Origin of the sequence: Flavobacterium sp. CG_9.10, assembly GCF_015752245.1 — a bacterium.
Lineage (GTDB): Bacteria > Bacteroidota > Bacteroidia > Flavobacteriales > Flavobacteriaceae > Flavobacterium.
The window spans coordinates 115,344-173,014 of record NZ_JADOVD010000009.1; the positions used below are offsets into that span (position 1 = coordinate 115,344).

Below are 57,671 nucleotides of genomic sequence, written 5' to 3' on the forward strand. Positions count from 1 at the left end.
GCTCAGTTTTGCCCAAAATGTAAAGAATTTGGAAGATTATTACCAAATTTTAGAATGGGATAAAATACCAGTTTATAGAGGACATTTATTAACTGATGAAGACCTAATCATTAGAAAACACATTCTGAATTTAATGTGTCAATTTGAAACTTCTTGGAACAATAATGAAGCTTATTTTGATGAGATTCCGGAAGTTTTAATTCAATTAAAAGAAATGGAAAATGATGGACTCGTCATCATTAAAGAAAATAGTATTCAGGTCACAGATGCTGGAAAACCCCATGTACGAAATATTTGCATGGCGTTTGATCTTCGTTTAAAAAGAAAAGCACCAGAAACCGAATTGTTTTCTATGACGATATAATGGCCACTACTACATTCGAAGATTTTAAATAATCTTTGTCAAAATGTAAAAATCTGACAAAGATTGATATTTAGATTTATCAAGATTTAAAAGCCAATTTAATTTAACTAAAGCACTATGAACAGAAAGTCCATAGATTTGGTATGGCGGACTGAAAGTCTGCACTGTTAATATTTTAACACGAATTACACAAATTAATTCATGCTAAGTTGTGTAATTTGTGGTAGAACATATTTTTAGAAGCTAAAGCTAAATGCACTAAATTACATAGTTTCAACTATTTTTGTGACCAATAAAAGAGTTTGTAGTTATTTAATATTGTTTTGCAACATGGAAAATAATTCATCTTTAATGAAAAGCAATTTGGCTTTCAATGTATGCATATATTCATCTATAACTATTTCTTCCCCACTATTAATGCGATGAATTTTATGTTCTAACTCATGATATTCATCAAACAATTCTCTAAAATGCGGATTGTCAGTTTTTAATTGATGGATTTTTTCCTGATATTCAGGAAATTCGTGTAATAAATCGTGTCTTTCCATGCTCACTTATTAATTTAAGTTAAAATATAGGAAATCTAATTTAATGACAATTGGGGTTCTGCTGTACAAATAAACTAATATTTGAAGGAGAAACATAAGGAATTCCTAATCCTAAACCTCTCAAAATAAATAATACTCCGATAATAACGGCAACATAAGGAATCGCTTTTTGAATTTTATTTCGGACGGGAATTGTCAAAAATGAATTTAAATACACTACGCTGCTCATCAATGGAACCGTTCCTAATCCAAATAAAACCATATATAACACGCCAAAACCAGCGCTTTGCATAGCTATGGCACCAAATAAAGCTACATAAACCATTCCGCAAGGTAAAAACCCATTGAGTAAACCTATTGTAAACAGTGATTTGTAACTCTTATTTTTAAATTGACTTCCCAAAGCCGATTTGATTTTAGATATCAATTTAAAAACTGGTTTTGAAAAATTATACTTAGCAAAAAATTTATCCGGTATTAAAATAACGAAAATCATTGCAATTCCAATAAAAATTGATAATTTTTGTTGCAATCCAGCTAAGAAAAAACCTTTGCCTAATAATCCAAAAACTAAACCAATTGTAGCATAAGCTGATAATCTCCCTAAATGATAGGTGAAAATTTGTGTAGCTTTTTTCGCCGGATTACCTCTGTCTACAGGTAACATTATAGCAATTGGACCACACATTCCTATGCAGTGCAAACTACTAATTAAACCAAAGATAAAAGCAGAATATAACATTTCACTTGAGATTTTAGAAAACAAATATTACAAAGTACATGTTAGAAAATAGAGGATAAAATATAGATTTTAAAGGATAAATGATTCCAAATATCGGTTTCGTGTTAACTCAATAAATTCTATTGCATTTTCTCTTCATTCTTTTCTCTACACTATATTTTACTAGTTAATATAAATCGTTTCCTTAGTTAAGTATGATTTCCCGTCATATTGCCATTCCATATTAATGTCCCAACGACCGCCTACCAGCCTTTTTTTAGGTATGAGCAAAGTAGGACTAGATAATGAAATAGGAATTTCAAAATCTAATTTTTTGTTAGACGGTCGATATAAGGACACATTTCCTTTTATTTTTTCAGGAACAAATACATCTGGAAATACAATTGTAATTCCTTCTTTTGTTTTTGTCTTTATAGGCTTTTCGGCTAAATCATGAGCGTTTTGAATACGCACCATTTCGTCCCCAAAATGAACGTCATGTTTGTAATATTCTTCTACAACCAACTCATTATCATATTTTGAATCTGACTGTACTTTGAAAACAAAATATAAAATAAAGGTCATAAATAATGCAAATGCAATTACAATTCCTGTTCCCCAATTAATTTTCATGCTTTTTTATTTATATGTTTAAAACTTAAAACCGTTAGTATTAGTCAAAGCTTCTTGGACTTAAAAAACTAGTTGTAGAAGTTTCAATTTTTTTATTTCCATTAAAAACTTCAATTATCAATTTGGTTTTATCACTATCTAGTAAATTTTGATTGATTTCTACAAATAAGGTTCCGCCATTCATACCTTGTTTAGGTACTTTTAGATCTTGTTTTCCTACCATTTCCAATTTTCCTTTTATACCAATTAATTTGAAATGAATGTCATTAAAATCATTATTGGTTTTATTGATAATTTTAAAAGTATAGATATTACTAATATTCTCGCCTTTGTGCTGAAACAATTGACCTGGCAAACGCAAAATACTTGCTTCAACTTCATTTCTCAAAAACAACAATCCAATTAAAATCCCTGTTAGGATAAACAAAACAGCGGAATACCCTTTCATTCTGGGAGTAAATTTAAACTTCGTTTTTTTCTCAATTTCCTCTTCGGAAGCGTAACGAATTAATCCTTTTGGCAATCCGACACTATCCATAATAGTATCACATTCATCAATACAGGCAGTGCAATTCACACATTCCAGTTGAACGCCGTTACGAATATCGATTCCCGTTGGACAAACATTCACACATTGTTTACAATCAATGCAATCTCCTTTTCCTGTTGATGCTCTGTCTTCTTGTTTGTTGAACTTAGCTCTTCCTACTTCTTTTTCGCCACGAACAAAATCATAAGCTACATTAATCGATTTATCATCTAATAAAACACCTTGTAATCTTCCGTAAGGACAGGCGATAATACAAACCTGTTCTCTAAACCAAGCAAAAATAAAATAAAATACTCCAGTAAAAATCAACAATGAAACTAAGGTACTCACATGATTTTCAGGACCTTCTTTAATCATTTTAAACAATTCGTCACTACTGATAAGGTAAGCCAGAAAAACATTAGCAATAAAAAACGAAATCATTAGAAACAAGCTCCATTTTAAGGCTTTCTTTTTTATTTTTTCCCCATTCCATTCCTGTTTTTCTAATCGGATTTGAGCACCACGATCTCCTTCTATCCAATATTCTATTCTTCGGAAAACCATTTCTAAAAATATGGTTTGCGGACAAATCCACCCGCAAAAAATTCTTCCAAAAATAACCGTAAAAAGGATTACGAAAACTACGCCTATAAGCATAAAAAGAACAAAGAGATAAATATCTTGTGGCCAAAATGGAAATCCAAAAATATTAAATCGTCGTTCTAAAATATTGAACATCATGAACTGATTGCCATTTATCTTTATAAAAGGATTCGCAACCAAAACAATCAGTAAAAAGTAACTGACCCATTTCCGATATTCATAAAATTTACCAGAAGGCTTTTTAGGGAAAATAAATTTTCGATTTCCTTCCTCATCAATTGTTCCAATGGTATCTCTAAAAGCTTCGTTTGATGATTGTGACATTTTTATATTTTTCAATATTAAATTATAAAGTAATTATGCCAAAGTTTTGAGCTTTGGCATAAGTACTAGAAAACCTATTATTTTTTTGGTGAAGTTTCGTCAACCCAAACTTCACCATCCGGTGCTTTTGGATCTTTAGGATTACTTCCTCTTAAAGACAAAACATAACTAGCAACGTGCTGCATCTCTTTTGGTTTTAATGTTCCTTTCCAAGAAATCATTCCTTTTCCGTCACGACCTCCATTAACTAAAGTATGGAATACATTTTTAATTCCTCCTCCTAATATCCAATGATCATCTGTTAAGTTTGGTCCAATTTGCCCACCAGCATCAGCTCTGTGACAAGCAGCGCAATTCGTGGTGAAAATTTCCTTACCTGATGCTAAATCTGCGGGTTCTGTCAGTAATGTAACCGTTTTCTCATCCATCATATCAGGAGCAGTTTTCATGTATTCTGCCACTTCAATTTTGGCTTGAGCTATTTCATTCTTAAGTTCTGTTTCTTGATTATCAGCTCCTAATATTTCATATCGAACCATATATATTACTCCAAAAACAATACCTGCATAAAATAAATACACCCACCACGGAGGTAAATTATTATCTAATTCCCTAATTCCATCGTAATCATGATCTAATAAAAGGCTTGCTTCATTTTCTAATGGCTCCGATTTAGTTAAACTTTTCATCAGTTTTTTAAACCATTCACTATCTTTGAAATGCAACGTATTTACTTCATTTGATTGGGCTTTCTGTTCTTCTGTTAACAATTGATACGTAATATTATCAACAGCTTTCAATGTAATTTCTATCGCTATCAAAAGGAAAAGAAATACAAATAAAAAGACAGCAACCATGGGGAATTTTATAAAAGCAGGTCTGTCACCAGAGTCTATAAAATATTCCATTGCTGCAAAAACAGCAAAGAAAATAATTAGAACTCTAATATATGCTGGAATTAATTTTTTCATTTTCTAAATTTTAAAAAATTATGTTGTTTAATTATCGTTTAATGGAATTTGGCTCATTTCAGTAATTTTTTCTTTTTTATACGAAAAAACCCACAAACCAAGTCCTACAAAAAAGACAAAGAAAATCAATAATGATAGGATTGGATATATCGCAACTCCGTCGATAGTTTCCATATTGTGTTTAATTTGTTCAAACATCGCTTTTAGTTTTTAATATTATCTTTTACTTTAATATCAGTTCCAAGTCTTTGTATGTAAGCAATTAGTGCAACAATTTCTCTTTCATTCATTGGAACAAATTTTTCTCCTCTTGCTTCCGCTTTTTTCTTACTTTCATTGTAACTTTTCACAAAGTCAGGATCATTTTTCAAGTTTTCTTCAATTTTCAAGGCTTGTGTTCTTAAATCTTTAAGTCCATTTGCCACTTGAGCATCAGAATAAGGAACTCCAAGAGTTACCATCGCTTTCATTTTCTTTTGAGTTAAAGAAATATCCATAGGTTTATTATCGAACAACCATTTGTAACCTGGCATAATCGATCCGGCAGATATACTTTGCGGACTCCAAAAGTGGTTAAAATGCCAATTATCATTGTATTTTCCTCCTTCTCTTAATAAATCCGGACCGGTACGTTTTGATCCCCAAAGAAATGGATGGTCATAAACAAACTCCCCAGCTTTAGATTGTGGCCCATAACGTTCCACTTCGCTTCTAAAAGGACGAACAGATTGTGAGTGACAACCCACGCAACCTTCACGAATATATAAATCACGCCCTTCCAGTTCTAAAGGGGAATATGGTTTTACACTTGCAATTGTAGGGATATTAGATTTTACCATAATCGTAGGCACGATTTGAATAACTCCTCCAATTAAAATTGCTACTGTTGCCAAAATCGTTAATTGAATAGGTTTTCTTTCTAACCACGGATGAAATTTTTCCCCTTGTACTCTTCCAGAACTAATTTTCAATAATGCTGGAGCTTGTGCTAATTCATCTTCGATTGGTGAACCTGCTCTTAATGTTTGAACAATGTTATAAACCAATGTCAACATTCCGATTAAATACAATGAACCACCAATAGCCCTCATCCAATACATTGGCATAATTTGGGTTACCGTTTCAAGGAAGTTACCATAAGTTAATGTTCCATCTGGGTTAAACTGTTTCCACATAGACGCTTGTAAAAACCCAGCAACATACATTGGAATTGTATATAATATAATCCCTAAAGTACCAATCCAGAAGTGAAAATTAGCTAATTTAAGAGAGTACAAAGTACTTTTAGTCATTCTAGGAATCAACCAATAAATCATACCAAAGGCCATAAATCCATTCCATGCTAATGCACCTACGTGAACGTGAGCAATAATCCAATCCGTGTAATGCGCAATGGCGTTTACATTTTTAAGAGACAACATTGGACCTTCAAAAGTGGCCATACCGTAACCTGTAATAGCTACAACAAAGAATTTTAAAACAGGATCTACTCGTACTTTATCCCAAACTCCACGCAAGGTTAACAATCCGTTTATCATACCACCCCAAGATGGTGCAATCAACATTATAGAAAAAGCAACACCTAAATTTTGTGCCCAGTTCGGTAAAGCAGAATATAATAAATGGTGTGGTCCAGCCCAGATATAAATAAAAATCAACGACCAAAAGTGAACAATTGACAATCTATAAGAATAAACTGGACGATTCGCCGCTTTTGGAACAAAATAATACATCAATCCTAAAAAAGGCGTGGTTAAGAAAAACGCAACCGCATTATGACCGTACCACCATTGCACTAAAGCATCTTGAACTCCTGCATATACAGAATAACTTTTCATTGCAGAAACAGGCAATTCTAAACTGTTGAATATATGTAAAACGGCGATCGTTACGAAAGTTGCCAAGTAAAACCAGATTGCTACATACAAGTGTCTCTCTCTTCTTTTTATCAAGGTTCCAATCATATTGATTCCCATCACAACCCAAATTATGGTAATCGCAATATCGATTGGCCATTCTAATTCAGCATATTCTTTAGAAGTGCTAAATCCTAATGGAAGAGAAATTGCCGCCGCTACAATAATTAACTGCCAACCCCAAAAATGAATATTACTTAAAACATCACTGAACATTCTTGCCTTAAGCAATCGTTGCATCGAATAATACATTCCCGCAAAAAAAGCATTTCCCACGAAAGCAAAAATAACGGCGTTCGTATGTAAAGGTCTCAATCTACCGTAACTTAACCACGAAATTCCGTCGGTTATGTTAGGAAAAAGAAACATGATGGCCAATGTAAGGCCAACCAACATTCCCACTACACCAAAAAGGATGGTCGCGTAAATGAATTTCTTTACAATTTTGTTGTCATAATAAAACTGCTGCATTTCCATAATTAAATTTGTTTTTCTTCTATTGTTTGTATTGGTTTTGGATTTTCAATTTTGAGCTCATCGTCAAAAAGCATTCTGACTGATGGCGTATAATCGTCGTCATATTGGCCCGTCTTTACTGCTCTTATAAAAGCAATAAAAAAACCAATAGCTACTACTATACTGATGGAGATTAATAAATAAATGACACTCATACCTTAATTTATGTTAGCAAAGTTACTTTGAGGTTCTTTAGTAAAATATGACATTTGTCATATCTATTGAATTATGTTAAAATTATGTGAAACAACACGGTGAAAACTTATGTAATTTTATTTTTTATTTGCATAATAGCTACTCATTACGGTTACAAAACTTACAATCGTTATCGTACTTAAAGGCATTATAATCGCCGCAACCAAAGGCAATAAATTTCCCGTAATAGCAAATGATAGTCCTACCAAGTTATACAACAAGGACAAAGCGAAACTCATTTTGATAGTCGTAATGGAATTCTTCGAGAGTTTCAAAAAATAATCCAATTTGGGAAATTCATTAGCATCCAAAATAGCATCACAAGCCGGTGAAAAAACATTGACATTTTCTGAAATCGAAATCCCAACATTACTTTGTGCCAAAGCTCCCGCGTCATTCAATCCATCCCCCACCATCATCACGTTTTTGCCTTCTTCTTGTAAATTCTTGATAAATTCTAATTTTTGTTCGGGTTTTTGATTAAAAATTAATTCAGTGCCTTTCGGCAAAAGTTTTTCTAGAGTGGATCTTTCCCCTTCATTATCGCCAGACAAGACTTTGATTTGATACTGTTTACTTAAATTCTTAAAAAGTTCCTCTAATCCGTCTCTATATTGATTATTGAAAATATATTTACCATAATAATCTCCATTAATTTTAATATGAACTGATGTTTGCTGAATGTTATTTTCTTCTATTTTTTCTACAAAAGCAGCGGAACCAATTTGTATTTGATATCCAAAAATTTGTGCTTGAATCCCCTTCCCTGTAATCTCCTCAAAAGTATCAACTTTTAATTTTTTTTTTTCCAATGCTGATCTATTTTGCAAAATTGGCAAAGGCAAATAATCATATAACATTCTACTTAAAGGATGATTTGACGCCCTAAGCACATTTTTAATCAACAGCAAATTTTCATCAGAAAGCAATTCTCCTTCATAAGAGATATTCGATTTTTTATTCGTGGTAATTGTTCCAGTTTTATCAAAAACAATCGTATCTACTTTGGCCAATTGCTCAATAACCAATGCATTTTTAAGATAAAATTTCTGTTTTCCTAAAATTCGCAAAATGTTGCCAAAAGTGAATGGAGCAGTCAATGCCAATGCACAAGGACACGCCACAATAAGCACTGCCGTGAAAACATTAAAAGCAATATTGGCATCTATAAAAATCCAATATCCAAATCCTGAGAAGGCAATTAATAAAAGAATAGGAGTAAAATAACGAGAAATTCGATCGGTAATGGTTTTGTGTTTTTGTTCGACATTTTTTTGAAAAACATCATTGCTCCATAACTGCGTCAAGTAACTTTGTGAAACAGAATTTAGTACTTCCATTTCAATCACTTTACCCATTTGTTTTCCTCCAGCAAATACTTTATCACCTGATTGTTTCGTAATTGGAATGGCTTCCCCGGTAACAAAACTATAATCAATTTCGGCTTTTTCAGATATTAAAATACCATCAACAGGAATCAGTTCTTGGTTTCTTATTAGCAGCCTATCCCCTTTTTCCACCTCATAAACCGAAACACTTTCTTCAGAAGCATCCGAATTAATTTTGGTAATGGCAATTGGAAAATATGATTTAAAATCTCTTTCGAAACTCAAAAAACTATAGGTTTTTATTTGGAACATTTTACCCAAAAGCATAAAGAAAATCAAACCCGTCAAGCTATCAAAAAATCCGGAACCGTAATCCATTACAATATCTACCGTACTTCGGATAAAAAATATAACAATCCCCAATGCAATTGGAATATCGATATTTAGCATTTTGGATTTAATGCTTTTATAAGCCGACACATAATATCCACTCGCCGAATAGAAAAAACTTGGAAGCGATAATGCAAAAATCAACCAACGGAAAAAGCCACGGTATTGATCCAACCAGAATTCTTTCACTTCAAAATACTCAGGAAAAGAAAGCAACATGATGTTTCCAAAACAAAAGAAAGCGACACCTAGTTTATAAGTCAAACTTCTGTCTACATTGTTCTTGCCCGTTTCATAATTTTCCAAACTAATGTAGGGTTCGTATCCAATGGAACTCAACAAATAAACAATGGTTTTTATTGAAACCGTTTCGGGATTATAGGTTATTCGGACTTTCTTTTCAGGAAAATTAACCTGAGAAGAACTTATTCCTTTTTGAAGACGCTGTAAATTTTCCAGAATCCAAATACACGAGCTGCAATGAATATGTGGAATGTTAAGCGAAATAATAGCAGTTGAATTCTCTTGGAATTCCAAAAGTTTTGAAACGATACTTTCATTATCTAAAAAATCATATTTACCATTAATGTCTTGAGGGGTTGCTCCAGGAGATTTTTCAAAATCATAATAGCAAGTCATATCATTAAGACTGAAAATTTCGTACACAGTCTTACAACCGTTGCAACAAAATTCTTTTTCATCAAAAATAATTTCTTCTGCTTTTATAATATCTAAACCACAATGGAAACAGTTTTGTCTGTCCATAAATCTTTGCTCATTTTACCTACAACAAAGGTGACAAATAGATTAAGTTAAAAATATGACATTTGTCATATAAAAGCCTAAATTTGTGCAGTTATAAATCCCCTTTCTATTATGAGTAAATGTGAACAATGTATCGTTAGAGAATTCAGCTCATTGAAAGCACTTACTAAAAATGAACTGGTTCATCTTTCTGATTGCAAAACATCACGAACGATAAAAAAGGGAGAAGTTATTTTTGAAGAAGGCGAAAACGTAAACGGAATCTATTGTATAAAAGATGGAGTTTGCAAACTCACAAAATTGAGTCCAAACGGTAAAGACCATATTGTTAAACTTGTTACAAAAGGAGAATTATTAGGTCAACGTTCCATGATTAGTGACGAACCAGTGAATTTGAGCGCTGTTGCACTAGAAGATATGCAAGTTTGTTTCATTCCAAAAACTGAAGTGATGGGGTTCTTTGACAAAAACAATCAGTTTTCGATGAACGTGATGAAAACGATATGTGGCGATCTAAAAGATGCCGATCATCATGTAGTCAATTTAGCTCAAAAAACAGTCAAAGAACGATTAGCAGAAACACTTCTTTATTTGCATGATACTTTTGGTCAAAATGAAGATAATACTTTAAAAGTTCAGCTTTCAAGAGATGAATTAGCCAGTATGATTGGTACAGCCACCGAAAGTTGTATTCGTTTGTTATCTGATTTTAATAAGTTAGGCCTGATCGAATTGACAGGTAAAAAAATTCTTTTAAAAGATATCAATAAACTAAAAAGATTAGCAGAATAATCTAGTCTTTCTTATTCATTACAAAATAATAAACTGGAATTCCCAAAGCTACAATACACAATCCCAATCCCGTGTTGAATGTATCATAAACCAGCAAGGTTACACAAATTGCCGTTGTCACTATAATATAAATTGCAGGAACAAACGGATAGCCAAAAGCTTTATAAGGTCTTTCTGTATTTGGTTCTTTTTTTCTAAGTATAAAAACACCCAAAATCGTTAAAATATAAAACAACAACGATGCAAAAGTAGCGTAGGTCAACAAATCCCCAAATTTTCCCGAAATACACAACACACAAGCCCAGACACATTGCACCCATAAAGCTTTTGCTGGAACTTGGTTTTTGTTGAGTTCGGTTGCTTGTTTAAAAAATAGTCCGTCTTTCGCCATTGCAAAAAATAACCTTCCACCAGAGAGAATTAATCCACTATTACAACCAAAAGTGGAAACCATTATTAATGCTGCCATAACAAAAACACCAATATTCCCCATAATCATACTTGCTGCAGCCGCTCCTACTCTATCATTACTGGCAAACATGATTCCGTTACTGGCAATATCTGATGCGTTAGGTGTTCCTTGTATTGGCAACAAAGCCAAATATGCCAGATTCGCCAAAACGTAAATAACCGTAACAATCAAAGTTCCAAGAAACAAACTACGTGGAATATTCTTTTTCGGTTCCTTTATTTCTCCGGCAATAAAAGTTACATTATTCCAAGCATCACTAGAAAATAATGAATTGATTATTGTAGCTCCAGCAGCTCCTAAAAGTGCCATTCCAGCGAGTTTGGTGACGGTAATAGTTCCATCTGGATTAACGACCGTTTTACTGGCATCCCACATATTTGCAAAATTATCAGACAAAACATTGGTTTGTAAACCCACGTACAATCCCAAGATAATCAATGCAAAAAGAGCAAATAACTTTGCAGAAGTAAATACTAACTGCACCGTTTTTCCGCTTTCTACTCCTTTAGTATTAATGTATGTCAGCAATATTATGCTTGAAATAGCTAAAACTTTTTGGTAGGAAAAAATAAATCCAGCTCCCACTTTAAAAAGCGGTTGGTCTAAAACGGGAAAGAAAATAGCGGCATAATTAGCAAAAGTAACGGCAATTGCAGCAATAACTCCCGTTTGAATTACCGTAAAAACAGTCCATCCGTAGAGAAAGGAAATTAATCTCCCGTAAGCGCGTTGTATATAAACAAATTGTCCGCCCGCATTAGGCATCATTCCGGCCAGTTCTCCATAACTCAATGCTGCAGCAACGGTTATAATTCCTGTTACCAACCAAATAACCAAGAGCCAAGCTGCAGAACCAATATCGCGCGCCATTGCTGATGTCACAATAAAAATTCCTGATCCTATCATGGAACCTGCAACTAAACTTGTAGCATCAATTAATCCTAAAGAACGTTTTAATTCGGTTTTATTTTCTGGCATTTATCTGTCTAAAATGATTTATAATTTCTTCGCTTCCTTCCAAATTGAGTTATTTGGAAATCATAGATTTCCAAATCCTATTTATTTGGAAGACGCTTCGCTTCCTCCCAAAAAATATCCATTTCGGCAAGGGTCATATCCATTAGAGGTTTCCCTAATTGACCTGCTTTACTTTCTAGATATTGAAAGCGTTTAATGAATTTTTTATTGGTTCGTTCCAAGGCGTCTTCGGGATTCACGTTCAGAAATCGGGCATAGTTTATCATCGAAAATAAAACATCGCCAAATTCAGCTTCAATTTTATCCTGATCTCCAGCATTGACCTCAACTTGCAATTCCTCTAATTCTTCTTGTACTTTGTCCCACACCTGATGGGATTCTTCCCAATCAAATCCCACTCCTTTTACTTTATCCTGGATTCTACTTGCTTTTACTAATGCCGGCAAACTCTTTGGAACACCTTCTAAAACGGAAGTTTTACCCTCTTTGAGTTTCAGTTTTTCCCAGTTCTGCTTGACTTCTTCTTCATCTTTCACCACTACATCACTATAAATATGTGGATGACGGTGAATGAGTTTCTCGCAAATCTCATTGCAAACATCAGCTATGTCAAAATCATTGGTTTCGCTTCCTATCTTGGCATAAAAAACCAGATGCAATAACAAATCACCCAATTCTTTCTTTACCTCGTTTAAATCGTTATCTAAAATCGCATCACCCAACTCATACGTTTCTTCTATGGTAAGATGGCGTAAACTCTGCATAGTTTGCTTCTTATCCCAAGGACATTTCTCGCGTAAATCGTCCATGATGTCTAGTAGCCTTTCGAAAGCCTGAAGTTGAAGTGTTCTTGAGTTCATTGCATTATTAGTTTTGGTAAAAATAAAAAAATCCTGTCAAGAAAACATCTTAACAGGATTAAATATAATTTATTAAAATATAATTTATTATTTTTTTTCTGGAGCTTTTTTAGCAGTAGCTTTTTTAGCTGTAGCTTTTACTTCTTTTTCTTTCGTTTCTTCAGTCACTGCTGCAACTTCCTCAACAGCTGCTGGCGTTCCTTCTGCTGCAGGAACATCATCAACGATAAGTCCTTTTGCTTGAAGCATACTGTACCAGTTTAATATTTTTTTGATATCTGATGGGTACACTCTTTCTTCATCATAATCAGGTAAAATTTCTTTGAAATAAGCCGCTAGTTTTGCGTTGTCTTCTTTATGAGAAAGCGCTGGACCTTTATTCTCTTTATCAGCAATTTTTTGCATGATTTCAGACAATGGTTTTTCGCCTTCATATGTATAAATAGAAATCTCCGACAATAAACTCACATTGCTTTTTAAATTTACTGTGATTTTTTTTCCGTCTAATAATGATTCTGCAACAAACCCTGTACGCGTTTGTACTTTTAATACATATAAACCTGGTTTCCCAGAAATGGCTAATATTTTTTCTAAATTCATGTTTTTTTAATTATTATTAAGAATTCGATTTATTTTACTTTTTAATTTACGCTCTAAAACCGTACCAATATTAAGTAATAATACTAGTTTATCTTCCTTTTTTAGCAAAAAATTTCATGCGATAATCTTGAAATGTTTTTCCTTCCAGAATGTTTTTTAGTTTCTTTTGAATCAAACGCTTTTTAAGTGTCGAGATTTTATCTGTAAACAAAATCCCCTGAATGTGGTCATATTCATGTTGAATTACTCTTGCAATTAAACCCTCAAAAACTTCCGTTTTCATAACAAAATCCTCTTCACAATATTCAATTGTTATCGTTGGATTACGATATACATCTTCTCTAACATCAGGAATACTCAAGCAGCCTTCATTAAAACTCCATTCTTCACCTTCTTCTTTTATCATTTTTGCATTGATAAAAGTTTTTTTGAATCCCTTTAACTCTTTTTGTTCAGCATCTTCTAAATCTTCATCATCGCTAAAAGGAGTAGTGTCTATTACAAATAAGCGCACTGCCAATCCTACTTGCGGAGCTGCAAGTCCCACGCCATAGGCATTATACATCGTCTCATACATATTGGCAATCGTTTCCTTCAAGTTGGGATGTTCTTCGGTAAGATTCTCTCCTACTTTTCTTAAAACTGGATCACCATATCCTATAATTGGTAAAATCATTCGTGTTGTATTAAGTATTATCTACTATAAATGGGAATCAATTTCCTTTTAATTCAGTTGGCAAAAATAGTAAAAAAATAGACAATCAATAAACCTCTAATGATAATTAGCGTTATTTTAGAATTTAAATTAAAACACGCCTAATTATTCTTGAATAAATCCTACAATTCTTAACTTTGCAGGTAATCTAATTTCTATGATTTATAAAATTCGAAAATTTACTGACAGTACCTATTTTACCAATGCTTTAAAAGTGACTATTGCAGCGGTAATCCCTTTTATACTTTTTTCACTCTTGGGTAATTTCGAAATGGGTTTTACTATTGCACTGGGTGCTTTTTTTACTTATCCAAGTGATATTCCGAGTAATCTTAAACATAAAATAAACGGAGTGCTAGTTGCGGCTGTAATCGTTTCGAGTGTCAATTTATTAGTGAATATTATCTATCCTTATAACTGGATTTTTTATCCTTTTTTAGCTCTTCTAATTTTCTTGTTTTCGATGATTTCTGTATATGGACAAAGGGCTACCGTAGTTTCATTTTCGGCATTACTTTCGATTTCATTGGCCTTTGCACATATAAATACCGGTTGGGATATGGTGAAACACTCGGGATTAATTCTTGCAGGTGGAATTTTTTACCTTATGATTTCACTGATTTTTCATTACATCAGACCGCATCGTTATATCGAATTACAAATTGCAGAATGTATCAAACTTACAGCAAAATATTTGAAGCTAAGAGGCGATTTATGGACCGTCAACGCAGATAAAAAAGCAATTATAGAGAAACAATTGCATCTTCAGGTAGAGCTGAACACCATTCGTCAAAATATAAGAGAAGTTTTAATTAGCAATCACACCAGTTCTGGTTCTTCGAATCAAAACCGAAAGATGCTAATCGTTTTTATTACATTAGTCGAAATTCTGGAACTGGCGTTGTCAACGTCATTCGATCATGACAAACTACATCAAAAATTTGACGACCATCCAAAGGTGCTACAAACCTATCAAAACTTAGCTTATAATCTTGCGGCAAGTTTAAAACAATTATCCAAAAGTGTACAGAATAAGACTAAATACGTTTCGAAACATACATTGATTAAAGATTTGAATGCTCTGCAACTTGCCATTGTTGATTACGAAAATGAATTGGGTAAAATTCCGGCTTCTGAAGGCGTTTTTATGCTAACTACAATGTTACAATACGCAGAAAAACAGGTAGAAAAAATAAAAATTGTAGAACGGGCTTTCACCTTAGCTTTCAATTCAAAAGATTTTAAGGAAAAAGATAAAGATTTAGAAAAGTTTTTAACCCCACAATATTATCCTTTAAGCACTTTGACAGGAAATATGAGTTTTTCCTCAACTATTTTCAGGCATTCGCTTCGGTTAACCATCACTATTCTCATTGGTTTTATTATTGGCACAATACTTCCTTTTCACAATGTCTATTGGATCTTGCTGACTATCATTGTGATTATGAGGCCAGGTTATGGCTTGACAAAACAACGCTCCTTTCAACGAATTTTCGGAACTATTTTAGGCGGATTAATTGCTTTCGGAATTCTTTCATTGGTACACAATAGCATTGTAATTAGTATTCTGTCCATTCTTTGTATGCTATTGGGTTTCTCGTTTACGCAAACAAATTATAAGGTCAGCGCAACCTTTGTGACCATGTATATAGTTTTTATTTACGGAATACTTACGCCTAATATTGCTGATGTAATTCAATATAGAATCTTAGATACTGTTGTCGGCGCAGCTCTTGCATTTCTTGCCAACCATTTTTTATGGCCTTCTTGGGAGTTTTTAAATATTCCAATTCATTTGAAAAAATCGATTAAAGCGAATCAAACCTACTTAAAGGAAATCTCTGTTTTTTATAACAAAAAAGGGGCTATTTCTACTTCTTATCGATTGGCAAGAAAGAACGCTTTCATCGAAATTGGTAATCTCATGGCTTCTTTTCAAAGAATGTCACAAGAACCTAAATCAAAACAAAAACAATTACCGCAAGTATATAAATTAGCCGTGCTGAATCATTCGCTTCTTTCTTCATTAGCTTCCTTAGGAACTTATATTCAATCACACAAGACGACATCGGCTTCTGAGGCTTTTAATATTGTGGTTGATACGGTGTATAAAAATTTAGATCATGCCATCGCAATTTTAAAAGAAAATGATTTAGATTTTAACGAAAATACTCCTAAAGAGGAATTAGCAATGCGGTTTACGGAGTTAAAAAATATCCGAGCCAAGGAATTGAAAGAGGGAAACCCCATTGATGAAGAAGCATTTCAATTGAAAATGCAGGAAGCACAATTAGTAATAGAACAACTAATCTGGCTTACTAATTTATCCGAAAATATTGTAAAAACGACTAAAGAATTAATCGCTACTTAAAACAAAAAAGCTGGATTTAGAACTTCAAATCTAAATCCAGCTTTATCGATTATATTGTGAAATTTCTAATTATTCAATTTTAGAATTTCAGCGGTATTTTTTCTGATTTCTTCCAATAAAGAAGGTTTATCATTTAATGTTTGTCCAAATGATGGTATCATTGTTTTCAGTTTTTCTTGCCATTCCGGATAAACAATTTCATTTTTGAAACATTTTCCAACCAAATCTGTCATGATAGAAACTGCTGTGGAAGCACCGGGAGAAGCCCCAAGTAATACAGCTAAACTACCATCCGCAGTTGTAATTACCTCGGTGCCAAATTCAAGTATTCCACCTTCTTTTTCATCTTTCTTTATAACTTGTACCCGCTGCCCCGCTCTTTCTATTTTCCAGTCTTTAGATCTGGCTGTCGGAACATATTCTCTAAGAGCATTAATCCTATCTTTAGGGGATTGACGTACTTGCTCAATCAAATATTTTGTAAGTGGTATATTTTTAATCCCTGCTGCTATCATCGGAATTATATTATCCGTTTTAATAGACAAAGGCAAATCAGAATAAGAACCATTCTTTAAAAACCGAGTAGAAAAGCCAGCAAAAGGACCAAAAAGAAGTGCTTTTTCTCCATCTATCATTCGGGAATCAATATGTGGTACAGACATGGGTGGCGCTCCCACGGATGCTTTACCATAAACTTTAGCCTGATGTTTTGCAATTACTTCAGGATTGGTACATTTTAACCATTGTCCACTAACCGGGAAACCTCCGAAACCCTTTCCTTCTGGAACGTCTGCTTTTTCTAGTAATGGCAATGACCCGCCTCCAGCACCGATAAAAACAAACTTGGTATATGCTTTTCTTTTTTGGCCGGTAGCCAAATCAGTAATTTTTATTCTCCAAGATTTATCCTCACGCTGTTTCAATTTTTGAACTTCGTGATGAAAATGCATCGTAACACCATCTAATTTAGCCAAATAATTAAACATACTTCTGGTCAATTCTCCAAAATTCACATCCGTACCAATTGCCATAGAAGTAGCTGCAACTTTTTCATTTTTGTCTCTACCCTCCATAACCAAAGGCATCCACTTTTTTAATTCTGAAAAATCAGTACTAAAAATCATTTGTTTAAAAAGTGGATTAGATTGTAAAGCTTCAAATCTTTTCTTTAGATATGCTACATTTTTTTCACCCCAAACAAAACTTACATGAGGAATACTTTTTATAAAATTTTCAGGGGAAGTAATCTTTTTTTCTTGGACTAAATAGGCCCAAAATTGGCGAGAAACTTCGAAAGATTCAGCGATACTAATTGCTTTTTTTGGATCAATAGTTCCATCAACACTTTCAGGTGTGTAATTAAGTTCACAAAAGGCAGAATGTCCGGTTCCGGCATTATTCCAGGCATCAGAACTTTCAGCAGCTGCAATATCTAATCTCTCGTAAATGTCAATTTTTAAATCTGGTTGTAATTCTTTAAGAATTAAACCAAGAGTGGCACTCATTATTCCAGCTCCTATAAGAACTACATCACTATTTGAACGAATGGTTGTATCAGGCATAACAAAAATTTAAAATGCAAAGATACTTCATATGATTGCAAAAAAAACCTTAAATTTTCTGTGAAAAGTTACATAATTACGAAAACGTTTTAGAAATTTAAAACAATTTTCGGGTCAAATAATCTTGTAGCATTATGGTTGCCGAAATTTCATCAATCAGTGCTTTATTTTGACGTTGTTTCTTTTTTAGTCCACTATCAATCATAGTCTGGAATGCCATTTTTGAGGTAAAGCGCTCATCAACCCGAATGACTTTCATCTCCGGAAAGTGGTTCGTAAAATGAGTTACGAATCCTTTTATTATAGAAGCACTTTCTGAAGGTTCACCATTCATTTGTTTGGGTTCACCAATAAGCACTGCTTCGACTTTTTCTTTAGAGAAATAATCCTTTAAAAAAGCGATTGTTGTTGCACTTGGAACCGTTGTTAATCCGGAAGCAATGATTTGCATTTCATCCGTAACAGCTATTCCAGTTCGTTTTTGTCCGTAATCTATAGCGAGAATTCTTGGCATTTATATGGAATCTTTATATTTTATGAAACCGAAGACGAAAATTATTTCTTGTTCTATATCAATGTAATAAACAATTGTGTAACCTTTAAAAACATAATCTCTAATATTTTCATCGTTGTAATAACTAGACTTCTTAAAATAAAAAGGATTCTTTAAATCTTTCCTTATTTTTTTTATTAAATCAACTTTGAACTTGCTAGCCGCTAAAGGTTTGTCTTTCGAAATATATCTAATTTGGCTATCTAAATCAAACCTAAAATCTTTAGTGATTTTAATTTTCATATTCAGAAATAGTCTTTTCAAGAAATTCATCTAGCTCGTCCAAAGAGCAACATTCGGCTGTACCGTTTTTTATCTTAGCCAAAGAAAGGTCCAGTTTTTTCTTATTTTCATCATAATCAGTGTCTTCCTGAACTATTTTCAGTTCATCTGATGAAAACGAACTCAATAATTCCAGAATTTTGGCTTTTATTTTTGGTTGAAATTCTAATCTAATTGTTTCCATAACTAATTTATTACTCATACAAAGATAAAACATTTTAGAGTTGAAAAAAAATGTCTCACTTTTTATGCCAATTGCAAATTTTTAGCCCCTTCCCTTTTAACCATTAATAAAAAAGTAAACATCGACAAGTTAAATTTGCAACATTTTCAAACTAATTCGGCTTTTTGCTATTGGTTAAAAAACATATCTTTGTCAAAAATCTATCAAAAATGAATCCTTTACAAACTATTATAGAACAAGCTTGGGAAAACCGTGCTTTGTTACAAGAAAAAACTACAACGGACGCTATTAGAGAAGTTATTGAGTTACTGGACACGGGAAAATTACGCGTTGCTGAACCTGTAGATCCCGAAGTTTCGGGAGGATGGCAAGTAAACGAATGGGTAAAGAAAGCAGTAGTGATGTATTTCCCTATTCAAAAAATGGAAACTTTACATTCTGGTATTTTCGAATATCACGACAAAATGTTGTTGAAAAAAGACTTTGCCGAAAAAGGAATTCGCGTTGTTCCTAATGCGGTAGCGCGTTACGGTGCTTACATTTCTAGCGGAGTTATTTTGATGCCAAGTTATGTAAATATTGGTGCTTATGTTGATGAAGGTACCATGGTGGACACTTGGGCAACCGTAGGAAGTTGTGCCCAAATTGGTAAAAATGTACATTTAAGTGGTGGTGTAGGAATTGGCGGAGTGCTTGAACCTTTGCAAGCAGCTCCTGTAATCATTGAAGATGGTGCGTTTATTGGTTCGCGTTGTATTGTAGTTGAAGGAGTTCATGTAGGTAAAGAAGCAGTTCTTGGTGCCAATGTTTGTTTGACTGCCTCCACAAAAATTATTGATGTAACTGGTGAAACTCCGATTGAAATGAAAGGTTTTGTTCCAGCGCGTTCAGTAGTAATTCCGGGAAGTTACACTAAGAAATTTCCAGCAGGCGATTTTCAAGTTCCTTGTGCACTAATCATTGGAACACGTAAGCCTTCTACGGATTTGAAAACATCGTTAAATAATGCATTGCGTGAATATGACGTAGCGGTATAAACCGTTTTTGTTTAAAAATCTTTATAAAAAAGACCTATTGGATATTTCAATAATTATAGTTAATTACCGTGGTTGGAAAGCCTTAGATGAATGTTTAGAATCTATTGATACAATCAATTCTAAAACTTTTTCTTTTGAAGTTATTGTTGTCGATAATTTTTCTAATGACGGTCAATTAACTGCTTTTAGTGAAAAGTATTCCAAATTTACATTTACCGAAAATTCCGGTAATAATGGTTTTTCCAATGGATGTAATGTGGGAGCATCAAAAGCAACGGGTAACTATTTTCTTTTTTTAAATCCAGATACAAAAGTTACTCTTGAAGCTTTAGAAACTCTTTTACAAACTGCAATTTTAAACCCTGAAATTGGAATTTTATCCTGTTTGCAAATAAACGAAAACAATGTTTTTTACAATCAGAGGAATTTATTTCCAGCTTTGGGACGGTTTTTTGGAATCTCAAGATCTATTTACCGAAAAGTGAATAAAACAAAACTCGAAGAACGTTTCAACAATACTTATGATCTTTTTTATCCTGATTGGGTTACTGGAGCCGTTATTTTTATAAGTCGGGACTGGTTCCACAAAATAAAAGGATGGAACGAAGATTACTGGTTATATTTTGAAGACGTTGATCTTTGTAAAAAGACTTCTGATTCCGGAGGAAAAGTAGCCGTTACCAGAAAAGCGACTATTTTTCATCAACATGGTGGTGCTTCAAGATTGAATGTGAAGACAAAAGCACTGACAAAAACAGAAGTGATTATTTCTAAACATGTTTACATTGATAATCAATTCTATGGAGGAACAAGACTATTTTTACAGAGCTTGTTGATTTTAGGGGTTATTTCTGAGAAAATAGTGTTGTCATTTTTAAGCCTTTTTTTATTTTTTATTCCAAAAATGAAAGTGAATGCATTAATCCTTAAAAATATTACTGTCTATTATTTTAATGCTCTAAAAAAACAAACTTGGATTAGTCCTCGTGCCATGAATTACATGAAAATAAAAGCTTAATTTTTCAACTTTACTTTAAATGAAAATACTTGTAATTCAACAAAAAATGATTGGCGATGTTTTAGTAAGCTCCTTACTTTGTGACAATTTACGCATCGCTTATCCAAATGCTCAAATTGATTACATGGTTTATGAATCAACAATTGAAGTATTGAAGGGAAATACAAGCTTTGACAATCTCATCCTTTTTAAGGAGAAACATCAAAAAAACAAATGGGAATATTTCAAATTATTGAAATCCATTCGCAATGAAAAGTATGACATAGTTATTGATGCTTACTCCAAACTAGAAAGCTGGCTTGTCGTATTATTTTCGGGAGCAAGACAGAAAATATCGTATTGGAAAAAAGGAAGAACGTTTCTTTATACGGATAACATTGAAAGAAAAAAAACATCCGATTCAAATTTAGGTTTAATCATCGAACAACGACTAGCGCTGTTAGATCCATTAAAACTAGATATTGAACTCGAAACTTTCCCTACAATTAAAGTAACTCAAAAAGAAAGGGATTTCGCGACTTCACTTTTAAATTCTCATGGAATAGACCGTTCCAAAAAAACAATTATGTTGAGTATCATGGGGAGCAGTTTAGAAAAAACGTATCCATTAGAATATATGTCAAAACTAATTGATTTTATTGCTGATAAAGGCGATGTCAATTTGCTTTTTAATTATATGCCAAAACAAATTGAAGAAGCAAAATCAATTTACAATGGCTGTAAAGAGGAAACTAAAACTAAAATTGACTTTATTCTTACTGGAAAAAATATCCGGGAGTTCATTGCCATAATGGATTCTTGCGACATGATAATAGGTAATGATGGCGGAGCGATAAATATGGCAAAAGCACTAGGTAAACCTTCATTTATTATTTTCTCACCGTGGATTGATAAAAAAGGTTGGGCAACTTTTGAAGACGGAATTAATCATGTTTCGCTTCATCTAAAAGACTACAAACCTGAATTATTTGAGAACAAAACGGACAAAACTGTAAAAACGGAGAGTGATTTATTTTACAAAGAATTTGTTCCAGCGTTATTGTTTCCTTCGTTAAATGCTTTTTTGACAACTCATTTAAAAAAATAAGAGGAAGTAAATGAATCGCAATCTAAACAAAAAATTATCGGTTTTAATCATAACTTTAAATGAAGAGGTTCATATGAATGCGCTTCTGTCAGATTTAGATTTTGCTGATGAAATTATTGTTGTCGATTCGTTTAGCACTGATGCGACTGAAAGTATCTCAAAATCATTCAACAAAGTAAAATTTATTCAGCATAAGTTTGAGGATTACACTTCACAAAGAAATTTTGCTATTGCTCAAGCAAAAAATGATTGGATTTTATTTCTAGACGCTGACGAAAGACTTACTCCCGCATTAAAAAATGAAATTTTAGTCACGCTAAAAAACAACGAAACATATTCTGCTTTTTTATTTTACAGAACTTTTATATACGAAAATACCATTTTGCGTTTCAGTGGTTGTCAAAACGATAAAATTTTCAGATTATTCAATAAAAATTACGCCACATACAAAACAGATAGATTGGTTCATGAAAAATTAGAAGTAAATGGAAAAGTTGGTGTACTCAAAAACAAACTTACTCATTATTCGTTTTCTGATTATGAATCCTTTAAATCGAAAATAATAAGCTACGGGAAATTTAAAGCTCAAGAGAAGTTCATTAAGAAACAAAAAACTTCTTATGTGCGCCACATATTGCATCCTATTTATAATTTCCTGTATAATTATATTGTCCGACTGGGTTTTCTCGACGGAAGAAAAGGCATGAATATTTGCTACCTAAATGCTTATTGTATCCATATTAGATACCAAGAACTTCGAAATCTTTGGGATAAAAAATAGCGACTATCTCCAAAAAAGCAATTTCTTTTTTCTTACCATTTTTCTGTGGTGTTTTGCCTGAAAATCATTAGTGTAAAAGCACATTTTACTAAAAATTTCCTCATATTCCTTATTGTAATATTTTGCATATTCATCACTCATTACAGCGAGCATTTCATTTTTTGGCGTAAGCCTGCTAAAATTTTTCATTCGCATGTCAAAATCCATAACTTCATGAAAATTCATTCTGTTTAAATCAACCAAGTAGAACTCATATTGATTTTCGGAAACTTTTTTAATCAACGTGTTTCCTGGTGAATGATCTAGAAATTCAATTCCTTTTTCATGCAAATCATAAGTAAATTTGGCAAACTGTCTTAGTATATTTTCATGATCTGGATAATCCGGGTTTTCAACTAATTCCCGGAAAGTCAAATCTGCTTGTAAATGTTCACTGATATAAAAACTCTTTTCTAATCCTGTAACTTTAAAATTTTCAGCGTAAGCAATAGGCTGTGGCGTACCAATTCCCTTTTGTAACAACTTATTTGCATATTCATAAGATCGTCTAGCTTTTGATTTCCGAAAATATTTATACGCTACCTGATTAATAATGTTAGGAATTTTAAACGATTTGATGTTAATCGTCTTACCGTCTAAATCAAAGAGTTTGATCGTATTCCTTTTACCATCACCAAAGAGAACACCAGTGGAACTAAAATCCGTAATATTCTTTTTGATCTCTTTTTCTTTAGAAATGAAAACTGTATTGACCGTTATTAACATGGATTGCAAACTAAGTTGTTAATCTACAAAAATAACGAAATGATTTTTGAGTCTCCAAATAAACCGTCCTATTTTATAATGATGACGGAATATTATATTTAATTAAAGTTTTTAAATAAAATGTATAAAAAAACGTTTCAGACATTAAACCTTCTTAATTTTTCTTAGTCTAAATTTTAAATATGCATTTTTCATTTGAGTATGAATGAAGCTAAAAAATGGCAATTACTAGCGAATTACACTATTAAATATGACAAAAACTGTATTTCTAGAATCACATAATCTTAAAAATAAAGCAACTGGATTAGGGACTTTTAATTATGAGTTGATAAAGGGATTGTCACAATTAGAATTTAATAATTTAGACTTATTACTAAACGCTAAAAATCCGGAACTACTAAAATCTGAATTTGGCGACAAATTTAAATATAAAAAATATACTGATTTATCCCGATATAGTATTTTTAGAACCCGAAAAAAATATGATTTATGGCATTCCATGAATCAGAATTCTAAAGTTGAACCTTATCACGTCAATAAATATTTACTAACCATCCATGATGTAAATTTTGTAAAGGAAATTTCATCCGATATGAATCACAAAGTAAATAAACTCTTTCTTAAAAAGCTGGAGAAAGCTAATGCGATAACTTATGTCTCGGAATTTGCAAAAAAACAAACCCATCAGTACTTTAAAGTTCCTAATATACCGGAATATGTAATTCATAATGGAAACCCTATTTCGACCATATTAGATACTTCCAGTTTTATTTCACCAATCCCGCTTGACAAACCTTTTTTATATTCCATAGGTGATTTTCTAGAACGAAAAAATTTCCTTTCTCTAGTGAAAATGATGCTTCATATTACGGATTATAATCTAATATTATCTGGAAATAAAAACAAAGCTTATGGCAAAGAAATAGAAGATTTTATACAGTCAAATAATTTACAAAACCGTATTTTTTTGACTGGTAAAGTGGATGAAGTTGCTAAACAATTTTATTTATCGAAGTGCCATGCTTTTGTATTTCCATCTATTCGCGAAGGGTTTGGCCTTCCTCCTATCGAAGCAATGCATTTTGGCAAACCTATCTTTTTATCCAATAAAACTTCATTGCCGGAAATAGGCGGAGAACATGCTTACTATTGGGATAATTTTGATCCTGAATACATGAAAAACACATTGATAAATGGTTTAAATCATTTCTATAATCATCAAAATGAAATGGAAATGCTAATGAAAAAAAGAGCCGCAAGTTTCGATTGGAAAGTTGCGGCTGCTGAATATTTGAAAGTGTATGAAAAGCATCTGTTTTGAAATTTAGACGTCAATTAAAAAACTTTCTTCCTTCCAAAAACTACTTTCTTTTTAAAATCTTCCATTGTATCTCTACCTCTTATGTCTATGCGCTGAATTAGGTAATTATTTTTAAAAGGGAAAACATTTATCCTATTGCCTATTCTAAGACCATATTTTATGCCGTATTTCTCGAGTAATTTAAAGAACTCATCTTGTTTAACTCCCTTCTTTCTATAATATCCGCCATAAGTGTATGCCAATGCTGGGTAAACATTTAATGCCTCCTTTTTAATCACTTCTTGGCACAATTGAAGATCTTTTTCTATTTCATCCAGCGATAATCCAGCATAATTGTCATGTTTAAAAGTATGATATCCCAATTCAATATGAGAACTTACTTCAAATAACTGCTGCTTATTCATCATAATCATATTATCACTGACGAATTCTCCATTCCAATCTGCTTTTTGCCCTATTCTTCCTAGAACAATAAAACAAACTGCCTTGAAATTATATTGCTGTAGCAAAGGATATAACTCCGTATGATTATCTAAAAAACCATCGTCAAAAGTAAGAACAACCGATTTAGGTGGCAATGGCTGTTTTTTATTCTTTAATTCTTCCACTTCAGATAATGAAAGTGTCTTGTAATTGTTATTTTTTAAATATTCAAATTGTTCTTTTATTTTCTCTTTGCTAATCGTAATCTGATCTTCAAAACCATTTACGGAAACGGAATGATATTCTAGAATTCTTAATTTTTTTGAGGCAGGAGAAAGTAATTTAAATTGAAAGTTCAAAAAAGCCAAAAAGGCTAATCCAATTAAAACCAATATGGAAATAACGTAAATCATAATTTATTTTATTTGAGCGAAATGTATTTATTAATTTACTAAAACTTCATTCAATACATTCAATATTTTTGTCCCGATAATTAGCCTTGTAGAAGTGGACAATAAAAATTCAGAACCAGCTTTGACAAATCTTTCTTGCATTACTTTATCATGAATTAAAGCTTCTGATTTATTAGCAAAATCCATTGAATTTCCAACTTCTGCTAATAAACCTGTTTCATTATCAATTAATACCGTAGGAATACCACCAGCTCTGGAAGCGACAACCGGCACATTACAGGCGTAACTTTCGAGAATAACTCCTCCAGTTGCTTCATTATTTGACGTGAATAAAAACAAATCAAATTCCGGGAGACATCTGTTTATATCATTTCTAAAACCGGCAAATATAACTTCATTTTCTAGACCTTTTGACTTTACATATTCTTTAATTTCTGGCTCCATAGAACCATCGCCAATCAAAAAATATTTTGCTTTCAATCCTCTTTTAAAAAGTTCTTCGGCAGTATTAACCCAAGTATAATGATCTTTTACTTTGCAAAATGCCGACACATTTCCTACTATTTTAAAATCTGAAGGGATATTAAATTCTTTGTGAAGATAACCTGTTTTTACATTATGACTAAAATTAGCGGTATCAACTACACTTCCTATAATTGTTAATCTAGAATGGTCTTTAATGGATAATTTAAGAATTTCAACCACTGGTTCAGAAATACAAATAATCCTTTTTATGCCCTTATAATTGTATTTATATTTCCTGAAAAAGTTGGTTCCTACGTTTTTAATTAAAGTTCGAAACAACACTAAAGGGATATCTAAACTAAAAAAAATAGAGGATAAAACTGCTATTGTATGTGATTTACTATTATGCAGTAGTATAGCATTAGCTTGAAACTCTATGGCAATTTGTTTGAATTTTTTAGCAAATTTAAGGTCATATTCTGATTTATAATCAAATCCTTGAACGCTTAAATTCCTTTCCGTGGCAATTTTGAATATTTCAGAATCATTCGGACAAACAATTAATTGACTTTCAGCAAAATTATTATCTCTAAACGATTCGCAAATGTCAATTATCATTTGTTCGTGACCTCTCCAAACTTTTGAAGCAGTAAAATGTATTAGTCTCATTTGCTTTTTATTACCTTTTATTTTCGCTGTAAAAATACACTTTTAGGAATACAAAGCAACTTAAAAAGCACTTAAAAACCCAAGCTAAAACTGCTATTTAATCCACATTAAAAACCACTGATATCCAATTACTTAACATGTATTTATTTAAAATTTCAAGTTTAATCTCATTGTAATCCGTTTCAAAAAAGGCAGTTGGTATTTCATAATTCGTTTCTGAAATAACCCAAATGTTATTTTTATCATAAAAATCATAATTTACAATATCATGATTGTTTGTGATTAATTTTCTTCGGTATCCCAAAGCTTCAAACACACGAAAACTCAAACCATATTGATTTTCCCTTTGAATATCAACCAAAATCTTACTTTTCGCTATTAATTTTTTCACTTCTTGTAATGATAAATAGTCCTCAATAATTTCTATATTGTGATGGTCGAATTTTTTGCTCTTTCTAACTATAAAATGGAAAGAAATATTTTTGGCTTCTAAATAATTTGCGATTTTTTCTAAAAATAGAAACCTTTTATCGAAGGAAGAAATATTAAATACGGTTTGGCTAGGTTTTACTTCTAAAATTTCATCGTCATATATATAATTGGGTAAAAACTGGAAATTATACTTCTCAACATCTTTCTTGTCATAGCTGTAAACGGTGTCAAAAAAATGCAATGTTTTTTTCTGTTCTTTATAATTTTCAATTCCGTCAAATAAATAACTAGTCATCTCGATAGAATTCTCTCTTAAACAAATCAGCGCTTCCTTTTGAAGTTTGTCTGGCCGAATAATCAATACTTGATCAAATATACCTTTGTCTTCTAATAATTTTTTAATGAAATTTGTTCTGTTTTTCTCTTTTAAGCCTTGGGACAAAAATAATTTAGAAAAAAAATTATTAACTCTTGAAAAAATATTTTTATAAGAAAACGAAATGGAATCAATATTAACATAGGTCAAATCAACACTTTCCATCAAATTCAATTTTTCTACTATAAAATCAACATAGCCAAAAGAATGTGTACTTATGATTGCGATTTTTTTAATTTTTGTCATATTTAAATCATTTGCTTAAGTTATTTGTCACAAAAATAGAATCTTAATTAATATTAGGAGTAAACATCTAATCTTTTTTAGATTCATTTTCCACTGTTAGATTCTTTTTTCTAAACATTAAATAAAAAACATATAATTTTGCAAAACACCAAAAACATAAATTAAAACCAAAAATAATAAATGAAAATTGCAGCATGTGTCGTATTATACCATCCTAAAAAAAAGGACTTAAATAACATATTGAGTTATTTACCTTTGGTCGATAAATTGTATATCTATGATAATTCTGAAAACATAAAAACAAATATTCCTTTTGAAGATCATGATAAAATCATTTATATTTCTGACTCTGAAAACAAAGGATTATCGTTCCAATTAAATCAAGCTTGCATCTTAGCTATTGCTGATGGCTTTGAATTTCTATTGACAATGGATCAGGATTCTTACTTTCTGAATGAAAACTTAATCCAATATTTTGATGATATTAAAAATTATTCCAATAACGACAAAGTTGGTATTTTTGGTTTAGAATATAGTAGCGATTCTAAAATTGCTATTCCAAAAAATATTTTCCATAAAGAAGTTGAATTCTTAATAACTTCAGGTTCAGTACTAAATTTAAGTAATTATAAAAAGATAGGAGGATTTGATGAAAATCTATTTATTGATGGCGTTGATTATGATTTTTGTTTTGCCACATTAAAAATGGGTTTTAAATGCATTCTTTTTAAGAATAATTTTTTCAATCATTCAATTGGTGAAAAAACAAAAAACGCTTCCATAAAAACGCTCTATTTAATTAAGAAAGAGAAGCAATTACATTCTCCTATAAGAATATATTATATAACAAGAAACTTGTTATATTTAGAAAAAAAATATGCTGCGTTGTTTCCTGAATTAATCCTAAAAATGAAAAAACGCTATTCAAGCCAAATAAATTCAAATTTGTTGTATTCAAAAAATCCATTTGCTCTTTATAAATTTATATTTAAGGCCAAGAGTGATTTTAAAAACAACAAAATGGGAAAAATTGAATCCTGATTCATTTGTAAAAATAAAATTTAAAAGAAATCTAAACTCTTTTTAATATTTAAATGATTTAAATTTTCTATAAAATCAAGCAAACCTTTGAAATTACCTCAAATTATTTTTAAATATCTTTACACCAATAAACCTAAAAAAAATGGACATCAATCAAGAGGTACATAATGCATTCGAAATTATACAACAAGGCGGCATCATCCTTTATCCTACGGACACCGTTTGGGGAATTGGCTGTGATGCTACAAACCCAGAAGCAGTTGCCAAAATCTACAAACTCAAGAAAAGAGCTGAAACACAAAGCATGATTGTTTTAATGAATGGTGAAAAAATGATGTACAACGTTTTCAAGGATATCCCTGAAGTAGCGTGGCAGATCATGGATTTATCCGAAAATCCAACTACATTAGTTCTCGACAAACCAAGAAATGTGGCACCAAATCTAATTGCTACAGATAACACATTGGGCATCAGAATCGTAAAAGAGCCTTTCTGTTTTAAATTATTGGAAAAGTTGAAAAAACCATTAGTTTCAACATCGGCGAATATATCAGGACAACCAACTCCAAAAAGTTTCAAAGAAATTAGCCCCGAAATTATAAAAGGCGTGGACTATGTTGTAAATTTGCATCGCGAAAAAATAGCAGGAAAACCGTCTACAATTATAAAATTGAGTGCTGATAGTCAGGTTAAAATTATTCGAAAATAAAGTTTATCACTATCGTTTGTCATTCCCAGGAACGAGGAATCTCAATGCTAGAGCAACTAAAGAGATTCCTCGTTTCTCGGAATGACAAAATGGAACTAAAATAATGAAATACAAACAAGCCTTAAACAATAAAATATTCGAAGTCATTTCTCAAGCTTCCCAAGAACTTAACATAAAAAGTTATGTAATTGGCGGTTTCGTCAGGGATTTGATTTTAAAAAGAGACTTCAAAAAAGATATCGATATTGTTGCTGTGGGCAGCGGAATAGAATTAGCTTTAAAAGTTTCTCAATTACTTCCAAAAAAACCAAAAGTACAAGTTTTCAAAACGTATGGCACCGCCATGTTGCGTTTTGAAGATACGGAAATCGAGTTTGTAGGCGCCAGAAAAGAATCGTATCACTTTGAAAGCAGGAATCCAGTTGTAGAAAACGGAACGCTTGAAGACGATCAAAACCGACGTGATTTTACGATAAATGCATTAGCCTTATCATTGAATGCTGAAAATTTCGGAGAATTATCGGATCCTTTTAATGGTTTAGTTGATTTAGAAAATAAAATAATAAAAACTCCCTTAGACCCAGATATTACTTTTTCAGATGATCCTTTGCGTATGCTGAGAGGTATTCGTTTTGCGAATCAATTGGGATTTGAAATCGATGAAGCTTCTTTGGAATCAATCGAAAAAAACAAGGAAAGAATTAAAATTATTTCAGGAGAGCGCATCGTTGATGAGCTTAATAAAATTCTTTCGACTGATAAACCTTCTATTGGCTTTTTGTTATTATTCAAAACTGGACTTTTAGATATCATTCTTCCGGAATTGACTGCTTTAAATCAGGTAGAAGAAATTGAAGGCCATACCCACAAAAATAATTTTTATCATACACTGGAAGTTGTTGATAATATATGCCCCAATACAGACGATGTATGGCTGCGATGGGCCGCTTTATTACATGATATCGGCAAAGCACCAACCAAACGTTTTAACAAAAAACAAGGTTGGACATTTCATGGACACGAATTTTTAGGTGGGAAAATGGCGAAAAAAATCTTCGAACGTTTACACATGCCTTTGAACCAAAAGATGAAGTTTGTACAAAAAATGGTCATGATGAGTTCACGACCTATTGTTTTGTCACAAGACACCGTTACTGATTCGGCAGTTCGCCGATTAGTTTTCGATGCGGGTGAAGATGTGGAAAATCTAATGACTTTATGTGAAGCGGATATCACCACCAAAAACGCAAGTAAATTCAAAAAATACCACAACAATTTTGAAATTGTTCGAAAGAAAATTGTGGAAGTAGAGGAACGCGACCATGTTCGGAATTTCCAGCCTCCTATTTCAGGAGAAGAAATTATGAAAATCTTCAATTTACAGCCATCAAAAGAAATTGGAATGCTTAAAGAAGCCATAAAAGAAGCTATTCTGGAAGGGGAAATCCCGAACGAATATCAAGCTGCTTATGGACTTATGTTAAAAAGAGCCGAAAAATTAGGCTTAAAAATTAACGCTTGTTGAATTAAAATTTAACTTTTTTTAAAATAACTTTGCGCTAATTCTTTCTGTAAAAAGAAATAAATAATCCTACTAAAAAATTAGTTTCATAAAATGAAAAAAGGGAATAAATCGGTTATTGTTTGGTTGTTATCGGGTTGTATTTTAATTTTTATAATGGTTGTCGTAGGCGGAATTACGCGATTAACTAATTCTGGTCTTTCCATGACCGACTGGCATTTAATCACGGATACTTTACCGCCTCTTTCTGAGGCAAAATGGCAGGAAGCTTTCGAACAATACAAGCAATTTCCTGAATACCAGAAAATCAATATTCATAATGATTTTACATTAGCTGATTATAAATTTATCTATTTCTGGGAATGGTTTCACCGTTTTATAGGACGTGCGATAGGAATGGTTTTCATTATTCCTTTTATCTATTTTCTAATCAGAAAACAATTAGATAACAGCACTATTAAAAAAAGTGTAATTCTTTTAGGATTAGGTGGATTACAAGGTTTTTTTGGATGGTTTATGGTACGAAGCGGATTGATTAACGATCCAGATGTAAGCCATTTTAGATTGGCGCTTCACCTTACAACAGCATTTATCACTTTTGCATATACGTTTTGGGTAGCACTGGATTTAATTTATCCTGAGAAGAAAAACATAGAGAAATCCTTGCGCACCATTGCCCGTGTCGCTCTAGTTTTCTTATTGTTGCAAATTATTTATGGCGGATTTGTTGCGGGCTTAAACGCCGGTTTAATCCACAATCACTGGCCATTGATGAGTGATGGACAATTTATTCACGACAGTGTTTTCTTGGAACAAAAAAATCTGTTGTTGAGCTTTACAGAAGGTAAAAGCGGCGTGCAATTCGTACATAGAACTCTTGCGTATTTTGTCGTTGGGATAATTGTTTTATTATATTTCAAAAGCAAAAATTTCACTTTAGATAAAAGGCAAACAAACGGAATAAAATCACTTCTACTATTGGTTTTTGTTCAGTTTGGATTAGGGGTACTAACCTTATTGTATGGAGTTCCACTGTGGTTAGGATTAACGCATCAGGTAAGTGCATTTTTCTTGCTTACAGCTATGACTTATACTTTGCATCGATTATCCAAATAATTTTCATACCTTTTATATCTGACTATATTGTCGCATTTCTTTGTTCATCAACTTAAATGTCTAAACTTGCAGCTCAAGATAAATTTCTTGATTTATCCGATTACGGAAGACCAATTGGAACATTCTTTGCCACTCAATTAAAAAATACGCGGTTTACTCCCATTCACGTGACGCTCCTTTTTGGAGTATCCGGTCTGATTGCAATTTACTGCATTCTGGAAAATCATTATTTTTTAGCGGCTTTTTTTATCATTCTAAAATCGATTATCGATGCCGCTGACGGCGAATTGGCACGGATAAAAAACACGCCTTCTTACACCGGAAGATATCTCGATAGTGTGTTCGACATCATCCTTAATTTTTTATTATTGATGTCCATTTGTTATGTTTCCAATACATCTTTTTGGTTAACGGCGATTGCTTTTTTTTGTATTCAATTGCAAGGAACATTATACAATTACTATTATGTGATTTTGAGAAATAAATCGGTGGGTGGAGATACAACAAGTAAAATTTTTGAATATAAATCACCCAGAGCTTTACCAGGCGAAAGTCAAAAATCAGTTGATATTTTGTTCCAAATTTACACTATAGTTTACGGCGTTTTTGACAAGATAATTCACACCTGGGACAAGGATGCTTACAAGGTAAAAACTTTTCCAAATTGGTTTATGACGCTCGTTAGTTTTTATGGTTTAGGCTTTCAATTACTGATTATTGCCATCATGTTACCTATGAATTTAATCGACTACATCGTCCCGTTTTTTATCGGTTATACTTTGTTTGTTTTTGTTTTAATTGGAATAAGAAAAGCACTTTTCAAGGCATAAAACCACTATAGAAATAATCTATACACAACATTTAGTTGTCTAAAAACTAATTATTTAAGCGACATCATATTCTTTTTTAATTTAATAGCAGTTTCACTTCAATCCATTACAGGTAACTATGAATTATACAACAATTCAGTCTAATTATATAACACTTTTTTAGCTTTAAATTCTCAACTTTGTTAAACAATAAGTAACAATTTAAAACTATAACATTATGCCGAATTCAACAGAGATTAAAGGAAATTATAATGAGTTAAAAGGTAAGCTTAAACAAAAATTTGCTGATCTAACAGATGACGATGTATTATTTGAAGAAGGAAAAGAAGATGAGACTTGGGGTAAATTACAACAGAAATTAGGTAAAACTGAAAAAGAAATTAAATCATTATTTGAATAATTTCAAGAATCCTAAATTACAATAACTGTTTCAGAATTAGTTATCAATATTTCCAATTTTGGGATTAGTTGATGCCATTTTGAAACAGTTTTTTTTATGTAAATAATTATCCAATCCAGGTTCTAAAATCAGATACTTTTTCTCTGCTTACAATAACCTCATCCTCTTTATAAGATGGCAAAATCACCTTCAAACGGGAGTTGCTATAAAGCACAATTTCCTTGATTGCTTTGAGCGGAATTATAAATTTTCTGCTTACGCGAAAGAAATCAGCAGGATCCAATTCCTGTTCTAAAAGTTCCAGAGTAGTTTCAATTAAGTAATTTCTATTGTCGAAAGTATGAATGTAAGTCCCTTTATTTTCACTGTAAAAACATTCAATTTCATCGGTAGCAATCACTTTTAGATGTTGTCCTATTTTTACGGTAAATCTTTTTTTGTAGTTTTTCTCAAATGGATTAGAAAGCATTTTTTTGATTTGCTCAAAGTCGAGTTGCAACGATTCTTGTTTTGGCAAACGCGCTTTAAATTTGGAAACCGCAATCTCTAAATCATCTACATCAATGGGTTTTAAAAGATAATCAATGCTGTTCAATTTAAATGCTCTCAACGCATATTCATCATATGCTGTCGTAAAAATTATAGCGCTTTTTATAGAACGCTGCACGGAGACGAAGTGTTCGAATATTTCAAATGATAAACCATCGGATAATTGAATATCTAGAAAGATCAAATCAGGTTGTTCGTTTTTAGCAAACCACTCAATTGATTCTTCCACGGAATGTAGCATCACTCCCACTTCGATATTTAATTTTTCGAGTTTTCTTTGCAGCAATCTAGCAGCAGGTTTTTCGTCTTCAATAATTATTGTGGTCATGGTTTAGTTTAAAGTTAAAACTTTTGGTTTTGGAAAATCTCAATTTAATTCGTTAATCGAACACATGTTTTTCTAATGACGCCCAATTTTGTTTCCTATTTATTTTTGGATTTCGACAAATATACACTGGAATATTATTTTCCTCGTCAATTGCATATTTGTGTTTTACCATTTTTACTAATGTGCAATCTTTAAATACGCTTTCTACAACTTTTTTTTCATTTCCAATACTGATACAAACTTCCCCGCTGGTTGTACCGCTTCCCCAAAGCCAAAAACTTCCGTTGCTACAAATTGGATTTGGCAGTTGGTATTTTTTTCCAATGATTTCAATTGCACCGGCTTCTCCGTAATTTTCAGCCCAAATAACACAGTTTATTTTCTCTTGCGGTGGCAACGATTGATAGGTACTGTCGACTAATTTCACTTGTTCTTCCCAGCCAAACATATCAGCATAATCATTTGTTATTATTATCCGTCCATCTTTTTCGGATTTTAAATTTAAATAACTAACATAAGTATCAATTGGTAAAACTGGTGTTGCCAGTGGCAAAAAAGGAATCATCGGAAGCAATAAAACGGCAGCCACAGCATAATTCCAATTTGGTTTTCTCTGAAGTAGCTTTTCTATTTTTACAGCTCCACTCGCGAATAATACAGGATAAATGGCGAAGAAATAATACGCTTTAGATTGCATCAACCACATCGATATAAATATGACTAAAGCAGCAATCCCTATAGCTTTATATTTTTTTAAATCCTTGTCAAAAAAGTAAGCAAAAAGTCCAATCAAACTAATTGCTAGCGTAAATGGATGTTTTAATTGTTCCAATGCAAAATCAAAAGGTCCGATTTCGTCCAGCTGGCTTTCTTTTAATTTTTGCAAGTGCATAAGAACCGGCAAATCGTGCTGAAATTGCCAAATAATATTTGGTAGAAATAGTAAAAAAGTGATGCATCCTGAAATGTAAAGCCACTTATTTTTGAATAGCGCTCCATTTTCATAAAATAACAAACCGACTACAACTCCCAATCCCCAGACCAAAATCGTATATTTATTCATCAAACCCATTCCTGCGGAAATGCCCAGCAAAACGAGGAATTTTACTTTTTTAGTATTAAAATATTTGATCAAAAAGTAGAAACCTAGTGTCCAAAATAACTGATCGAAAGCTACCGGCTGAAAAAGAGTCTGATTGCGATAAAAAGGCAAGAATGTCAAAACAGAAACTCCAGCTAAAAAAACTGCTTTCTTTTTCCCACCCAATTCCTTGGCAATTAAACAACAAATTATAAGAATTCCAACACCAGCCAATGTGGAGAAAAGACGAATTCCAGATAACGAGTATCCAAAAATAAAATGAGCAATTTTGCCCACAAACGCAATAAAAGGAGGAAACTCAAAATAGCCCCAATCTAAGTGCTCACTTACAGATAAATGCAGTAATTCATCCCGCTGAAAACCATAATTTTGATTTCCAATGAGATGAATTATTAATTTTATTATTGAAAGAAACGCAATGATAGGGTAGTATTTTCTCAAAGTTGTTGTTTTATTTACACAATCCCGGTAGTTATCGACTAAGATTTTAAGTGTGTTTAAATTATTATAAATAGCTTTTGGAAAATGAGTAGAAACGCTATTGCCATTTCTCTTTTTTCTCTTTTTCCATCAATTCTTTTATTTTATTTTCTTCCCAGTTTGGTCCAAAAAATATATTTCTTCCAAAAACAGAAAATCCATGTGCAAGAAGTCCTATTCCCCAGAACAAAGCAGTTGAATAGGTCTCCCAATTCCTTAAATCTCCTTCCTCATCTGAGTTTCCATTCACAAAAGAAATAATAATAAATAAGTTTACAAGAACATATACTAATGCATGAACATAGAATCCTTTAATCCTTTTTACTCTTTTATAAGCTAAATCATAACGCAAATCAGGATTAAAATCATCCGTTTGATATTCGTTTTGCAATTGTCTTTTTAATCGTCCCATGATACTAATTTTAAATTACTCCCAATTACTATTATTTTCCTTTTCCTTATCCATAAATTCCTTAATCTTTTTCTCTTCCCAATCTTGACCAATAAATGGCATATAATTAAAGACTTTCATTCCGTGAATTACGACTCCAATTCCCCAAAAAATCAGTGGCCAGAAAAACCATAAATGATTTGGAGACGTTAGCAAATTAATAACTAGTAAGCCAGTATTTACAGCTAGGTACGTAGTGAGGTTTCCATAAAACCCTTTGATCTCCTCCATCCTTTTTTTAGCTTTGAAATAGCGCTCTTCGTCTTGATTATTATTTTCCATCGTAGTTCTGTTTAAAAATTTGTTTCACGTTTAACGTTTCGCTAGATCACCAAAAATGGCAACCAGAAACTAAAATCACTTCCATGCTTGTTTGTTTTCTTCTTTTCTTAGGATTTCTTGAATTTTGCGCTCCTCCCAATTAGAACTGTATCCATATACTTTTAAAGCATGCATCACTAATCCAAATCCCCATCCTCCAGCTGAAAACCAAAACCAATGAAATTGTGGAGAATATCTTAAATTAATAAATACTAATATTGGAATTACGATACAGTACGAAATTAAACTTCCGTAGAATCCTTTGAGCTGTTCCACTCTCTTTTTAGCTCTATAATAAGCGGTGTTTTCGCTATAATTAGTTGTTTCCATCACGGCAATTTGTTTCGTTAAAATTGGTATTTTTACTGAAAACGTTTTCTCGTTTTGGTCAATCAATACTTTTCTGTTGGTAATAATTCCATATCGATCGATGATGTTTTGCAATCCTACGCCTTGACGATCCTGCAATACTTCTTTTTTTTGATAATCGTTTTCGACAACCAAGTAATCTCCTTCGATAAAAATTCGAATATGCAACGGACGCTGTTCACTAACCACATTGTGTTTTACGGTATTCTCCAATAAAAGCTGCAAGGAGAGTGGCACCACTTTGGCTTCCGTCATTGCGAGGGACGAAGCAGTCCAATCCTCTTGCGACGGCAATTCGTAAAACAAACTGTTTTCAAACCTCATCTTAAGCAGGTTCATATAGGTTTTGGCGAAAGCCAGCTCTTCTTCAACCGAAACCAACTCTTTATCTTTTTGTTCCAAAACATAACGATAGATTTTTGACAATGAAGTCGTAAAACGTTGTGCATTTTCAGGATTTTCTTCGATTAGAGAACTTAACACATTCAAACTATTAAAAAGGAAATGAGGATCAATTTGGTTTTTTAAACTTTCAAACTTTGCCGAAGCCGTTCCTGCAATTATTTTTTGCTGTGTTACTTCCTTTTTGGATGCATTTTTCCATTTAGCCATAAAACTTCTGGCCTGCATGAAGGTGGAGACCCCCAGAGATAAAATGATATAAAAAAGATGCACCCACAACATTCTTTCATTGAAAAATTCGGAAGAATCCAGCTTCTCAAAAACCACAAAAGTGAGATAATCAATTCCTAAAACAACTGGTATCGTGTATAATATTGTAGCAATTATACCAAAATACACTCTTAAATTAGTCTGTTCCAGCCAATCCCATTTTTTATCAAGAAACACATTAATCATTCCATTCCCAAAGCCAATTCCGAAAGAATACATGGCACTTACAACGAATGTTATTAATACATTTTTCAAATCAAAATTAAGCTGAACAAAAGAAAATACCAATGTAAAAATCAAAGCTATTTTCAAACAAAGTATTGAACTTTTCTTAAACTCTGTAAACGTTTTTATTCTTTGATTTTCCATTGTTATTCTATATTATTTGCAATTTTTCAATGCTTCGGTCGCTCTGTCTAATCCCCATTTTGGAGAGAAAGGAGTTTCTGGTTTAAAAGTAGCAAAAAGTCCGATTGATTTTTCAATTTCCGCACATAAAGGTTTAGTGTCAATTCCTGTCCATTTTGCCCCTCCTATTTGAAATTCAGCTTTACCAAAAACTACTCTTGGGTTTTCTGGAGCGATTGCTTCGGCTTTGGCATACATTTCCATCGTTTTTCCGGATAATTTCATTCCGTTTGTCATGGGATCAAAAACAATCCAGGCAGTATTTATCATGGCTTGCATCACATATAATTCGGCATTATTTTGATCTTTTATCATTTCAATATCCAATGCGTTTTGTGCTTTGGTAAGTAACAAATTCATTTTGTCTTTATCCTGTGTTCCAAAAGCTGCTGTGGTATTTACTAAAGCTACGTAATAATTTGGCAACCAACTTGTTTTTTCTGCCGATGCAATTCTTTCAAATTGATCTGACGCTTCAGTATTTTTTCCTGCTGCCCAAAGCCCAAAAGCTTTTCCCATTCCTTGTTCAAATTGTCCTTGTGCTGATAATAAGCTACAAACAAATAAAGCGGTAATTGTGATAATTTTGATCATGATAGTAAATTTTAATTGTTAATGATTTTATTGATGATTGAAACTTGTTTAATTATTATTCAAAAGTATTTCAGTTTTAGACTTTTTAAAATTTTAACTTACTGAATTGTTGATTTTTGCGGATGAGTTGTTATTTAGACGAAAGTCATAAAGTTGAAGAAATTCAAATTTACGAGGGCTTTAGACCTTTGACTTTAAGACCTTATGACCATTTTTATAGATTCTTCAACTGATTGTCCTTTTTGTCATTACTAATGGTCCAAAAGAATCCAACAAAGAAAAATCGATCTGCTGTAGGCGTGACTTCTTTTCGATTATAAAAACCATTTGTATCCGGATTTTTTGCGTAATCGTAGCCAAAAACATTTTGGCTACCTAAAATATTCGAAACGGAGAAGTATAAAATTTTCTGCGTAGACAATAAATACGCCCAGTTAAAACTCAAACTGTTGTATGATTTTGTTTTTCCATTCATGAATTGTGTTTCATTTGGATTATTATACGGCCTTCCAGAACTATATAAATTGGTGAAACCTATTTGTGATTTCCAATCATTAATCCAATATTTGGCAACAATGGACAAACTATGATCTGCAACAAAATTAGGCGTGACCTGAGTTGGAAAGTTTTTATAGTCCCGTTCCGTATCGATGTAAGAATAGGAAACCCAATATTCTACATTTTTGAATGATTTCCCGTCTCTCCAAAACAAATCCAATCCTTGGGCATAACCCGTTCCATTATTACTAAAAACCGAATTATATTGTATCGATGGAGTATCGTATTTCACCAAATTACTGTAGTCTTTAAAATAGGCTTCTGCTCTGAAGGTCTTCCCTTCTTTATTATATTGATAATTCAAAATATAGTGAGACGCTTTCTCACTTTCGAATTGATGAAAGTTAGAGTACTTGATATAATCTACGTTTGGCGTTTGAGTAAAATCCCCGTAAGCCATAGAAAGCTGACTATTTTTAGCCATTTTGTAAGCCAAAGAAACTCTAGGAGAAACGGCGGTTTCATTTAACAAATCATTATTGGAAACTCTCAAACCTACTTTGGCAGCAAACTTTTTAGAGAAGAAAATATCAGCTTCCGTGAATACAGCCGCGATGTTAGAATTGTAACCATTAGTATTTGTTGTTCCAGAATTTTGCTTGAAATCTTCATTAAATTTGGTGATGAAATAATCGGCTCCAAAAGACAATTTCACTCGATCCGAAAAACTCTTTTTTAATTTTAATTTCAAATGTGCTGCATTCTCGTCATTCGCAACTTTATCTAAATCCAGATTTATTTTATTTTTACTATAACCATAACTTAAACCCGATGTTATTTGCCAGTTATTACCAAAACCTCCTTTATATGAACTATTAAAATAGAAATTATTATTGTTTAAATCCACTCTAATTTTTTGTGGAGCGTTGATATTTTCTTGATTAATATCGAATTTTGAGCCATCAAAAGCAGCATATAATTTCAGAATTCCCTTATTGAAATTATAGCGATATACCGTTTCGCCAGCTAAAGACTGAAAAGGACTATTCCAATCTGCATTTTGCTTAATGGCAGCTTGATACGGTGCCAAATTAATATACGAAGTGTTCACACTTAGCGAACTTTTTTCCCATTTCTGAGTATTCCCAAGACCTAAACCAACGGTCATCAGAGCAATTTCGGTTTTGTTTTGATCTGGTTCATCTTGCGTATTCAAAAGTAAAACACTGGATAATGCTTCTCCATATTCAGCAGAATAACCGCCTGTTGAAAAGGCTATTCCACTAAACAAAAATGGTGAAAACCGGCCTCTCGTTGGTAAATTTTGAGCTGAAGCTCCGTAAGGCTGCGCCACCCGAATTCCATCTACAAAAGTTTGGGTTTCATTAGCCTCGCCACCACGAACAAACAATCTTCCATCCTCACCTACATTTTGTGTACCCGGTAACGTTTGCAAAGCTGCAATAATATTTCCGGCCGAGCCAGCTGTGGTTACAATATCAAGTGGTTTCAATACGGAAACTCTCGCTTTGTCGCCAGCTTCCAGATTTCCTGCGGTAATAACTACTGCATCTAGCGCATTAACGTTATCTCTCAATTTAATTGTCCTGTTTTTAAAATTTGAAACGTCAATCAGTGTTTTTGAAGTTTCGAAAACAAGAAAACTCACAACCAAAGTCTGATTTCCTTTCGTACTTGTTTCAAAAGAAAAATCTCCTGTTTCAGAACTGGAAGTACCATCATAGGTCCCTTCGATAAAAATATTGGCACCAGAAACTGGATTTCCTTTTTCATCTACCACTTTTCCTGAAAGTATCGTTTGTGAGAAAAGGGTAGTTGCAAATAAAAAGAGGGTAAGAGTAATTATGGCTTTCATGTTATTTAATTTTGATGATACAAATATATTTCGGAGATCGAAATTATAAAATATTAGTTAACTGAACTGTCAAAATTAGAGGATGAGTTGTATTTAAATTCCCCTAGTAGCGGACAACCTTTATAAACTTGAAAATAAAAAATAAAATTAAATAAAAGTCTATAAATCAATTACTTATGAATCAATTTTGTTAAATTTGTGTAATCTAAAAAAGTGTTTACATGTAACCCCAACACATCAGAGCTTTAGTTAGATTTTTGGTCAATAAAAAGCAAATTTCGCGATATCGATCAACAAAAGATGGTACAGTACGATTTCTCACCGCAACTGTAGAGATGGTGTCATTAAAAATTGATGCTAGATAATTAATATACACATGGTTACTTCAAAAGCCTAAATCGTGAAAAATTAAAATTATCAAAATGAAAACACAAACTACTTTACAATGGAGGAAAATTAATCTCTTCAAATCCGTAATAGTGTGGATTTGTTTCCTATTCGCCGTAATTTCCTCAGCTCAAAAAGTCGAGTCCGTTCTTAATGAAAACTGGATAAACGGAAACTGGCAGAATGCTCTTAGTACATCTAATACTTATGATGGCAACAATTTTTTAATCAATTCCCTTAGCCAGACCTGGTCCGCTTCCTCAGGAACATGGATAAATGCTTACCAACAGAAACTCAATAACAATTCTGATGGATCTCTAAACCAGGCTACAGGGCAAACCTGGGATATGGGGACAAGTTTATGGAATGATACCGTAAGGTCAAGTTATATCTATAATCCAGCAATGAAAGCACTTACTTTTCTTTCAGAAATATGGGCTGGAACTTGGCAAAACTCCCAACTAGAAACAAATACTTATGACAGTAATAACTTCCTCATTCACACCCTTTCCCAAACTTGGGACCTAACGAACAGCAGATGGAAAAACTATGTCCAGACCAATTTCATTAATAATGCAGACGGAACAATAAACCAAAGCATTACCCAAAATCGATATTTAGACATCTGGGAAAATTCAAGCCAAACCAATTTCATTTATGATGCAAACGGAACTTTACATCAAACCATTACCCTTACCCAACAACCATGGGATTATGATGACATTTGGTACAATAACATAAGAGTAACCACTTCTTATGATGGAAGTAATCATATTACAAATTCATTGTCGCAAATCTGGGATGCCGCTTCAAGTTCATGGATAAACAATTTCAAATCAGATTATTCCAATGATGGTAATGGTAATCCAATCCAAATTATAATGCAATCTTGGGATACTCGAACAAACCTTTGGAATAATTCACACCGAATAACTTTTAATTATACTTTAGGGCTATCTGATTTGGCAAAAGGAATAAACTTGACTTTGTATCCAAATCCCGCAGTCGATATCATAACTGTAAAATCAAATAGTGACCTTTATGAGAAATCTTATTTGATATCTGATCAAAATGGCAAAATAATTCAAACCGGAACATTAAATTCTGAAATTACAATTGTTAATCTCAGCAAATTATGTTCGGGAATGTATTTTTTTCGAATGAATGAGCAACCCAAACAATCGATTAAAATAATGAAGAAATAAACTACTCACAAAACGCAGCAACTTTGACGGTGATAAAAAATGGGACGAGGCTATCTAATAATTATTGATAGCCTCGTTTGCAATTGAATACTTATCTTTTTTTTTAAAAGTCATAATTTCTTTTGACTTCATTTTAGAATTTACAAAAGTTATTTGGGAAGAATTATTTGTAGGTAATTACTATCGAAATTTAAAGAAATGGTATCCATGGAAAAATTCATATTTCCAGTAACATGTTGCATCACTGTCGATTTTCTTATACATTTACAGTAAAACCCAAATGCATTTATGAAAACTGAAAAAGAAAAAATGATTGCCGGAGAATATTATTTGGCCGGTGATTCTGTTTTAGTAAAAGACAGACGAAAATCTAAAAATTTGCTTCACAGATTAAATGTTACCGAATATAGAATAACCAAAAAAGCACGAGAAATTATAAAAGAGTTGATTCCCAATGCTGGAGCAAATCTATATATTGAGCCTCCATTTTTTTGTGATTATGGATACAATATTAGTTGCGGTGAAAATGTTTATTTTAATGTAAATTGTGTTGTTTTGGACTGTGCCAAAGTAACTATTGGATCCAATGTTTTTTTTGCACCAGGAGTTCAATTGTACACCGCAACACATCCCCTTGATGCGGAATTGAGAAAAACACTTGAAAGTGCTTTGCCCATAACTATTGGTGATGATTGCTGGATTGGCGGGAATTCCGTAATATGTCCAGGAATTACAATAGGAAATGGTTGCGTGATTGGTGCAGGTTCTGTGGTTACAAAAGACATTCCTGATAATTCATTGGCGGTGGGAAATCCGGCGAAAGTGATTCGGAAATTAAATCAATAAATTCAAATTATGCCACACGTTTTAGCAACACTCAAAAATGTTCCTTTGGAAATCATCAAAGGAATTTTAGAAAAACATAAAGCGTTTCTTGCCTCTCAAGGAATGTAATTAGAACAGATTTGGCAAAATAGTGATGATCACGATGAACTGCTTTTTCTTTTCCGAATAAATGATATTGACCGCAACAAAGTTTTACTTCACAAACGACATTTGGAAGCTTTAGCACAAGACCCAAAAGCCAATCTTGCCCAAATGACTTATTTAAATTAATTATGATTTCAATAAACAAAGTACATCACACCGCTATTATTTGCTCGGATTATGATCAATCAAAAAAGTTTTATACCGATGTTTTAGGTCTGACGGTTATTCGGGAAATATATCGTGCGGAAAGACAATCCTACAAACTCGATTTGGCACTAAATGGCACTTATGTAATTGAACTTTTTTCCTTTCCTAATCCACCGCAACGCACATCGAGACCAGAGGCGGCAGGATTGCGACATTTAGCATTTGAAGTAAATGATTTAGAACAAACCATCCATTTTTTATCTTTGAAAAATATTTTATCTGAACCAATCAGAATTGATGCCAACACTAATAAGCGTTTTACTTTCATCGCGGATCCAGATAATCTTCCCATTGAGTTTTATGAAAAATAAGGACCTTTTCACTTATCAAAAAAGTGAAATTCATAAAGGAATCATAAAAAACAACAATTATATTTATATTTTAATTCAAGTCTAATTTTCTTTTTTTAAATTTGTAATTCGTTAATAAATGTTTTTTTTTCAAAATAAATATTTTTTTTACTTGAAAATCAATGACTGCAAAATAATTTTTAGATGAATTCTACCGCTCGAATTAAAAAAAATTACCAATTAATCAAATTTCAAAAATTAGTTATTGTTTCCATTTTAATCGGCTTTCTTTCGGCCTTTTTAGGAATTTCGCTTAAAAAAATAACCGAATATTACGAGGAAATCTTTTTTCATCAAGCTTCAATCAATCCAATATTCTTTGTTTTCTTTCCAATTTTCGGTTTGTCTATCATCTATTTTCTTCGAGAATATCTTTTTAGAAAAAAAGAAAATAAAGGGATTAAAGAAATTTTTGAGAGTACAAATTCCAAATCAAAAAACTTACCCAATTATAAAATTCCATCCCATTTCATTAATGGATTACTGACGGTCGTTTTTGGTGGATCAACCGGAATTGAAGTGTCTACTGTAGTCGCTTCGGCAACGATTGGCGCTGTTGCCCAAAGAAAACAAAACGTATTTAGACAATACAAAACCGAATTAATCTGTGCCGGAGTTGCGGCTGGAATTACCGCTTTATTTAGCAGTCCTGTTGCCGGAATCCTTTTTGCATTAGAAGTTATATCTAGAAAAGTAACCCGAGCATTTTTAATAAGCAATTTGATTTCGGTAGCTGTTGCATTTGGACTGCTGTTTTTGTTGGATGAAAAACCTTTATTTGCCTTAACCATTACCACTTGGCATTTAAAAGCTATTCCCTATTTTATACTTTTAGGAATTTTAGCAGGATTAAATTCGGTTTATCTCACACGATGTGTATTGTTTTTCAAGTCTCAATTTTTAAAAATAAAAGTTCATTATTTCAAAATTATTTTGGGTTCTGTCATTTTAAGTGTTTCCTTATTAGTGTTCCCGCAACTTTATGGTGAAGGCTATCATGCGATCAAAACTATTTTTATTCATTCGAATGATATGCCAATGACATTTTCATTAGCCCTTACATTTCTTGGAATATTGATACTAAAACCTATTGTAACTTCAGCGACTTTGGCCTCGGGAGGTGACGGAGGTGTTTTTGCTCCAAGTCTTTTTATCGGAGCTTTTTTAGGATTACTTGTTGCCTCTACTTTAAATACTTTTTTTAATGTCAATGTGATTCCTATAAACTTCATGGTTATTGGGATGGGCGCTGTTTTAAGTGCCAGTATTCACGCCCCTTTTACGGCAATTTTCCTGGTTTGTGGATTAACGAATGATTATACTTTATTCTTTCCTATTTTAATGGTTTGTCTTATCTCAAAATATACTGCAAAAATGATATATCCATTTACAGTGTACACCTATTCCCCAAGTTTATCAGAATAGTTACCCATGCCTATTCAAAAAATTAAACGGAATTACCGCAAAACCAAATACATTCTTTACAAAGAAACTTTGGTCGATTATAAGGAACATTTCTGGGCTTTTTTAGGTTCATTTATAGGTATTGGAATAATTGCTTATTTGCAATCTAAAGAACTGCCTCATTCTGATGTTGTTTATCTTATTGGCTCATTTGGAGCATCGAGCGTTTTAGTTTATGGCGTAATTCAAAGTCCACTGGCACAACCTAGAAATCTCATTGGCGGTCATGTTGTTTCGGCAATTATCGGTGTAACAGTTCAACAATTTGCTCCTGATATTCTCTGGATAACCGCCCCACTTGCCGTTTCTCTATCCATAGTTTTAATGCAAGTGACTAAAACATTGCATCCCCCAGGAGGTGCAACTGCACTGATTGCGGTAACTGGTTCTTCAGAGATTAAAAATCTTGGCTATTGGTATGTACTTTATCCGGTCTTGAGTGGTGTTCTAATTCTACTTGCTGTGGCATTAATTTTTAACAATTTAACTCCAAATAGATCTTATCCAAATCATAAGAAATACCGTCAGTTTAGGACGAGAATTGCTGGTCAATTTAAAATTAGTAATCGCAATTCCTAAAGGTCTTTAAGCAAAATAATTCCTTTTTACTTTAATAATCTCACCTATTTTAAATTACTATAATGCCTCGCTTGACCGTCAATTGATTCTTTTCTTTAAAAATGCATACGCAAAAATATTATCAACAAATCTGAAATCTGTCGCAAAACTTCGGGACGAAATCTAAAATTATATTTTACCTTTGACCTTTCAATGAAAACAAAGATTATGGTTTACAAATTCAGAGTAATATTAGATACCGAAGAAGATATTTTTAGAGATATTGCTATACTGGAAGATGACACGCTGGAAGATTTCCATAACGCCATCTTCAATTCCTTTGGGTTTGACGGAATGGAAGTGGCTTCATTCTATACTTGTGATGAAACTTGGAATCAAGAAGAGGAGATTTCTATGTTTGATACAGGAGATGTACTTGGCGAGCAAAAAATCATGAGTGATTATCAATTATCGGATATTTTAGATAAACAAAACACGAAAATCATTTATGTTTATGATTTCATAAACATGTGGACCTTTCTTATTGAACTAGCTGCTGTTGAAGAAATTGAATTAGGTGCTACTTATCCTGCTACACTCTTTTCTCATGGCGAAATGCCAGATGAAGCAATGGAAAAAAACTTTGAAGCGGATAATGCGGATGACTTTGCCAGTGAATTTGAAGATGATTTAGATCAAGATGACCTCGACATGTTTGAAGGAGACGATAGTTTTGAAGATTATGGATTTGAAGAAAATTGGAATTAATCCTCTCCACTCACGAAGCTTTAGGACTCTCCAAAGGAAAGGGAGATAACATCACATAAAAAATAGCACACAATAATATTCACGTCTCGTCTCCCTCTCAGGGCAAACGCTTTTGACATTTTTAGACTTAAAAAAAATTAAACCATTAAGAAATTAAGAGAATTAAGGCTTAATGAAACTTAATTTCTTAATGGTTTTAAAAAAAGACTAAAATTTTACTTTTCAAAGTTTTAAAAGTGTTTTACCTGGTCTCCCTCTCCTTTGGAGAGTCCCGAGGTTTTGGGAGGGGAGAGCAACCAAACATAAAAAAATGATCAACTTATATAACACACACATTGAAACTCTTTCTATACATCGTGTAGGAAATAAAAGCCGCAATGAAGCCTTATTTTTATCAGACCAATCCTTTTCATTAAATGATGAAATTGTACCGCTGATGAAAGAATATTTCTTTAGACCTTTTAGAGAAAAAGAAGAAAATTATTTTCAGTTTGCCCATGAAATTGATTTGGATTACAATGACATGTTTAAATTTGCAACTCAAATTTTTGAAAACCCAAGTAGTTTACATGAAGTTTCTAAACAAATAACGACGCATTTATTCGAGCAGTCAAACCATCCGCATATTAAAAATGGTGAAGTTTATGTTACCTACTTAACCAATGTAAACATCGATAATAATGTTGTTGATGCTATTGGGATTTTCAAAAGCGAATTGCAATCGGATTTTTTACAGTTTGAAGAAAAGGGAACAAACTTAGAAATGATTTTGCAACAAGGAATAAACTTGAGCAAACTTGACAAGGGGTGTTTGATCTTTAACTATAAAAAAGAGGAAGGTTATAAAATACTTACCGTTGACAGCAACCGATATGATGCCAGATATTGGCTAGAACATTTTCTTTCAGTTGATGCATTTGAGGATGAAAATTTCATAACAAAAAAGTACTTAAAGTTTTGCCAGAATTTTGCCAAAGACGTGGTATTTCCGGCAGAAGACAAAAAGGAAGAAGTTATGTTCATGAATCGTTCCGTAAATTATTTTGCTAAAAACGACCAATTTGAGGAAACTAATTTCTTGAACGAAGTATTAGACAATCCTGATTTGATACCTGAATTTAAAAATTACAAAATAGACAAAGGAGAAAAATATAGTATTGAAGATGTTACTTCATTTCCTATCGCAAATGCTGCAGTTTCCGATGCCCGAAAATCCATAAAAAACGTAATTAATTTAGATACACATATCCAAATAAAAATGGATTTCATTAACCCTGAAAGTGCCGAGAAATACGTAGAAAAAGGTTGGGACGAAGAAAAACAGATGTATTATTATTTAGTTTATTTCAATAAAGAAGAAAAATCATAGAGTAGAGACAAGTCGCAACTTGTCAGTACAAAGATATATTCAAATCAATCCCCAATTACGTATGTGATTGGGGATTTTTCATTTAGAAAACGAAACAGAAATTGTTTGATTAAAAACTAATTTTGTAATATTTTTTATATTTTATTAACAAATTGATGTACTTAATCGGATTTATTAGTCACTTCGACTGCTATTTGATTACATTTAATTTCCTCAACCTTAACAACCTATTATGAACCTAACTGAAATCAAAGAAAAATTTCTAACCAAAAAAATTATGTGTTCGTTATTTGGACATAAATATATTGTAACTAGAATTATTACCAACCACTTCAAGGAATTTAAATGCACGGTTTGTCAATTAGAATTAACTAACGATGATAAAGGTGAAAAAACATTCCTCACGCCAGAATTAAAAGAAATAAATGAAACCTTGATTGGTTTTCATAATAAAAAGCTTCATCTCATTTAATTTTTTTAGTTAAGAGTTCCAAAATTAAATTCACTTTATTCCCAATCCATTAAAAACCTTCAAAAGATGCTTATTTTACTATTAATCCAATCTATTATCGTGTTGAAACAAAAAATAAATCAAAAAAAGGCAAATGCCATTGATTAGATTTTTTAAAATAACATTAAAAATAAGTATCTCACAATCAGCTATTTAGTAAATTTGTATTTCAAGCTAAGTAAACGAAAATGAACAATACTTTTTTTAAAGACAGTCCCTTCAAAATTTTGATTTCGTTTCATAAGCTGATTGAAAGCTTAGAAGAAATGGCAGAAACAAATGTAGACTTACGCTCTACTTATGCTAAAAATTTACTTGAGCAGTTAGTGCCTTTTCCAGAATTTAGAACTGGAATTGAAGATTTGAGTTTAATAGAAAAAAATGAGGTATTAATTAAACAATTATTTACCGATTTATTTCCTATTGCGTTAACAAATAACGAAATAAAAGCGGTTACAATTCCTTTTCAGAATTTTACGTTTAATTCTAGTGTGCGATTCAAAAAAATAGTTGAAAATGCCGGTCAAAATTTTGATTTGGACATTCCTGATTTGGATGAAAATCAATTTTACATCATGAGTTGTATCTTGATTCTGAATACCTTTTATAATCAAAAAATTGATTTTAACATCCCTTTATTCTACGATATACCTAATGCTAATGGAATAATGAATAAATATCGTATTTTGTATAATGGCGATTTTCTTGAAATTACACCAACCAATAAAGCGCCCGAAATTACGCAAGATGACATTGATTTATTAATGGATAATTATGAAAACATTGATTTATGGAAAGAAAAAATTTCCTTTGAAAGTTGGATATTAAAAGGTTTTGGAATTATTACGCTTTTTGATGTCACTACTGAGAGTGCGATTTCTAACTTAAAAAGCAATCTTTTAAAACCAGAAAAAGAACAAATAATATCGAATGAAAATTTTGAGGCTATTTTTCGATCCATTTTCAAAATAGCAGATTTAAGAGTTGGTTTGACTTTTTACAATTCTGAAGAAGATAAACTTTTAAAACCGATTTTCAACGACGAAAGTTTAGGTAGTTTTATTCTTAGTATTTCTGAACAGGAAGTAGATTGCAAAAATATACTATTAGGAGATTCATTTAATAACTTATTGAAAAACAATAAATTAGTTGCAATTTCTAATGTTGAAAAATATGCATTGCAATACGGAAATGAAACATTGGGACAACATTTATTAAAGCAAAATATTAGATGTTGCATTTTTGTTCCCATTGTAAAAAACAATAAACTTTTAGGTATTGTAGAATTGGTTTCTGCAAGCAAAAGAGTGCTGAGTAGCATTAATATAAGTAAACTTGATTTAATTTTGCCTTATTTGGTTAACACTATTGAACGATACAACAAGGACATGCAAAATCAACTGGAGGCGATTATTCAAAGAGAATATACCGCAATTCATCCAAGTGTTTACTGGAAATTCCAAAAAGAAGCGTTGAAATACTTTCAAACCAGCAAGCTTAATAAAGACTATATTTTTAAGGAAATTGTATTTAAGGAAGTCTATCCATTGTACGGACAAATCGATATTAAAGGTTCATCAGAAAATAGAAATGAAACGGTAAAAGACGATTTAAAAAATCAATTAAACAGTCTTCTGGAAATCTTTGAAAATCAAAAATTAAATTCCAATCTTATTTTATTAGAACAACGAAAATTTGAATTGCAGTCTTTGTTTGATCAACTGGAAGATCAGCTAAAAGCCGATACAGAACAACAAATCCAGTTTTATATTGAGAATGAAATTCATCCTATTTTAAAAAATATTGAAATGGATGAAAAGGGCGAATTATTACTTCATAATTACTTTGAGAGTTTAGATGAAAAAACAGGAATGTTCTATCAATCCAGAAAAAAATTCGATAATGCATTGTCTATTATTAATAAAAAATTAGCTGCCATTCTCGATAGAAAACAAATAGAAGCTCAAAATATTTATCCGCATTATTACGAAAGATTTAAAACAGATGGCGTAGAACACTACCTGTATATTGGCGCGTCAATAGATCCTACCCAAACTTTTGATACCATGTATCTAAATAATTTGAGGTTATGGCAATTACAAACTTTGTGCGCTATGGAAATGAAACACCATCAACTCAAGTCATCATTGCCTTATGAACTCGAGGTGACTTCTTTAATTTTAGTATTTAGCTCTCCTATTTCGATTCGATTTAGAATGGATGAAAAACGATTTGATGTAGATGGAACGTATAATGCCCGTTATGAAGTGATTAAAAAACGCATCGACAAAGCCAACATAAAAGGAACTAAAGATCGAATTACCGAAAAAGAAAAAATTACTATCGTATATTCTCATGATAGTGAAGAAACCGAATATTTGAATTATATAAAGTTCTTGCAATTCAAAAAGGTATTAGAGCCAACTGTAGAGCAATTTGAGGTCGAAGAATTACAGGGAGTTTCCGGCTTAAGAGCGATAAGAGTGAAAATTATTAATGACAACAAACAAGTGGAGACAAACAACTATAAGTATCAAGATTTACAAGACGAATTAAATTAAGCTAGACTCCTATAATTTTGAAGGCAATTACGAACGTAATTACTGATATTATAATTCCTAACATAAAAAAATTATATGCAATTCGTAATAATCTATATTTTTTCTCTAAAACCAATCCTAAAAAATACAAATCTTTAATCATTGAATTATATAGATAATCTCTGTCTTTAAACATCTTATTAACCGCTTCTTGATACTCTTCTAAAGGCATTTTATAAAAGTTTCCAAAGAAAAGTAAATTAACTTTTCTATCAGCAATATCTTGTTTCGTAAAAATACTTTTCGTCACTTTTGGCCGAGTGGAAAGAATTGCAAAAATAATTGTGATCACACTAAACATGATCAAGATAAAAGTTGGAATAATCAGATTAGCATTTTTGGGGCTAATTAATTTAGGTATTAATGAGGAAAGCGCAATTGAAATTATAATCGCATTAACAGAAAGTAGTATGTTCGCTTTATTGTCTGCAATTCCGCTTAACCGGGTATGATTTACTAATGTTATTTTAAATAAAGTGTCGATCCCGCGATCTGGCTTTTCGGCTTTATTTGTTTTCTTTTTCTTTTTTTTATTTTTTAATTCGATTCGATCGACTTCTTTTTGAATGATTTTTATATTCTTTTCTTTTAAAGGTTGCCAATTCTCTAAAGCAAAATCGGTGTAAAATCGATGCCTATTGGCTAAAAAATTTTTATTTTCTTTAATCCATTGCTCATTTGTACAAAATTTATGATCAGCATTTTGCCACTCCATTCTTAAGTCATCAAGGGACGAAATATAGTTGATGCTAGTAAGATGAAAAAAATCAGCATCTTTAATTATTTTTTCCAAAATAGTTTGGGGTTCATAATCATATTTTGTTGCTGTAATTAAATTTGAAACTTTTGCAATAAAATCAGCAGATTGTTCTTTTAAGAAAGTAGATGCAATAATAATACTGGATTCTTCGTGATTAATACTGCCGTTAATATAACCCGCATCGTGAAACCAAGCGGCAATTAACAAAATTTCTTTGTCGGAAGGAATTAAATTTTCAGATTCTGCTAATTTTTTGGCAGCAAAAACGACATCAATTGTATGATTAAAATTATGATAGGTATATATCGCAGAAAGTTTATCTTTGAATAACCTACTAACAAAATCTTCGGTTTGTTCAATTATAGTCATATACTATTTTTATACTACTAAATTATGAAATTGTTTTGGGAAAATCGTTTTATAAGTACAAATAAAACCTCATTAATTTTAATTTTTTTGGGAATTGTTTTTCATTCTTGCGCAACAAATCATGCACAATACGGGAAAAACATCGCAAATAAAATATCTATTAACATAGCGGACACTTCTAAAATTTCTCATACTTTTTATTTGATTGGTGATGCCGGAAATACATATAAAAGTAAAACTCAAGAAACTCTTAGTTTGTTTCACGACAGAATAAAAAAATCAGATGAGAATTCTACCCTTTTGTTTCTTGGTGATAATATTTATCCAAAAGGACTACCAAATAATGATGATCCAAGTAAACGAATTGTAGCCGAAAAAAAGTTAACTAATCAATTAAAATTGTCCAACGGTTTTAACGGAAGAACCATTTTTATTTCTGGCAATCATGATTGGGACAGTGGAATCGAAGGTTTAGAACGCCAAGCAAAATTTGTTACTGAATATCTCAAAGACAAAAAATCATTTTTACCTAGAAAAAGCTGTGCTATTGACGATGTAAAAATCAATAAAAATGTGACTTTAATTACCATCGACAGTCAATGGTTCAGGGAAGATTGGGATAATTATCCAACTATGAATAATGATTGTGATATCAAAACTCGGGAAGATTTTTTTGCGGAATTAGAGTCTCTTCTTAATAAAAACCACGACAAAACAGTGGTTTTAGCACTACATCATCCGTTGATGAGTAATGGCGCAACTGGAGGACAATTTTCATTAGAAAAACAAATTTTCCCATTTGAAAACAAAATACCACTTCCAGTACTAGGTTCGCTCATCAACTTATCTCGGAAAACTTCCGGCTTAAGTCCAGCAGACATTCAGAACAAGCAATAAACAATTTTCATAAAGAGGGTAAAAACACTCTTACAAGGTCGAAATAATGTTATTGTAGTTTCAGGACATGACCATAATTTGCAATACATTGAACGAGACAATATCAAACAAATCATTAGCGGGGCCGGTTCAAAATCAGAAGCTGCGAGAGCGGTATTTCCCGAGGACTTTTCATATGGTGGAAATGGTTACTCTGAATTATCAATTTATGAAAATGGAAATTCGAAAATTTCTTATTATTCAACTGAAAATAATAGAGAAAAACTGATTTATGAAAAAATTATATTGGAGGTAAAAGAAAAAGAAATACAAAATTTAGCGATTTCATTTCCTGAAACGACAACCACAAGTATTTATTCAAAAAAACAAACCAAAAAAAGCAGGTTTTATAAATTTATCTTTGGAAAGCATTACAGAAAATATTACGGCACATCTATAGAAGTAAAAAACGCGACGATTGACACGCTTTTTGGTGGTTTAAAGCCAAAACGTGCCGGCGGCGGACATCAAACAAAATCCTCACAAATCGAAGATAAAAATGGAAAAGTGTACGTTTTGCGTTCCTTAAAAAAAAGTACTTCAAATTTTATTCAATCGGTAGCATTCAAAAATCAGTTTTTAGCAACCGAATTTGAAAACACGTATGCCGAAGATTTTTTATATGATTTTTATACTACCGCGCATCCTTATACGCCTCTTGCAGTTGGGAATTTAGCGGAAAAAATTGGTATTTCACATCCAAATTCTTTGCTTTATTATATTCCAAAACATAAGGCATTGAAAAAATTCAACGCCTTTTTTGGTGATGAATTATACTTTATTGAAGAGCGATCAGATGACAGCCAAAAAGACTTAAAAAGTTTTGGCAAACCAAATGCAATACTAAGTACAGATGATTTACTAAAAAATCTGCACAAAGACGAAAAATATTCTGTTGATGAAAATTCTTATATCAAAGCCCGATTATTTGATATGCTTATTGGCGATTGGGACAGACATCAAGACCAGTGGCGCTGGGGGGAATACAAAATAGGTAACAAAACCACCTATAAGCCGATTCCACGAGACAGAGATCAGGCATTTCCGAAATATGACGGAGTATTGCTTGCAATATTAATGACAAATCCCGCCTTGCGTCATATGCAAACTTTCAAGGAAGAAATAAAAAATGTAAAATGGCTGAATAGAGAACCCTATCCATTAGATCTTGCCCTACTTAAAACTGCAACCGAAAAAGAATGGATTGCACAAGCCAAATATATTCAGGAAAACCTTACCGACGCTGATATAGATAATGCTTTTAAAAGTTTACCAAAAGAAGTACAAGATGAAACTATTGAAAGTATTAAGCAAAAATTAAAGATTAGAAGAAACCAACTGCAAAAATATGCTTTGGAATATTATTCTGTGCTGCAGAAAACAATTATAATTGTTGGAACTTCTAAAAAAGACAAATTTGTGATTAATCATACTGGAAATCAAAAACTTGAAATCCAAGTATATCGGGTGAAAAAGGAAGGTGATGAATTGTTGTATACCAGAGAATATTTAGCATCTAAAACCAAAAACATTTGGATTTATGGCTTAGATGATGACGATATTTTTGAAGTAAAAGGAAACGAAAAATCTAAAACTAAAATTCTATTGATTGGAGGACAAAATAATGATTCCTATGCTATAGAAAACGGAAAAAACATAAAAATCTATGACTTTAAATCGAAAAAGAATACTTTCGTTATAGATCGAAAAACTAAAATCAATTTAACCGATAGTTATGAAACTAATCTTTACGATTTTAAAAAAGCAAAGTACAATACATTCTCAAAACTACCTCATTTAAGTTATAATCCTGATGATGGTATAAAATTAGTTTTGAATTCCATTTACACAGTTAATAATTTCAATCAAAATCCTTACACACAAAAACATAGTTTTCAGACCAATTATTATTTTGCAACAAATGGGTATGAATTAAATTATAAAGGTAGTTTTCCGAAAATTATAGGCAAATGGGATTTGGATTTGCAAGCCCAAATTACCAGTCCAAATTTTACCATTAATTATTTTGGTACCGGTAATGAAACCGTTAATAATGATGATTTATTTGCCATGAATTACAATCGGGTCCGCTTAAGAATGCTCAAGTTTGCACCTTCTCTAAAAAAAATTGGCAGATATGGAAGTGAAATTAATTTCTTAACCACTATCGAGAAAATTACAGTAGAAGTCACTAATAATCGCTTCATAAACATTCCAGGAATTGTAGACAACACGGTTTTTCAAAGTCAACAATTTGCGGGCGCAACACTTAAATATAATTTTGAGAATTATGATAATCGATCGCTTCCCACCTTGGGAATAGGTTTTTCGATAGCTGGAAGTTGGAAAATGAATTTAGATAACATTAAAAGAAATTTTTCGACCCTCGAAAGTCAACTCAATTTAAATCACAGAATTGATTCTAATGGAAAAATAGTTTTGGCTACCAATTTAAAAGCTAAAATAATTTCAAACAACAATTACGAATTTTATCAAGGCGCAACTTTAGGTGGGGATTTCGATTTAAGAGGTTTTAGAAACGAACGTTTTTTAGGCAATAAATCTTTTTATCAAAGCAGTGATTTGCGCTTGAATTTAGGAAAAATAAAAAGAAGTTTAATTCCGATGTCTTACGGGATTTTAGGCGGATTTGATTACGGCAGAGTATGGGCTACGGGAGAAGATTCTAACAAATGGCATAAATCAATTGGTGGCGGTTTTTGGCTCAATGGATTAAATGTAATTACTGCTAAAATCACTTATTTCAAAAGTGTAGATGAACAAGCTAGAATAGCTTTTGGTCTAGGATTTGGATTTTAGTTTTTTAAGACTAACATTGTATATGTTCCCTCCTTCTGTTTTATTTTTTTCATCGGCAATAAACAGCTTGTCATTGTCAATGAAACAAACTGCTTCTTTCTGAGAAAAATGATTTAAAGCGAGTTCTGTTTTTGTCCCATTGAAAAAATTATCGCCTTCAAAATTTTCAAGTAGCCAAATTTTATCATGGTTCAGAATAACAATTTTAGACTCATCAGGACTTATGGCCGCGCTAGTAATCGCGCAGTAATTATAATCCTCACAAGTTTTAAATTCGCCCATAAATATAGCTTGATGAAAGCCTGATTCATTGGGAATTTTATATAAAAAAGCAGTTCCGTCAAATCCTTTACTTCTATTTTTGGTAAACAAATAAAAATTGTTTTTAAATTCGAAAAAACCTTCTACATCATAAAATAAATCTTTCTTCTTAGGTGAGAAATCCAACTGTTCAGGATAAGCAAATGAGATTTTGATGGCAGGAACTGCGCTATTGCTGCTTAATGCATTTTTATCAATTTTATAAATACACAAATCCTTTCTAGTATTGTCATTGTTGCCAAAATCACCAATATATAAATTTCCTTCCTTATCTTGTGTAATGTCTTCCCAGTCGATATTTTCAGTATTCTCGATAGTAATTGCTTTTGCAATTGTTCCATTAGAATTCAAACCATAAATTGTATTTGAATTACCGCTATCTTCTAATGTCCAAATTAAATTCGTTTGAGCCGAATACGTAATGCCTGAAACTTCTTTTAACTTATGGGGCAAAGAATAAAGTATTGTTAATGAATCTGAATTTTGCTGGCAAGCCAATAACAAAAACACAAGCAACAGTGATAAATAGTTTCTCATAATTTAAACATTTTTTTAATAATTTACGATTTTTATCCAAGTTTA

General features: G+C 32.2%; 55 protein-coding genes (1 of these 55 only partly in view). 25 read left to right on the forward strand and 30 right to left on the reverse strand.

The features are described from left to right. Positions 1-364, forward strand: the end of a protein-coding gene (gene hemN, locus IWX84_RS09595; protein ID WP_196850525.1) for an oxygen-independent coproporphyrinogen III oxidase. Its footprint begins 1,001 nt before the window's first position; only the last 364 of its 1,365 coding nucleotides appear in the window; the start codon falls outside the window, past its left edge; it ends in the stop codon at positions 362-364. Positions 365-672: 308 nt separating this feature from the next. Here the strand turns inward: hemN and IWX84_RS09600 are convergent, their stop codons facing one another. The 9 genes from IWX84_RS09600 to IWX84_RS09640 form a co-directional block, all read right to left on the reverse strand. Then, a complete protein-coding gene (locus IWX84_RS09600; RefSeq protein ID WP_196850526.1) occupies positions 673-912 on the reverse strand; it encodes a YdcH family protein in 240 nt (79 codons plus the stop codon). A 40-nt stretch (positions 913-952) separates the two neighbouring features. Continuing rightward, positions 953-1,654, reverse strand: a complete 702-nt coding sequence (locus IWX84_RS09605) for a sulfite exporter TauE/SafE family protein (RefSeq protein ID WP_196850527.1) — start codon at positions 1,652-1,654, stop codon at positions 953-955. Positions 1,655-1,816: 162 nt separating this feature from the next. Beyond that, a complete protein-coding gene (locus IWX84_RS09610) occupies positions 1,817-2,266 on the reverse strand; it encodes a FixH family protein (protein ID WP_196850528.1) in 450 nt (149 codons plus the stop codon). A gap of 40 nt (positions 2,267-2,306) precedes the next feature. Continuing rightward, the gene (ccoG, locus tag IWX84_RS09615; protein WP_196850529.1) at positions 2,307-3,725 is read right to left on the reverse strand and encodes a cytochrome c oxidase accessory protein CcoG; all 1,419 of its coding nucleotides are present in this window, start codon (positions 3,723-3,725) and stop codon (positions 2,307-2,309) included. Between the two features lie 77 nt (positions 3,726-3,802). Beyond that, complete coding sequence (locus IWX84_RS09620; protein WP_196850530.1) at positions 3,803-4,696, reverse strand: cbb3-type cytochrome c oxidase N-terminal domain-containing protein; 894 nt, start codon at positions 4,694-4,696, stop codon at positions 3,803-3,805. Between the two features lie 27 nt (positions 4,697-4,723). Next, positions 4,724-4,894, reverse strand: a complete 171-nt coding sequence (locus IWX84_RS09625) for a CcoQ/FixQ family Cbb3-type cytochrome c oxidase assembly chaperone (protein WP_196850531.1) — start codon at positions 4,892-4,894, stop codon at positions 4,724-4,726. 5 nt (positions 4,895-4,899) lie between these two features. Next, positions 4,900-7,089: a cytochrome-c oxidase, cbb3-type subunit I gene (ccoN, locus tag IWX84_RS09630; RefSeq protein ID WP_196850532.1), complete on the reverse strand. Its 2,190-nt coding sequence runs from the start codon at positions 7,087-7,089 to the stop codon at positions 4,900-4,902. 2 nt (positions 7,090-7,091) lie between these two features. Continuing rightward, positions 7,092-7,283: a cbb3-type cytochrome oxidase assembly protein CcoS gene (gene ccoS / locus IWX84_RS09635; protein ID WP_196850533.1), complete on the reverse strand. Its 192-nt coding sequence runs from the start codon at positions 7,281-7,283 to the stop codon at positions 7,092-7,094. 117 nt (positions 7,284-7,400) lie between these two features. Next, positions 7,401-9,806, reverse strand: coding sequence for a heavy metal translocating P-type ATPase (locus IWX84_RS09640; RefSeq protein WP_196850534.1), 2,406 nt, complete (start codon positions 9,804-9,806; stop codon positions 7,401-7,403). Between the two features lie 111 nt (positions 9,807-9,917). Here IWX84_RS09640 and IWX84_RS09645 point away from each other — a divergent pair, with 111 nt between their 5' ends. Further along, the gene (locus tag IWX84_RS09645) at positions 9,918-10,598 is read left to right on the forward strand and encodes a Crp/Fnr family transcriptional regulator (protein ID WP_196850535.1); all 681 of its coding nucleotides are present in this window, start codon (positions 9,918-9,920) and stop codon (positions 10,596-10,598) included. 1 nt (position 10,599) lies between these two features. Here IWX84_RS09645 and IWX84_RS09650 read toward each other — a convergent pair whose 3' ends face one another. From IWX84_RS09650 to def, 4 genes are all read right to left on the reverse strand, one after another. Further along, on the reverse strand, positions 10,600-12,048 hold the full coding sequence (locus tag IWX84_RS09650; protein ID WP_196850536.1) for an APC family permease: 1,449 nt from the start codon (positions 12,046-12,048) through the stop codon (positions 10,600-10,602). Positions 12,049-12,125: 77 nt separating this feature from the next. After that, a complete protein-coding gene (gene mazG, locus IWX84_RS09655; protein ID WP_196850537.1) occupies positions 12,126-12,908 on the reverse strand; it encodes a nucleoside triphosphate pyrophosphohydrolase in 783 nt (260 codons plus the stop codon). An 87-nt stretch (positions 12,909-12,995) separates the two neighbouring features. Then, complete coding sequence (locus IWX84_RS09660; RefSeq protein ID WP_196850538.1) at positions 12,996-13,508, reverse strand: DUF5606 domain-containing protein; 513 nt, start codon at positions 13,506-13,508, stop codon at positions 12,996-12,998. Between the two features lie 88 nt (positions 13,509-13,596). Next, positions 13,597-14,184, reverse strand: coding sequence for a peptide deformylase (def, locus tag IWX84_RS09665; protein ID WP_196850539.1), 588 nt, complete (start codon positions 14,182-14,184; stop codon positions 13,597-13,599). Positions 14,185-14,380: 196 nt separating this feature from the next. Here def and IWX84_RS09670 point away from each other — a divergent pair, with 196 nt between their 5' ends. Next, on the forward strand, positions 14,381-16,594 hold the full coding sequence (locus IWX84_RS09670; protein ID WP_196850540.1) for an FUSC family protein: 2,214 nt from the start codon (positions 14,381-14,383) through the stop codon (positions 16,592-16,594). A 65-nt stretch (positions 16,595-16,659) separates the two neighbouring features. Here the strand turns inward: IWX84_RS09670 and IWX84_RS09675 are convergent, their stop codons facing one another. From IWX84_RS09675 to IWX84_RS09690, 4 genes are all read right to left on the reverse strand, one after another. Next, positions 16,660-18,156, reverse strand: coding sequence for a malate:quinone oxidoreductase (locus tag IWX84_RS09675; RefSeq protein ID WP_196850541.1), 1,497 nt, complete (start codon positions 18,154-18,156; stop codon positions 16,660-16,662). Between the two features lie 97 nt (positions 18,157-18,253). After that, a complete protein-coding gene (gene ruvX / locus IWX84_RS09680; protein ID WP_196850542.1) occupies positions 18,254-18,670 on the reverse strand; it encodes a Holliday junction resolvase RuvX in 417 nt (138 codons plus the stop codon). Further along, complete coding sequence (locus IWX84_RS09685; RefSeq protein WP_196850543.1) at positions 18,671-18,952, reverse strand: type II toxin-antitoxin system RelE/ParE family toxin; 282 nt, start codon at positions 18,950-18,952, stop codon at positions 18,671-18,673. Then, complete coding sequence (locus IWX84_RS09690) at positions 18,942-19,193, reverse strand: hypothetical protein (protein ID WP_231385458.1); 252 nt, start codon at positions 19,191-19,193, stop codon at positions 18,942-18,944. Before IWX84_RS09690 ends, IWX84_RS09685 begins: the two co-directional genes overlap by 11 nt. Positions 19,194-19,384: 191 nt before the next feature. Here IWX84_RS09690 and IWX84_RS09695 point away from each other — a divergent pair, with 191 nt between their 5' ends. From IWX84_RS09695 to IWX84_RS09710, 4 genes are read left to right on the forward strand one after another with little or no spacing between them, the layout of a single operon-like run. Continuing rightward, positions 19,385-20,212: a 2,3,4,5-tetrahydropyridine-2,6-dicarboxylate N-succinyltransferase gene (locus tag IWX84_RS09695; RefSeq protein WP_196850544.1), complete on the forward strand. Its 828-nt coding sequence runs from the start codon at positions 19,385-19,387 to the stop codon at positions 20,210-20,212. Positions 20,213-20,249: 37 nt separating this feature from the next. Next, the gene (locus IWX84_RS09700; RefSeq protein ID WP_196850545.1) at positions 20,250-21,230 is read left to right on the forward strand and encodes a glycosyltransferase family 2 protein; all 981 of its coding nucleotides are present in this window, start codon (positions 20,250-20,252) and stop codon (positions 21,228-21,230) included. Positions 21,231-21,249: 19 nt separating this feature from the next. Further along, positions 21,250-22,317 (forward strand): glycosyltransferase family 9 protein, encoded by a 1,068-nt coding sequence (locus IWX84_RS09705; protein WP_231385459.1) that lies wholly within the window; start codon positions 21,250-21,252, stop codon positions 22,315-22,317. A gap of 10 nt (positions 22,318-22,327) precedes the next feature. Further along, positions 22,328-23,098, forward strand: coding sequence for a glycosyltransferase family 2 protein (locus IWX84_RS09710; RefSeq protein WP_196850546.1), 771 nt, complete (start codon positions 22,328-22,330; stop codon positions 23,096-23,098). A gap of 3 nt (positions 23,099-23,101) precedes the next feature. On the opposite strand, the gene IWX84_RS09715 is transcribed toward IWX84_RS09710, so the two are convergent. Then, positions 23,102-23,863: a lipopolysaccharide kinase InaA family protein gene (locus IWX84_RS09715; RefSeq protein WP_196850586.1), complete on the reverse strand. Its 762-nt coding sequence runs from the start codon at positions 23,861-23,863 to the stop codon at positions 23,102-23,104. Between the two features lie 250 nt (positions 23,864-24,113). Between IWX84_RS09715 and IWX84_RS09720 the strand changes: the two genes are divergently transcribed. Further along, a complete protein-coding gene (locus IWX84_RS09720) occupies positions 24,114-25,184 on the forward strand; it encodes a glycosyltransferase family 4 protein (RefSeq protein ID WP_196850547.1) in 1,071 nt (356 codons plus the stop codon). Between the two features lie 14 nt (positions 25,185-25,198). Here the strand turns inward: IWX84_RS09720 and IWX84_RS09725 are convergent, their stop codons facing one another. The 3 genes from IWX84_RS09725 to IWX84_RS09735 form a co-directional block, all read right to left on the reverse strand. Beyond that, complete coding sequence (locus IWX84_RS09725; protein WP_196850548.1) at positions 25,199-26,020, reverse strand: polysaccharide deacetylase family protein; 822 nt, start codon at positions 26,018-26,020, stop codon at positions 25,199-25,201. A 30-nt stretch (positions 26,021-26,050) separates the two neighbouring features. Beyond that, a complete protein-coding gene (locus tag IWX84_RS09730; RefSeq protein WP_196850549.1) occupies positions 26,051-27,154 on the reverse strand; it encodes a glycosyltransferase in 1,104 nt (367 codons plus the stop codon). A gap of 97 nt (positions 27,155-27,251) precedes the next feature. Next, positions 27,252-28,208 (reverse strand): hypothetical protein, encoded by a 957-nt coding sequence (locus IWX84_RS09735; protein WP_196850550.1) that lies wholly within the window; start codon positions 28,206-28,208, stop codon positions 27,252-27,254. A 180-nt stretch (positions 28,209-28,388) separates the two neighbouring features. Between IWX84_RS09735 and IWX84_RS09740 the strand changes: the two genes are divergently transcribed. From IWX84_RS09740 to IWX84_RS09765, 6 genes are all read left to right on the forward strand, one after another. Next, a complete protein-coding gene (locus IWX84_RS09740) occupies positions 28,389-29,249 on the forward strand; it encodes a hypothetical protein (RefSeq protein ID WP_196850551.1) in 861 nt (286 codons plus the stop codon). A 142-nt stretch (positions 29,250-29,391) separates the two neighbouring features. Continuing rightward, positions 29,392-29,958, forward strand: coding sequence for an L-threonylcarbamoyladenylate synthase (locus tag IWX84_RS09745; RefSeq protein ID WP_196850552.1), 567 nt, complete (start codon positions 29,392-29,394; stop codon positions 29,956-29,958). 103 nt (positions 29,959-30,061) lie between these two features. Beyond that, positions 30,062-31,483, forward strand: a complete 1,422-nt coding sequence (locus tag IWX84_RS09750; protein ID WP_196850553.1) for a CCA tRNA nucleotidyltransferase — start codon at positions 30,062-30,064, stop codon at positions 31,481-31,483. A gap of 90 nt (positions 31,484-31,573) precedes the next feature. Next, positions 31,574-32,596, forward strand: coding sequence for a COX15/CtaA family protein (locus tag IWX84_RS09755; protein WP_196850554.1), 1,023 nt, complete (start codon positions 31,574-31,576; stop codon positions 32,594-32,596). A gap of 56 nt (positions 32,597-32,652) precedes the next feature. Next, on the forward strand, positions 32,653-33,426 hold the full coding sequence (locus IWX84_RS09760; protein WP_196850555.1) for a CDP-alcohol phosphatidyltransferase family protein: 774 nt from the start codon (positions 32,653-32,655) through the stop codon (positions 33,424-33,426). Positions 33,427-33,643: 217 nt separating this feature from the next. Beyond that, positions 33,644-33,826 carry a CsbD family protein gene (locus tag IWX84_RS09765; RefSeq protein ID WP_196850556.1) on the forward strand — a complete coding sequence of 61 codons (183 nt, stop codon included), beginning with the start codon at positions 33,644-33,646 and terminating at the stop codon, positions 33,824-33,826. 106 nt (positions 33,827-33,932) lie between these two features. Here the strand turns inward: IWX84_RS09765 and IWX84_RS09770 are convergent, their stop codons facing one another. The 7 genes from IWX84_RS09770 to IWX84_RS09800 form a co-directional block, all read right to left on the reverse strand. Next, positions 33,933-34,703 carry a LytR/AlgR family response regulator transcription factor gene (locus IWX84_RS09770; RefSeq protein WP_196850557.1) on the reverse strand — a complete coding sequence of 257 codons (771 nt, stop codon included), beginning with the start codon at positions 34,701-34,703 and terminating at the stop codon, positions 33,933-33,935. Positions 34,704-34,755: 52 nt separating this feature from the next. Continuing rightward, positions 34,756-36,246: an ArnT family glycosyltransferase gene (locus tag IWX84_RS09775; protein ID WP_196850558.1), complete on the reverse strand. Its 1,491-nt coding sequence runs from the start codon at positions 36,244-36,246 to the stop codon at positions 34,756-34,758. A 97-nt stretch (positions 36,247-36,343) separates the two neighbouring features. Next, positions 36,344-36,697, reverse strand: a complete 354-nt coding sequence (locus IWX84_RS09780; RefSeq protein ID WP_196850559.1) for a 2TM domain-containing protein — start codon at positions 36,695-36,697, stop codon at positions 36,344-36,346. A gap of 15 nt (positions 36,698-36,712) precedes the next feature. Continuing rightward, positions 36,713-37,018, reverse strand: a complete 306-nt coding sequence (locus IWX84_RS09785) for a 2TM domain-containing protein (protein ID WP_196850560.1) — start codon at positions 37,016-37,018, stop codon at positions 36,713-36,715. Between the two features lie 75 nt (positions 37,019-37,093). Continuing rightward, positions 37,094-38,467, reverse strand: a complete 1,374-nt coding sequence (locus IWX84_RS09790; RefSeq protein ID WP_196850561.1) for a histidine kinase — start codon at positions 38,465-38,467, stop codon at positions 37,094-37,096. A 12-nt stretch (positions 38,468-38,479) separates the two neighbouring features. Next, positions 38,480-39,100, reverse strand: a complete 621-nt coding sequence (locus IWX84_RS09795; protein ID WP_196850562.1) for a hypothetical protein — start codon at positions 39,098-39,100, stop codon at positions 38,480-38,482. Between the two features lie 214 nt (positions 39,101-39,314). Beyond that, positions 39,315-41,474, reverse strand: a complete 2,160-nt coding sequence (locus tag IWX84_RS09800; RefSeq protein ID WP_196850563.1) for a TonB-dependent receptor — start codon at positions 41,472-41,474, stop codon at positions 39,315-39,317. Between the two features lie 422 nt (positions 41,475-41,896). Here IWX84_RS09800 and IWX84_RS09805 point away from each other — a divergent pair, with 422 nt between their 5' ends. The 9 genes from IWX84_RS09805 to IWX84_RS09845 all read left to right on the forward strand — a co-directional run bounded on the left by IWX84_RS09805 (position 41,897) and on the right by IWX84_RS09845 (position 51,844). After that, the gene (locus IWX84_RS09805) at positions 41,897-43,066 is read left to right on the forward strand and encodes a T9SS type A sorting domain-containing protein (RefSeq protein WP_196850564.1); all 1,170 of its coding nucleotides are present in this window, start codon (positions 41,897-41,899) and stop codon (positions 43,064-43,066) included. Between the two features lie 288 nt (positions 43,067-43,354). Beyond that, positions 43,355-43,912 (forward strand): sugar O-acetyltransferase, encoded by a 558-nt coding sequence (locus IWX84_RS09810; protein ID WP_196850565.1) that lies wholly within the window; start codon positions 43,355-43,357, stop codon positions 43,910-43,912. A 272-nt stretch (positions 43,913-44,184) separates the two neighbouring features. Then, positions 44,185-44,574 (forward strand): VOC family protein, encoded by a 390-nt coding sequence (locus IWX84_RS09815; RefSeq protein ID WP_196850566.1) that lies wholly within the window; start codon positions 44,185-44,187, stop codon positions 44,572-44,574. Between the two features lie 183 nt (positions 44,575-44,757). Next, positions 44,758-46,038 (forward strand): chloride channel protein, encoded by a 1,281-nt coding sequence (locus IWX84_RS09820; RefSeq protein WP_196850567.1) that lies wholly within the window; start codon positions 44,758-44,760, stop codon positions 46,036-46,038. A gap of 6 nt (positions 46,039-46,044) precedes the next feature. Then, a complete protein-coding gene (locus IWX84_RS09825) occupies positions 46,045-46,656 on the forward strand; it encodes an HPP family protein (protein WP_196850568.1) in 612 nt (203 codons plus the stop codon). A gap of 207 nt (positions 46,657-46,863) precedes the next feature. Beyond that, positions 46,864-47,403 (forward strand): IS1096 element passenger TnpR family protein, encoded by a 540-nt coding sequence (locus IWX84_RS09830; protein ID WP_196850587.1) that lies wholly within the window; start codon positions 46,864-46,866, stop codon positions 47,401-47,403. Between the two features lie 310 nt (positions 47,404-47,713). Beyond that, positions 47,714-48,772 carry a nucleoid-associated protein gene (locus IWX84_RS09835; protein WP_196850569.1) on the forward strand — a complete coding sequence of 353 codons (1,059 nt, stop codon included), beginning with the start codon at positions 47,714-47,716 and terminating at the stop codon, positions 48,770-48,772. Between the two features lie 232 nt (positions 48,773-49,004). After that, the gene (locus IWX84_RS09840) at positions 49,005-49,244 is read left to right on the forward strand and encodes a hypothetical protein (RefSeq protein ID WP_196850570.1); all 240 of its coding nucleotides are present in this window, start codon (positions 49,005-49,007) and stop codon (positions 49,242-49,244) included. 227 nt (positions 49,245-49,471) lie between these two features. Next, positions 49,472-51,844 (forward strand): GAF domain-containing protein, encoded by a 2,373-nt coding sequence (locus tag IWX84_RS09845; protein WP_196850571.1) that lies wholly within the window; start codon positions 49,472-49,474, stop codon positions 51,842-51,844. A gap of 1 nt (position 51,845) precedes the next feature. Here the strand turns inward: IWX84_RS09845 and IWX84_RS09850 are convergent, their stop codons facing one another. Further along, positions 51,846-53,012, reverse strand: coding sequence for a Pycsar system effector family protein (locus IWX84_RS09850; RefSeq protein ID WP_196850572.1), 1,167 nt, complete (start codon positions 53,010-53,012; stop codon positions 51,846-51,848). Between the two features lie 24 nt (positions 53,013-53,036). Here IWX84_RS09850 and IWX84_RS15375 point away from each other — a divergent pair, with 24 nt between their 5' ends. Together IWX84_RS15375 and IWX84_RS09855 are read left to right on the forward strand one after the other, a co-directional pair. Further along, a complete protein-coding gene (locus tag IWX84_RS15375) occupies positions 53,037-53,909 on the forward strand; it encodes a metallophosphoesterase (protein WP_231385460.1) in 873 nt (290 codons plus the stop codon). 78 nt (positions 53,910-53,987) lie between these two features. After that, positions 53,988-56,768, forward strand: a complete 2,781-nt coding sequence (locus tag IWX84_RS09855) for a metallophosphoesterase (protein WP_231385461.1) — start codon at positions 53,988-53,990, stop codon at positions 56,766-56,768. Here the strand turns inward: IWX84_RS09855 and IWX84_RS09860 are convergent. Then, positions 56,751-57,626, reverse strand: a complete 876-nt coding sequence (locus IWX84_RS09860) for an SdiA-regulated domain-containing protein (protein WP_196850573.1) — start codon at positions 57,624-57,626, stop codon at positions 56,751-56,753. The two genes, IWX84_RS09855 and IWX84_RS09860, sit on opposite strands and share 18 nt — an antisense overlap. Positions 57,627-57,671 lie beyond the last annotated feature (45 nt).

Excerpts from the sequence above, each read along its gene's own strand:
- IWX84_RS09600 (WP_196850526.1), bottom strand. The coding sequence starts at position 912 with ATGGAAAGACACGATTTATTACACGAATTTCCTGAATATCAGGAAAAA.
- IWX84_RS09605 (WP_196850527.1), bottom strand. The coding sequence starts at position 1,654 with ATGTTATATTCTGCTTTTATCTTTGGTTTAATTAGTAGTTTGCACTGC.
- IWX84_RS09610 (WP_196850528.1), bottom strand. The coding sequence starts at position 2,266 with ATGAAAATTAATTGGGGAACAGGAATTGTAATTGCATTTGCATTATTT.
- ccoG (WP_196850529.1), bottom strand. The coding sequence starts at position 3,725 with ATGTCACAATCATCAAACGAAGCTTTTAGAGATACCATTGGAACAATT.
- IWX84_RS09620 (WP_196850530.1), bottom strand. The coding sequence starts at position 4,696 with ATGAAAAAATTAATTCCAGCATATATTAGAGTTCTAATTATTTTCTTT.
- IWX84_RS09625 (WP_196850531.1), bottom strand. The coding sequence starts at position 4,894 with ATGTTTGAACAAATTAAACACAATATGGAAACTATCGACGGAGTTGCG.
- ccoN (WP_196850532.1), bottom strand. The coding sequence starts at position 7,089 with ATGGAAATGCAGCAGTTTTATTATGACAACAAAATTGTAAAGAAATTC.
- ccoS (WP_196850533.1), bottom strand. The coding sequence starts at position 7,283 with ATGAGTGTCATTTATTTATTAATCTCCATCAGTATAGTAGTAGCTATT.
- IWX84_RS09640 (WP_196850534.1), bottom strand. The coding sequence starts at position 9,806 with ATGGACAGACAAAACTGTTTCCATTGTGGTTTAGATATTATAAAAGCA.
- IWX84_RS09645 (WP_196850535.1), top strand. The coding sequence starts at position 9,918 with ATGAGTAAATGTGAACAATGTATCGTTAGAGAATTCAGCTCATTGAAA.
- IWX84_RS09650 (WP_196850536.1), bottom strand. The coding sequence starts at position 12,048 with ATGCCAGAAAATAAAACCGAATTAAAACGTTCTTTAGGATTAATTGAT.
- mazG (WP_196850537.1), bottom strand. The coding sequence starts at position 12,908 with ATGAACTCAAGAACACTTCAACTTCAGGCTTTCGAAAGGCTACTAGAC.
- IWX84_RS09660 (WP_196850538.1), bottom strand. The coding sequence starts at position 13,508 with ATGAATTTAGAAAAAATATTAGCCATTTCTGGGAAACCAGGTTTATAT.
- def (WP_196850539.1), bottom strand. The coding sequence starts at position 14,184 with ATGATTTTACCAATTATAGGATATGGTGATCCAGTTTTAAGAAAAGTA.
- IWX84_RS09670 (WP_196850540.1), top strand. The coding sequence starts at position 14,381 with ATGATTTATAAAATTCGAAAATTTACTGACAGTACCTATTTTACCAAT.
- IWX84_RS09675 (WP_196850541.1), bottom strand. The coding sequence starts at position 18,156 with ATGCCTGATACAACCATTCGTTCAAATAGTGATGTAGTTCTTATAGGA.
- ruvX (WP_196850542.1), bottom strand. The coding sequence starts at position 18,670 with ATGCCAAGAATTCTCGCTATAGATTACGGACAAAAACGAACTGGAATA.
- IWX84_RS09685 (WP_196850543.1), bottom strand. The coding sequence starts at position 18,952 with ATGAAAATTAAAATCACTAAAGATTTTAGGTTTGATTTAGATAGCCAA.
- IWX84_RS09690 (WP_231385458.1), bottom strand. The coding sequence starts at position 19,193 with ATGAGTAATAAATTAGTTATGGAAACAATTAGATTAGAATTTCAACCA.
- IWX84_RS09695 (WP_196850544.1), top strand. The coding sequence starts at position 19,385 with ATGAATCCTTTACAAACTATTATAGAACAAGCTTGGGAAAACCGTGCT.
- IWX84_RS09705 (WP_231385459.1), top strand. The coding sequence starts at position 21,250 with ATGAAAATACTTGTAATTCAACAAAAAATGATTGGCGATGTTTTAGTA.
- IWX84_RS09710 (WP_196850546.1), top strand. The coding sequence starts at position 22,328 with ATGAATCGCAATCTAAACAAAAAATTATCGGTTTTAATCATAACTTTA.
- IWX84_RS09715 (WP_196850586.1), bottom strand. The coding sequence starts at position 23,863 with ATGTTAATAACGGTCAATACAGTTTTCATTTCTAAAGAAAAAGAGATC.
- IWX84_RS09720 (WP_196850547.1), top strand. The coding sequence starts at position 24,114 with ATGACAAAAACTGTATTTCTAGAATCACATAATCTTAAAAATAAAGCA.
- IWX84_RS09725 (WP_196850548.1), bottom strand. The coding sequence starts at position 26,020 with ATGATTTACGTTATTTCCATATTGGTTTTAATTGGATTAGCCTTTTTG.
- IWX84_RS09730 (WP_196850549.1), bottom strand. The coding sequence starts at position 27,154 with ATGAGACTAATACATTTTACTGCTTCAAAAGTTTGGAGAGGTCACGAA.
- IWX84_RS09735 (WP_196850550.1), bottom strand. The coding sequence starts at position 28,208 with ATGACAAAAATTAAAAAAATCGCAATCATAAGTACACATTCTTTTGGC.
- IWX84_RS09740 (WP_196850551.1), top strand. The coding sequence starts at position 28,389 with ATGAAAATTGCAGCATGTGTCGTATTATACCATCCTAAAAAAAAGGAC.
- IWX84_RS09745 (WP_196850552.1), top strand. The coding sequence starts at position 29,392 with ATGGACATCAATCAAGAGGTACATAATGCATTCGAAATTATACAACAA.
- IWX84_RS09750 (WP_196850553.1), top strand. The coding sequence starts at position 30,062 with ATGAAATACAAACAAGCCTTAAACAATAAAATATTCGAAGTCATTTCT.
- IWX84_RS09755 (WP_196850554.1), top strand. The coding sequence starts at position 31,574 with ATGAAAAAAGGGAATAAATCGGTTATTGTTTGGTTGTTATCGGGTTGT.
- IWX84_RS09760 (WP_196850555.1), top strand. The coding sequence starts at position 32,653 with ATGTCTAAACTTGCAGCTCAAGATAAATTTCTTGATTTATCCGATTAC.
- IWX84_RS09765 (WP_196850556.1), top strand. The coding sequence starts at position 33,644 with ATGCCGAATTCAACAGAGATTAAAGGAAATTATAATGAGTTAAAAGGT.
- IWX84_RS09770 (WP_196850557.1), bottom strand. The coding sequence starts at position 34,703 with ATGACCACAATAATTATTGAAGACGAAAAACCTGCTGCTAGATTGCTG.
- IWX84_RS09780 (WP_196850559.1), bottom strand. The coding sequence starts at position 36,697 with ATGGGACGATTAAAAAGACAATTGCAAAACGAATATCAAACGGATGAT.
- IWX84_RS09785 (WP_196850560.1), bottom strand. The coding sequence starts at position 37,018 with ATGGAAAATAATAATCAAGACGAAGAGCGCTATTTCAAAGCTAAAAAA.
- IWX84_RS09790 (WP_196850561.1), bottom strand. The coding sequence starts at position 38,467 with ATGGAAAATCAAAGAATAAAAACGTTTACAGAGTTTAAGAAAAGTTCA.
- IWX84_RS09795 (WP_196850562.1), bottom strand. The coding sequence starts at position 39,100 with ATGATCAAAATTATCACAATTACCGCTTTATTTGTTTGTAGCTTATTA.
- IWX84_RS09800 (WP_196850563.1), bottom strand. The coding sequence starts at position 41,474 with ATGAAAGCCATAATTACTCTTACCCTCTTTTTATTTGCAACTACCCTT.
- IWX84_RS09805 (WP_196850564.1), top strand. The coding sequence starts at position 41,897 with ATGAAAACACAAACTACTTTACAATGGAGGAAAATTAATCTCTTCAAA.
- IWX84_RS09810 (WP_196850565.1), top strand. The coding sequence starts at position 43,355 with ATGAAAACTGAAAAAGAAAAAATGATTGCCGGAGAATATTATTTGGCC.
- IWX84_RS09815 (WP_196850566.1), top strand. The coding sequence starts at position 44,185 with ATGATTTCAATAAACAAAGTACATCACACCGCTATTATTTGCTCGGAT.
- IWX84_RS09820 (WP_196850567.1), top strand. The coding sequence starts at position 44,758 with ATGAATTCTACCGCTCGAATTAAAAAAAATTACCAATTAATCAAATTT.
- IWX84_RS09825 (WP_196850568.1), top strand. The coding sequence starts at position 46,045 with ATGCCTATTCAAAAAATTAAACGGAATTACCGCAAAACCAAATACATT.
- IWX84_RS09830 (WP_196850587.1), top strand. The coding sequence starts at position 46,864 with ATGGTTTACAAATTCAGAGTAATATTAGATACCGAAGAAGATATTTTT.
- IWX84_RS09835 (WP_196850569.1), top strand. The coding sequence starts at position 47,714 with ATGATCAACTTATATAACACACACATTGAAACTCTTTCTATACATCGT.
- IWX84_RS09840 (WP_196850570.1), top strand. The coding sequence starts at position 49,005 with ATGAACCTAACTGAAATCAAAGAAAAATTTCTAACCAAAAAAATTATG.
- IWX84_RS09845 (WP_196850571.1), top strand. The coding sequence starts at position 49,472 with ATGAACAATACTTTTTTTAAAGACAGTCCCTTCAAAATTTTGATTTCG.
- IWX84_RS09850 (WP_196850572.1), bottom strand. The coding sequence starts at position 53,012 with ATGACTATAATTGAACAAACCGAAGATTTTGTTAGTAGGTTATTCAAA.
- IWX84_RS15375 (WP_231385460.1), top strand. The coding sequence starts at position 53,037 with ATGAAATTGTTTTGGGAAAATCGTTTTATAAGTACAAATAAAACCTCA.
- IWX84_RS09860 (WP_196850573.1), bottom strand. The coding sequence starts at position 57,626 with ATGAGAAACTATTTATCACTGTTGCTTGTGTTTTTGTTATTGGCTTGC.